The organism is Nocardioides sp. Z24_21 (assembly GCF_058134345.1).
Window position 1 is genome coordinate 392,758 of sequence record NZ_JBYTTH010000002.1, and the last position, 55,475, is coordinate 448,232.

Annotated in this window: 55 protein-coding genes and 1 riboswitch (2 of these 56 only partly in view); of the genes, 27 read left to right on the forward strand and 28 right to left on the reverse strand. The window is 73.9% G+C overall.

The genetic code is table 11. The annotated features are described in order from the left end of the window. Together AC3X7Z_RS08245 and AC3X7Z_RS08250 are read left to right on the forward strand one after the other, a co-directional pair. Window positions 1–338, forward strand: the end of a protein-coding gene (locus AC3X7Z_RS08245; protein WP_489975617.1) for a LacI family DNA-binding transcriptional regulator. 721 nt of this gene lie to the left of the window's left edge; the window shows 338 of its 1,059 coding nt (coding positions 722–1,059); its start codon lies off the left edge, out of view; its stop codon occupies window positions 336–338. Window positions 339–343: 5 nt separating this feature from the next. After that, entirely contained in the window at window positions 344–946 is a 603-nt protein-coding gene (locus tag AC3X7Z_RS08250) for a rhomboid family intramembrane serine protease (RefSeq protein ID WP_489975618.1), read from the forward strand. Window positions 947–1,017: 71 nt separating this feature from the next. Here AC3X7Z_RS08250 and AC3X7Z_RS08255 read toward each other — a convergent pair whose 3' ends face one another. From AC3X7Z_RS08255 to AC3X7Z_RS08265, 3 genes are all read right to left on the reverse strand, one after another. Next, a complete protein-coding gene (locus AC3X7Z_RS08255) occupies window positions 1,018–2,484 on the reverse strand; it encodes an FAD-dependent oxidoreductase (RefSeq protein WP_489975619.1) in 1,467 nt (488 codons plus the stop codon). Further along, window positions 2,481–2,669, reverse strand: coding sequence for a hypothetical protein (locus AC3X7Z_RS08260; RefSeq protein ID WP_186340036.1), 189 nt, complete (start codon window positions 2,667–2,669; stop codon window positions 2,481–2,483). Before AC3X7Z_RS08260 ends, AC3X7Z_RS08255 begins: the two co-directional genes overlap by 4 nt. 274 nt (window positions 2,670–2,943) lie before the next feature. Beyond that, window positions 2,944–3,618: an HAD family hydrolase gene (locus AC3X7Z_RS08265; protein ID WP_186340037.1), complete on the reverse strand. Its 675-nt coding sequence runs from the start codon at window positions 3,616–3,618 to the stop codon at window positions 2,944–2,946. A 167-nt stretch (window positions 3,619–3,785) separates the two neighbouring features. Between AC3X7Z_RS08265 and AC3X7Z_RS08270 the strand changes: the two genes are divergently transcribed. From AC3X7Z_RS08270 to AC3X7Z_RS08280, 3 genes are read left to right on the forward strand one after another with little or no spacing between them, the layout of a single operon-like run. Beyond that, a complete protein-coding gene (locus tag AC3X7Z_RS08270; RefSeq protein ID WP_186340038.1) occupies window positions 3,786–4,403 on the forward strand; it encodes a hypothetical protein in 618 nt (205 codons plus the stop codon). A 58-nt stretch (window positions 4,404–4,461) separates the two neighbouring features. Beyond that, entirely contained in the window at window positions 4,462–5,127 is a 666-nt protein-coding gene (locus tag AC3X7Z_RS08275; RefSeq protein WP_186340039.1) for a helix-turn-helix transcriptional regulator, read from the forward strand. Beyond that, a complete protein-coding gene (locus AC3X7Z_RS08280; RefSeq protein WP_489975620.1) occupies window positions 5,124–6,089 on the forward strand; it encodes a TIGR03557 family F420-dependent LLM class oxidoreductase in 966 nt (321 codons plus the stop codon). The genes AC3X7Z_RS08275 and AC3X7Z_RS08280 overlap by 4 nt, the downstream gene beginning before the upstream one ends. Window positions 6,090–6,346: 257 nt before the next feature. On the opposite strand, the gene AC3X7Z_RS08285 is transcribed toward AC3X7Z_RS08280, so the two are convergent. Then, window positions 6,347–6,808 (reverse strand): hypothetical protein, encoded by a 462-nt coding sequence (locus AC3X7Z_RS08285; protein ID WP_186340041.1) that lies wholly within the window; start codon window positions 6,806–6,808, stop codon window positions 6,347–6,349. A gap of 52 nt (window positions 6,809–6,860) precedes the next feature. Continuing rightward, the gene (locus AC3X7Z_RS08290; RefSeq protein WP_186340042.1) at window positions 6,861–7,382 is read right to left on the reverse strand and encodes a CinA family protein; all 522 of its coding nucleotides are present in this window, start codon (window positions 7,380–7,382) and stop codon (window positions 6,861–6,863) included. 180 nt (window positions 7,383–7,562) lie between these two features. Here AC3X7Z_RS08290 and AC3X7Z_RS08295 point away from each other — a divergent pair, with 180 nt between their 5' ends. The 3 genes from AC3X7Z_RS08295 to AC3X7Z_RS08305 are packed head-to-tail and all read left to right on the forward strand — an operon-like array spanning window position 7,563 to window position 9,894. Next, complete coding sequence (locus tag AC3X7Z_RS08295) at window positions 7,563–8,744, forward strand: alcohol dehydrogenase catalytic domain-containing protein (protein ID WP_186340043.1); 1,182 nt, start codon at window positions 7,563–7,565, stop codon at window positions 8,742–8,744. Further along, complete coding sequence (locus AC3X7Z_RS08300) at window positions 8,741–9,697, forward strand: iron-containing redox enzyme family protein (RefSeq protein WP_489975621.1); 957 nt, start codon at window positions 8,741–8,743, stop codon at window positions 9,695–9,697. Before AC3X7Z_RS08295 ends, AC3X7Z_RS08300 begins: the two co-directional genes overlap by 4 nt. Next, window positions 9,694–9,894 carry a CDGSH iron-sulfur domain-containing protein gene (locus AC3X7Z_RS08305; protein ID WP_241005298.1) on the forward strand — a complete coding sequence of 67 codons (201 nt, stop codon included), beginning with the start codon at window positions 9,694–9,696 and terminating at the stop codon, window positions 9,892–9,894. The genes AC3X7Z_RS08300 and AC3X7Z_RS08305 overlap by 4 nt, the downstream gene beginning before the upstream one ends. 15 nt (window positions 9,895–9,909) lie before the next feature. Here the strand turns inward: AC3X7Z_RS08305 and AC3X7Z_RS08310 are convergent, their stop codons facing one another. The 9 genes from AC3X7Z_RS08310 to AC3X7Z_RS08350 form a co-directional block, all read right to left on the reverse strand. Continuing rightward, window positions 9,910–10,527: a methyltransferase gene (locus AC3X7Z_RS08310; RefSeq protein WP_241005299.1), complete on the reverse strand. Its 618-nt coding sequence runs from the start codon at window positions 10,525–10,527 to the stop codon at window positions 9,910–9,912. Then, on the reverse strand, window positions 10,524–12,206 hold the full coding sequence (locus AC3X7Z_RS08315; RefSeq protein WP_489975622.1) for a phytoene desaturase family protein: 1,683 nt from the start codon (window positions 12,204–12,206) through the stop codon (window positions 10,524–10,526). The genes AC3X7Z_RS08310 and AC3X7Z_RS08315 overlap by 4 nt, the downstream gene beginning before the upstream one ends. Continuing rightward, window positions 12,203–12,640, reverse strand: coding sequence for an SRPBCC family protein (locus AC3X7Z_RS08320; protein ID WP_206054487.1), 438 nt, complete (start codon window positions 12,638–12,640; stop codon window positions 12,203–12,205). The genes AC3X7Z_RS08315 and AC3X7Z_RS08320 overlap by 4 nt, the downstream gene beginning before the upstream one ends. Next, complete coding sequence (locus tag AC3X7Z_RS08325) at window positions 12,637–13,518, reverse strand: glycosyltransferase family 2 protein (protein ID WP_489975623.1); 882 nt, start codon at window positions 13,516–13,518, stop codon at window positions 12,637–12,639. Before AC3X7Z_RS08325 ends, AC3X7Z_RS08320 begins: the two co-directional genes overlap by 4 nt. Then, window positions 13,515–14,567, reverse strand: coding sequence for a glycosyltransferase (locus AC3X7Z_RS08330; protein ID WP_489975624.1), 1,053 nt, complete (start codon window positions 14,565–14,567; stop codon window positions 13,515–13,517). The genes AC3X7Z_RS08325 and AC3X7Z_RS08330 overlap by 4 nt, the downstream gene beginning before the upstream one ends. A gap of 20 nt (window positions 14,568–14,587) precedes the next feature. Then, window positions 14,588–15,655 carry a glycosyltransferase family 4 protein gene (locus AC3X7Z_RS08335; protein ID WP_489975625.1) on the reverse strand — a complete coding sequence of 356 codons (1,068 nt, stop codon included), beginning with the start codon at window positions 15,653–15,655 and terminating at the stop codon, window positions 14,588–14,590. Continuing rightward, entirely contained in the window at window positions 15,652–16,800 is a 1,149-nt protein-coding gene (locus tag AC3X7Z_RS08340; protein ID WP_489975626.1) for a glycosyltransferase, read from the reverse strand. Before AC3X7Z_RS08340 ends, AC3X7Z_RS08335 begins: the two co-directional genes overlap by 4 nt. Before the next feature lie 109 nt (window positions 16,801–16,909). Continuing rightward, complete coding sequence (locus AC3X7Z_RS08345; protein ID WP_186340048.1) at window positions 16,910–17,620, reverse strand: GAF and ANTAR domain-containing protein; 711 nt, start codon at window positions 17,618–17,620, stop codon at window positions 16,910–16,912. A gap of 8 nt (window positions 17,621–17,628) precedes the next feature. Then, window positions 17,629–17,964, reverse strand: coding sequence for an ANTAR domain-containing protein (locus AC3X7Z_RS08350; protein WP_186340049.1), 336 nt, complete (start codon window positions 17,962–17,964; stop codon window positions 17,629–17,631). Between the two features lie 176 nt (window positions 17,965–18,140). Here AC3X7Z_RS08350 and AC3X7Z_RS08355 point away from each other — a divergent pair, with 176 nt between their 5' ends. The 3 genes from AC3X7Z_RS08355 (at window position 18,141) to fgd (ending at window position 21,119) form a co-directional block, all read left to right on the forward strand. Further along, window positions 18,141–19,109, forward strand: coding sequence for a helix-turn-helix transcriptional regulator (locus tag AC3X7Z_RS08355; protein WP_186340050.1), 969 nt, complete (start codon window positions 18,141–18,143; stop codon window positions 19,107–19,109). Between the two features lie 119 nt (window positions 19,110–19,228). Next, window positions 19,229–20,059, forward strand: a complete 831-nt coding sequence (locus AC3X7Z_RS08360) for a sigma-70 family RNA polymerase sigma factor (RefSeq protein WP_489975627.1) — start codon at window positions 19,229–19,231, stop codon at window positions 20,057–20,059. A gap of 49 nt (window positions 20,060–20,108) precedes the next feature. Then, complete coding sequence (fgd, locus tag AC3X7Z_RS08365) at window positions 20,109–21,119, forward strand: glucose-6-phosphate dehydrogenase (coenzyme-F420) (protein ID WP_489975628.1); 1,011 nt, start codon at window positions 20,109–20,111, stop codon at window positions 21,117–21,119. A gap of 288 nt (window positions 21,120–21,407) precedes the next feature. Here fgd and AC3X7Z_RS08370 read toward each other — a convergent pair whose 3' ends face one another. The 5 genes from AC3X7Z_RS08370 to AC3X7Z_RS08390 form a co-directional block, all read right to left on the reverse strand. Beyond that, on the reverse strand, window positions 21,408–22,388 hold the full coding sequence (locus AC3X7Z_RS08370; protein ID WP_489975629.1) for a CU044_5270 family protein: 981 nt from the start codon (window positions 22,386–22,388) through the stop codon (window positions 21,408–21,410). Beyond that, window positions 22,385–23,035, reverse strand: a complete 651-nt coding sequence (locus AC3X7Z_RS08375; protein ID WP_489975630.1) for an RNA polymerase sigma factor — start codon at window positions 23,033–23,035, stop codon at window positions 22,385–22,387. Before AC3X7Z_RS08375 ends, AC3X7Z_RS08370 begins: the two co-directional genes overlap by 4 nt. A gap of 99 nt (window positions 23,036–23,134) precedes the next feature. After that, on the reverse strand, window positions 23,135–24,550 hold the full coding sequence (locus AC3X7Z_RS08380) for an NAD(P)/FAD-dependent oxidoreductase (protein WP_489975631.1): 1,416 nt from the start codon (window positions 24,548–24,550) through the stop codon (window positions 23,135–23,137). A gap of 8 nt (window positions 24,551–24,558) precedes the next feature. After that, window positions 24,559–25,914, reverse strand: a complete 1,356-nt coding sequence (locus AC3X7Z_RS08385) for an aspartate aminotransferase family protein (protein ID WP_489975632.1) — start codon at window positions 25,912–25,914, stop codon at window positions 24,559–24,561. Continuing rightward, on the reverse strand, window positions 25,907–27,460 hold the full coding sequence (locus AC3X7Z_RS08390; RefSeq protein WP_489975633.1) for a CoA-acylating methylmalonate-semialdehyde dehydrogenase: 1,554 nt from the start codon (window positions 27,458–27,460) through the stop codon (window positions 25,907–25,909). The genes AC3X7Z_RS08385 and AC3X7Z_RS08390 overlap by 8 nt, the downstream gene beginning before the upstream one ends. 105 nt (window positions 27,461–27,565) lie before the next feature. On the opposite strand from AC3X7Z_RS08390, the gene AC3X7Z_RS08395 reads away from it, so the two are divergent. The 5 genes from AC3X7Z_RS08395 (at window position 27,566) to AC3X7Z_RS08415 (ending at window position 32,356) form a co-directional block, all read left to right on the forward strand. Continuing rightward, entirely contained in the window at window positions 27,566–29,182 is a 1,617-nt protein-coding gene (locus tag AC3X7Z_RS08395; protein WP_241005301.1) for a PucR family transcriptional regulator, read from the forward strand. 49 nt (window positions 29,183–29,231) lie between these two features. Then, window positions 29,232–29,567 (forward strand): cupin domain-containing protein, encoded by a 336-nt coding sequence (locus AC3X7Z_RS08400; protein WP_186340058.1) that lies wholly within the window; start codon window positions 29,232–29,234, stop codon window positions 29,565–29,567. Between the two features lie 19 nt (window positions 29,568–29,586). Then, entirely contained in the window at window positions 29,587–31,041 is a 1,455-nt protein-coding gene (locus AC3X7Z_RS08405; protein ID WP_489975634.1) for a gamma-aminobutyraldehyde dehydrogenase, read from the forward strand. Between the two features lie 55 nt (window positions 31,042–31,096). Then, window positions 31,097–31,495, forward strand: coding sequence for a hypothetical protein (locus AC3X7Z_RS08410; protein WP_186340060.1), 399 nt, complete (start codon window positions 31,097–31,099; stop codon window positions 31,493–31,495). Window positions 31,496–31,564: 69 nt separating this feature from the next. Beyond that, on the forward strand, window positions 31,565–32,356 hold the full coding sequence (locus tag AC3X7Z_RS08415; RefSeq protein ID WP_186340061.1) for a SurA N-terminal domain-containing protein: 792 nt from the start codon (window positions 31,565–31,567) through the stop codon (window positions 32,354–32,356). Between the two features lie 29 nt (window positions 32,357–32,385). On the opposite strand, the gene AC3X7Z_RS08420 is transcribed toward AC3X7Z_RS08415, so the two are convergent. From AC3X7Z_RS08420 to AC3X7Z_RS08430, 3 genes are all read right to left on the reverse strand, one after another. After that, the gene (locus tag AC3X7Z_RS08420) at window positions 32,386–33,228 is read right to left on the reverse strand and encodes an alpha/beta fold hydrolase (protein WP_489975635.1); all 843 of its coding nucleotides are present in this window, start codon (window positions 33,226–33,228) and stop codon (window positions 32,386–32,388) included. Then, window positions 33,225–33,794, reverse strand: a complete 570-nt coding sequence (locus AC3X7Z_RS08425; RefSeq protein ID WP_186340063.1) for a DJ-1/PfpI family protein — start codon at window positions 33,792–33,794, stop codon at window positions 33,225–33,227. Before AC3X7Z_RS08425 ends, AC3X7Z_RS08420 begins: the two co-directional genes overlap by 4 nt. Window positions 33,795–33,884: 90 nt before the next feature. Continuing rightward, window positions 33,885–34,661 carry a GntR family transcriptional regulator gene (locus tag AC3X7Z_RS08430; protein ID WP_186340064.1) on the reverse strand — a complete coding sequence of 259 codons (777 nt, stop codon included), beginning with the start codon at window positions 34,659–34,661 and terminating at the stop codon, window positions 33,885–33,887. Window positions 34,662–34,846: 185 nt separating this feature from the next. On the opposite strand from AC3X7Z_RS08430, the gene AC3X7Z_RS08435 reads away from it, so the two are divergent. From AC3X7Z_RS08435 to AC3X7Z_RS08465, 7 genes are all read left to right on the forward strand, one after another. After that, entirely contained in the window at window positions 34,847–36,115 is a 1,269-nt protein-coding gene (locus AC3X7Z_RS08435; RefSeq protein WP_489975636.1) for an iron-containing alcohol dehydrogenase, read from the forward strand. Continuing rightward, window positions 36,112–37,587, forward strand: coding sequence for an NAD-dependent succinate-semialdehyde dehydrogenase (locus tag AC3X7Z_RS08440; protein ID WP_489975637.1), 1,476 nt, complete (start codon window positions 36,112–36,114; stop codon window positions 37,585–37,587). The genes AC3X7Z_RS08435 and AC3X7Z_RS08440 overlap by 4 nt, the downstream gene beginning before the upstream one ends. 150 nt (window positions 37,588–37,737) lie before the next feature. Next, window positions 37,738–39,171: an ABC transporter substrate-binding protein gene (locus AC3X7Z_RS08445; RefSeq protein ID WP_489975638.1), complete on the forward strand. Its 1,434-nt coding sequence runs from the start codon at window positions 37,738–37,740 to the stop codon at window positions 39,169–39,171. 9 nt (window positions 39,172–39,180) lie between these two features. Next, the gene (locus AC3X7Z_RS08450; RefSeq protein ID WP_186340068.1) at window positions 39,181–40,119 is read left to right on the forward strand and encodes a carbohydrate ABC transporter permease; all 939 of its coding nucleotides are present in this window, start codon (window positions 39,181–39,183) and stop codon (window positions 40,117–40,119) included. Further along, a complete protein-coding gene (locus AC3X7Z_RS08455) occupies window positions 40,119–41,027 on the forward strand; it encodes a carbohydrate ABC transporter permease (RefSeq protein WP_186340069.1) in 909 nt (302 codons plus the stop codon). The genes AC3X7Z_RS08450 and AC3X7Z_RS08455 overlap by 1 nt, the downstream gene beginning before the upstream one ends. Next, window positions 41,027–42,094: an ABC transporter ATP-binding protein gene (locus tag AC3X7Z_RS08460; RefSeq protein ID WP_489975639.1), complete on the forward strand. Its 1,068-nt coding sequence runs from the start codon at window positions 41,027–41,029 to the stop codon at window positions 42,092–42,094. The genes AC3X7Z_RS08455 and AC3X7Z_RS08460 overlap by 1 nt, the downstream gene beginning before the upstream one ends. 8 nt (window positions 42,095–42,102) lie before the next feature. Then, on the forward strand, window positions 42,103–43,170 hold the full coding sequence (locus tag AC3X7Z_RS08465) for an ABC transporter ATP-binding protein (protein WP_489975640.1): 1,068 nt from the start codon (window positions 42,103–42,105) through the stop codon (window positions 43,168–43,170). A gap of 9 nt (window positions 43,171–43,179) precedes the next feature. Here the strand turns inward: AC3X7Z_RS08465 and AC3X7Z_RS08470 are convergent, their stop codons facing one another. After that, complete coding sequence (locus AC3X7Z_RS08470) at window positions 43,180–43,533, reverse strand: response regulator (protein WP_489975641.1); 354 nt, start codon at window positions 43,531–43,533, stop codon at window positions 43,180–43,182. A gap of 84 nt (window positions 43,534–43,617) precedes the next feature. Here AC3X7Z_RS08470 and AC3X7Z_RS08475 point away from each other — a divergent pair, with 84 nt between their 5' ends. Further along, window positions 43,618–45,585, forward strand: coding sequence for an ATP-binding protein (locus AC3X7Z_RS08475; RefSeq protein ID WP_489975642.1), 1,968 nt, complete (start codon window positions 43,618–43,620; stop codon window positions 45,583–45,585). Window positions 45,586–45,704: 119 nt separating this feature from the next. Here AC3X7Z_RS08475 and icmF read toward each other — a convergent pair whose 3' ends face one another. From icmF to AC3X7Z_RS08490, 3 genes are read right to left on the reverse strand one after another with little or no spacing between them, the layout of a single operon-like run. After that, window positions 45,705–48,929 carry a fused isobutyryl-CoA mutase/GTPase IcmF gene (gene icmF, locus AC3X7Z_RS08480; RefSeq protein WP_489975643.1) on the reverse strand — a complete coding sequence of 1,075 codons (3,225 nt, stop codon included), beginning with the start codon at window positions 48,927–48,929 and terminating at the stop codon, window positions 45,705–45,707. Window positions 48,930–48,986: 57 nt separating this feature from the next. Next, a complete protein-coding gene (locus AC3X7Z_RS08485; protein ID WP_186340075.1) occupies window positions 48,987–49,475 on the reverse strand; it encodes a MarR family winged helix-turn-helix transcriptional regulator in 489 nt (162 codons plus the stop codon). Window positions 49,476–49,484: 9 nt separating this feature from the next. Beyond that, entirely contained in the window at window positions 49,485–50,228 is a 744-nt protein-coding gene (locus AC3X7Z_RS08490) for a helical backbone metal receptor (protein ID WP_489975644.1), read from the reverse strand. A gap of 61 nt (window positions 50,229–50,289) precedes the next feature. Here AC3X7Z_RS08490 and AC3X7Z_RS08495 point away from each other — a divergent pair, with 61 nt between their 5' ends. Then, window positions 50,290–51,438: an aldehyde dehydrogenase family protein gene (locus AC3X7Z_RS08495; protein WP_489975645.1), complete on the forward strand. Its 1,149-nt coding sequence runs from the start codon at window positions 50,290–50,292 to the stop codon at window positions 51,436–51,438. Here AC3X7Z_RS08495 and AC3X7Z_RS08500 read toward each other — a convergent pair. Beyond that, window positions 51,395–51,838, reverse strand: coding sequence for a GNAT family N-acetyltransferase (locus AC3X7Z_RS08500; RefSeq protein WP_489975646.1), 444 nt, complete (start codon window positions 51,836–51,838; stop codon window positions 51,395–51,397). The two genes, AC3X7Z_RS08495 and AC3X7Z_RS08500, sit on opposite strands and share 44 nt — an antisense overlap. Beyond that, window positions 51,835–52,734, reverse strand: coding sequence for an alpha/beta hydrolase (locus AC3X7Z_RS08505; RefSeq protein WP_489975647.1), 900 nt, complete (start codon window positions 52,732–52,734; stop codon window positions 51,835–51,837). The genes AC3X7Z_RS08500 and AC3X7Z_RS08505 overlap by 4 nt, the downstream gene beginning before the upstream one ends. Window positions 52,735–52,793: 59 nt before the next feature. After that, window positions 52,794–52,903: riboswitch (TPP riboswitch) on the forward strand. On the opposite strand from AC3X7Z_RS08505, the gene AC3X7Z_RS08510 reads away from it, so the two are divergent. Then, on the forward strand, window positions 52,893–53,975 hold the full coding sequence (locus AC3X7Z_RS08510; protein ID WP_186340080.1) for a thiamine ABC transporter substrate-binding protein: 1,083 nt from the start codon (window positions 52,893–52,895) through the stop codon (window positions 53,973–53,975). Its footprint overlaps the riboswitch before it by 11 nt. Further along, window positions 53,972–55,475 carry the 5' portion of an ABC transporter permease gene (locus tag AC3X7Z_RS08515; protein WP_489975648.1) on the forward strand. The gene runs 131 nt beyond the window's last position, so the window shows 1,504 of its 1,635 coding nt (coding positions 1–1,504); it begins with the start codon at window positions 53,972–53,974; its stop codon lies beyond the right edge, outside the window. Before AC3X7Z_RS08510 ends, AC3X7Z_RS08515 begins: the two co-directional genes overlap by 4 nt.

A 55,475-nucleotide genomic window follows, 5' to 3' on the forward strand; every position in this document is an offset into this window, starting at 1 on the left:
AGCGCAACGGACGCGGTCAGGGCGAGACCGCGATGCGCGCCCTCCTGCCCCGCCTCCCCGCCGGCGCCTCGCCGGTCGTCCTGGCGATGAGCGACGAGCTCGCCCTGGGTGCGCGCGACGCCCTCCACCCGACGCACCCCACCGCGACCATCGCCGGCTGGGACGCCTCGCCCGCCGCCCTCGCCGCCGGCATCCTCACCGTGACCAACCCGTTGCGCGACCAGGGACGCCTCTGTGCCCGCGCCGCCCTCGACCCGGGCACCGAGGTCGGCCCCGTCCCCTGGCAGGTCCGCGACCCCGGCGCAGCCGGGCCGGTTTCGGCCCGGCTGTCACGATGAGGGGCATGCAGCCCGCCCGCCAGCCGTCCCGCGAGCCCGCCTGGAAGGGCGCCGCCCTGGTGACGGGCGGGTTCGTCGTGCTGCTCTGGCTGCTGGAGATCCTCGACACCGCGACCGGCCACCCGCTCGACTCCTACGGCGTGCAGCCGCGCAGCGACGACGGCCTCGTCGGGATCCTGCTCGCCCCGACGCTGCACTTCGGCTTCGACCACCTCGTCAGCAACACGATCCCCGTGCTCGTGCTCGGCTTCCTCACCCTCGCCACCGGCGTGGCCCGCGGTATCGCGGCGACCGCGATCATCTGGGTCGTCGGCGGCCTCGGGGTGTGGTTCTTCGCGCAGCCCGGCAGCGTGCACGCGGGGGCGTCCGTGCTGATCTTCGGCTGGATCGTCTACCTGATCGTGCGGGGCTTCCTCAACCGGCGCACCACCGAGATCATGATCGGCGTCGCCGTCTTCCTGCTCTACAGCGGCGCCCTGCTCGGCGTGCTCCCCGGCCAGCCCGGCGTCTCGTGGCAGGGCCACCTCTTCGGTGCCATCGGCGGCTTCATCGCCGCCCGGGTGCTCACCACCCGGCGCCCCCGGGAGTCGAGCCTCACGTACTACTGACTACTGACCGGCGGCTGGTCGGGGTCGTCGTGCGGCTGCGGGACCTGGGCCCATCCGTTGGATCCCGGTCATCACTCCACCCGGTCTCCCTCGTCGGGGGTGGTCTCGGGTGTGGTGTCGGTGCGCTTGAGCAGCGGCCGGGTGGCGGGCCCCTCGAGGACCTCCCCGTCCGGGGTGAAGCGCGAGCCGTGCAGGGGGCAGTCCCAGGTGTCCTCGGCGTCGTTCCACTTCAGCAGTCCGCCGAGGTGGGTGCAGACGCCGACGACGCCGCACGCGCGGGCCTGCGCCGGACCGGCGGTGCCGGGGATCCGCTCGCGGGCGGTGCGCACGGCCCCGCTGACCACGGCCGCGCCGACCCCGAGGTTGATCCGGGCCACCTCGGCGGCGCTGCTGCCCGAGGACGACCTCGCGCCGAGCACCTGCGCCCACGGCGGCAGGTCGCCCAGGACGTCGGAGGAGATCGTGCGGGCGGCGACCACGGCGTTGGTCATGCCCCACTTCTCGTAGCCGGTCGCGACGTGGATCAGGTCGCCGCCCCGGCGCAGCGGGCCGACGTAGGGCACGCCGTCGGGGCTGCTGTAGTCCTGCGCCGACCAGTGGTGGGTCTCGGTGGTGCCGGGGTACCACGTCGCCGACCATGACCGCAGGGCCTCGAGGTGGGCCAGGTGGGAGTCCGTACGCCCGACGACGTGCCCCGCGCCGCCCACGACGAGCGTGCCGCCCGGGGCGTCGCGCACCGACCGGGCGTCGGAGCCCGCCGACAGGTACATGCCCTCCAGCGGCTCGGCCCCGGAGAGCGCGAGCACGTAGGAGCGCTGCGGCTCGAGCCGGGCGAAGTGCAGCCCGCGGTCGAGGATGGGCGTGCCGGTGGCGAGCACGAGGTGGTCGGCGGTCAGGGCCCTGCCGCTCTCCAGGCGGACGGTGGGCCGCCCGCCCTTCGACACCGAGCGCACCCGGTGCCCCTGGTGCAGCGTGCCCCCGTGCGCGCGCAACTGCTCGACGAGCGCGCCGAGGACGTCCATCGCGTCGAGCTGCGCCTGCTCGCGCAGCGCCGTCGCGGCGACGTGGGGGAAGGGCACGTCCAGGGAGTCGCGCCACTCGACGGCGATCCCGAGGTCGGCGGCCGCGCGGTGCTCCTGCTCCACCGACGAGCGCTCCTGCTCGTCGGCGGCGTAGGTCACCGCGGTGCGCCGCTGGTAGGCCACGCCGTGGTCGTCGCAGAAGCGGAGCAGCCACTCCATGCCCTCGCGGTTGGCGTCGACGTAGGCCGCCGCCACCTCGTCGGAGCGGTGCCGGCGGATGCGGGAGAGATGGGTGCCCTGGAGCAGCGACACCTTGCCGGTGGTGCGGCCCGTCGTGACGGCACCGACCTCGCGGGCCTCGACGCACGCCACCCGCAGCCCGGCGCGGGCCAGCAGCAGGGCGGTCGTGAGGCCGGTGAGGCCGGCACCCACCACCAGCGCGTCGAGGGTGGCGCCCGGCGGGGGCAGCGGGTCGTCGGCCACGGGCGTCGCGCGGTCGAGCCACAGCGACGTCACGACTCGTCCTCCACCGGCTCGTCGGCACCCCGCTGCGGGGAGTCCGGCCCGGAGGCGTCGGGCTCGGCGGGGTGGGCGGGCTCGTCGCTGGACTGGCGGGTGGGCTCGGCGTTGACCGGGTCGGTGTCGAGGTGGGTCTGCGGGTCGGTCCACGGCTCGTGCGACCGGTCGTCGGACGGACTCATCTGGCCTCCTGGGGTGGGGTCGGGCACGCGGTCCCGGTACCCCGCCGGCAGGTGGCTAGTCCCCCCGGCGCCGATCCGAGCGGGCACCGGCGGACGAATCCGTGCCGGGGGTGCATGAGCTCCTACCCCAGGGGGTACATCGACTGCACGCCACGGTCGTCGCGATCGCGGCGGTCAGGCGCGAGGCCCGCCGGTCTCCACCTCCCGTACGCCGTGCGAGGTGACTCCGGCGGGCTTCGTACGTTCCTCTCGCCCGGACGTCCCGGGCGGGGCGTCAGGGCAACCGGAGCGGACCGCCCTCGAGGCGGGTCAGCAGGTCGCGCGGGCCGTCGTAGACCCACGACGCGCCGGCGGACGTCAGCCGCTCGCCGCTGATGCCGCCGCTGCGCATCCCGATGGACGCGTGCCCGGCGGCCTCGGCGGACAGCACGTCCCACACGGCGTCGCCCACGACGACCGCCGACGTGCCCCCACCCGCCCGCTCGACCGAGAGCGCGACCATGTCGGGCGCCGGCTTGGTCGCCGCCCCGTCCGACCCGGTCACGATCGCCGCGAGGTGGCGGCGGACGCCGACGATGTCGAGCATCTCGTCGACGAGCGGGGCCTCCGACGAGCTGGCCAGCACCAGCCGGTGGCCGTGGCCGGCGAGCGACTCGACGAGGTCGGCGGCGCCGTCGAGGGCGCGCACGGTGCGGAGGGCGGACGCGAAGTAGTCGTCGTGCAACTTGCGCACGTCGTCGCCGACGGCGGCCTCGGCGGCATCCCCGGCGACGTGTCCGACGAGCCGGTCGCCGCCCATGCCGATGGCCTCATGGACGCGGACCGCGCTGACGTGCAGGCCGACGTCGCGGAACGCCGCGTGCCACGCGACGACGTGCTGGTAGACCGAGTCGACCAGGGTGCCGTCCAGGTCGAGGACGACGACGGGGTGCTGGGTCTCAGGGCTCACAGGCGCGTCGTACCCCGGTCGGGGAGAGGGCATGCATCATCGCCCGAGCGGGTGTGGCGAGGCCATGGGCGGACGGGGAGCATCGAAGTTCAGCCAACACCGATGTCGAGGGGATCGCCGTGGAGTTGCTGCCGCAAAGCCGGGAGGCGTTGGACGAGTATGTCACCTTGACGGTGGACGACATGGAGGGCCTGCTGCGGCTCATCGAGGGCTGGGCCGTGCGATCCGTGCCCGACTGCGTCGCGCTGAGCGTCACCCTGCTCGACGAGGACCTCACCTTCACCCTCGTCGACCGCGCCGCGACCGAGGGTGCCCACCACGGGGACGGCGAGCGTGCCGGCGCCGGGCCTGCGACGCCGGGCCCGTCCCATCCGCTCGACGAGCTCGACTGGGCCGACATGGCCCGCGAGCGCGCGTTCGACGGCATCGCCAGCACGGTGTCGCTGCCGGTGGTCGAGCACGGCAGGGCCGTGCTCACCATCGACCTCTACGCCTCCACCACCTACGCGTTCCGCGACCGCATCGACGGGCTCGTGGAGGCCCTCGGGGTGTGGCAGGCCGGCGCGGTGACCAACGCCGACCTGGGCTTCGACAGCCTGCGTCGGGCCGAGCTGGCCCCCGAGCGGCTGCGCGAGCAGCGGCTGGTCGACGTGGCCGTCGGGCTGGTCGCGGCGCGGATGGCGGTGACCACCGACGCGGCGGCGCGGATGCTGGTCGCCGCGGCTGCCGATGCCGGCGTCACCGAGACCGAGGCGGCCAGCGTCGCCCGCGCACTGCTGACCTGACCGCGACCGTTCACAAGGCCCCGTGCATGCGCCACGCCCTTCGGGGTACTACCCCCTCATGCAACGACCCAATGCCCCCGTCACGCGCCACGTCAAGGTGGCGATCATGGAGGAGAGCGAGCTCGTCGTGCACGGCCTGCGCGCCATGCTCGAGCCCCACTCCGCACTGGTCACCGTGGTGTCCCACCGGGTCGACGGCCCCGCACCGCTGTGCGACCTGACCCTCTACGAACCCCACCGCCGCACCGCCGGCGTCCGCCCCGCCCCCCAGCGCTTCCCGACGCGGATGGTCGCGTTCGGCTGGGACTGCAGCCCCGAGGCGGTGTCCACCGAGATGTCGCGCGGTGCCGCGGGCTTCGTCAGCAAGTGGCTGCCGGCGCGGCGCCTCGTGTGGAACCTGCTCCAGATCGCCGACGGCCGGGTCGTGGTCGACGCGTGGACCGGCCAGGCCGAGGCCGAGAAGGCGGCGGCCGAGAAGTGGCCGCTCACCCAGCGCGAGACCGAGGTGCTCTCGATGATCGCGGCCGGCAAGGCCAACCGCGAGATCGCCGAGGAGACCAACCTCAGCATCAACTCGGTGAAGTCCTACATCCGCGGCGCCTACTCCAAGATCGAGGTCACGTCACGCTCGCAGGCCGTCCTGTGGGCGATCCAGCACGGGCTGCTGATGTCGCCCGAGCCCGAGGGCCCCCGGCCCCGCCTCGCGGCCCACGCTGCGCGATGACGCGCTTCGGCTACTTCCTCTCGTGTGAGGAGTACGCCCCCGACGAGCTGCTCGAGCAGGCGCGGCTGGCGGAGCGCGCCGGCTTCGACAGCCTGTGGATCAGCGACCACTTCCACCCGTGGACCAACGCCCAGGGGCAGTCGCCGTTCGTCTGGTCGATGATCGGCGCGATCGCCCAGGTCTGCGACCTGCCGGTCACCACCGCCGTCACCTGCCCCACCGTGCGGACGCATCCGGCGATCGTCGCCCAGGCGGCGGCGACGTCGGCGGTGCTGCTCGGCGAGGGGCGGTTCACCCTCGGCGTCGGCACGGGCGAGGCGCTCAACGAGCACGTGCTCGGCGACCGCTGGCCCCACGCCGAGCAGCGCCTGGAGATGCTCGAGGAGGCGGTCGAGGTGATCCGCGAGCTGTGGACCGGCGAGGTGGTCTCCCGCGAGGGCCGGCACTACACGGTCGACACCGCCCGCATCTACACGCTCCCCGACCAGCCGCCGCCGATCTACATGAGCGCCTTCGGTCCGAAGGCGCTCGACGTCGCGTGCCGCATCGCCGACGGGTTCATCACCACCCAGCCCGACGGTGAGTCGGTGGAGGCGTTCCGCGCGGCCAAGGGCGCCGACGCCCCGACGCAGGCCGGCTTCAAGGTGGCCTGGGGCCCCTCCCGCGACGCCGCGATCGACGCGGCCTACGAGCTGTGGCCCAACTCCGGCGTCCCCGGTGAGCTCAGCCAGGTGCTGCCCAGCCCGCAGCACTTCGAGCAGGCCAGCGAGCTCGTCACCCGCGAGGCGTTCGCCGAGCAGGGCGCCTTCGGCCCCGACGTCGCCGACCACGTGGCGGCCTACGCCCCCTTCGTCGACGCCGGGTTCACCGAGGTCTACGTCGCCAACATGGGCCCCCACTACGCCGACATGCTCGCCGCCTACGGCTCCGACGTCCTCCCCCAGCTGCGCGACCAGGCCTGAGCCCGGGGCTCGCTTCTCGGCTTCGTCGGCGTTCCCGGCGTCGTCGGCGTCGTCGTCGGCGTCGTCGGAGTCCCCGCTCGAGCGGGGACTCCGTCACCTGGAGGGGGTTGCAACCCCCTCCAGGTGTCAGACTCCCTCACCAAGTCGGGCGGATCGGGCGTACGCCGGCCATGCGCGCCGCGTACGCCCGCCCGACTCCTCACCAAGTCGGGCGGACCGGGCGTACGCCCGCCACGCGCGTACGCCCGCCCGGGCGCTCAGTCGTCGAACTCCGGGTGCCCCTCGACGTCGGCGGGGCGCGCCTCGTGGCCCTCCCTGCCGCGGGTGCGGAGCTGCTCCTTCGTCTCCGCCTCGAAGACGTGGCGCCGGCCGTCCATGAGCTCGTCGAGGATGCGCTGGTGCAGGCCCTTGGTGCGGGCGTAGAAGCCGTCGTCGAAGGCCTCGACCATCTGGAACGACCACATGCCGGGGAGCGGGTTCTGGCCGAGGACGTCGCGGTCGAGGGCGTCGGCCAGCTCGTCGTGGCCGGCCTCGCGCACCAGCGCCGTGGCCTCCTCCATCGTGGTCTCGGCGCTGCCCATGAGGCGGTGGAAGGCGTAGAGGTGCCCGCGGGCGTCCTCGACGTGGTCGAGGGCGGCGGAGAGCTTGCCCACCGCCTCCACGGTCTCGTCGGTGACGCCGTCGGGCCGTCGGTGCTCGGGGGAGGGCGTGTCGTCCATGCCCTGAGGTTCACAGACGGTCCGGCCGCGCCACCACCTGCCAACGGGCGGGTCAGGAGCTGCTGGCCGGTACGCGCGACAGCTCGTCGGCGAGCTCGTCGAGCGCGAGGCTCGTCGCCGCGGCGACCACCTCGGAGGGATCGCCGCCGAGCCGGACGAGGAGCTCGCGGGTGCCTTCGCCGGTGGCGATCGCGAGGTGCACGGTGCCGGCCGGCTGGTCCTCCTGCGGTCCCGGCCCGCCCACGCCGGTGATGCCCAGCGCGACGTCGGCGCCCAGCAGCCGGCGCGCACCGGCCGCCATCTCCTGCGCGCACCGCGCCGTCACGACGGGCCCGCGGGTCACGCCCAGCACCTCGAACTTGACCTCCTCGTCGTAGGCGACGACCGCGCCGCGGTACCACTCGCTGGCCGCCTCGCCCCGGCCGAGGAAGGACGAGATCCGGCCCGCGGTGAGCGACTCCGCGGCGGCGACCCGCAACCCCCGGGAGGTCGCGAGGTCGGCGATCCGCTGGGCGCGGTCCGCGTCGGTCGGCTCGTCGGTCGGCTGGTCGGTCGGCTCACGGTCGCCGGGCACGGGTCACCTCTCGTTCGGTCGGTTTGCGCGGTCGGCTCCACTGATTCCCCGGCGCCCGCCGGCCCATGCGCGGGTGAGCAGCCCCACGCATGGACGGCGCCATCCGGGGCACTGGGGTGGACGACCGGGTGCGCGACGACCGCGCACGAGGCCACGACCGACCGAGGAGGTCTTTGCTCGATGAAGGCAGTCACCTGGCAGGGCAAGCAGGACATGCAGGTCAAGGAGGTCCCCGACGCAGCGATCGAGGAGCGCACCGACGTCGTCGTCGAGATCACCTCGACCGCGCTGTGCGGCTCCGACCTGCACCTCTACGACCCGCTCTCGCCCTTCATGGCGCCGGGCGACGTCGTCGGCCACGAGCCCATGGGCATCGTGCGCGACGTCGGGTCGGCCGTGACCAGCCTGACCCCGGGCGACCGCGTCGTGGTGCCGTTCAACATCAGCTGCGGCACGTGCTGGATGTGCAACCGCGGCCTCCAGAGCCAGTGCGAGACCACCCAGAACACCGACACCGGCACCGGTGCCAGCCTCTTCGGCTACAGCAAGCTCTACGGCCAGGTCCCCGGCGGCCAGGCCGAGCTCCTGCGGGTGCCGTTCGGCGACACGCTGCCGATCAAGGTGCCGCACGGCCCGCCCGACGACCGCTTCCTCTTCCTCTCCGACGTGCTGCCCACCGCCTGGCAGGCCGTGGAGTACGCCGAGGTCGAGCCCGGCGGCACGCTGCTCGTCGTCGGCGCCGGCCCGATCGGTGACATGGCGGCCCGCATCGGCCTGCACCGCGGCCTGCGCGTCATCGTCGTCGACTCCGTGCGCGAGCGGCTGGCCCGCGTCCACGGTCGCGGCGCCGAGACCATCGACTTCACCGAGGTGGACGGCGTGGGCGACGCGGTGCGCGGGCTGACCGACGGCCGCGGCGCCGACGGTGTCATCGACGCGGTCGGCATGGAGGCGCACGGCTCGCCGGTCGCCGAGACCGCCCAGAAGGCGCTCGGCCTGCTGCCCAGGAAGGTGCAGGAGAAGGTCATGCTCAACTTCGGCGTCGACCGCCTCGCCGCGCTGATGAGCTGCATCGACAGCGTGCGCCGCGGCGGCACGATCAGCATCTCGGGCGTCTACGGCGCCCCCACCGATCCGCTGCCGATGTTCCAGCTCTTCGACAAGCAGGTCCAGGTGCGGATGGGTCAGGCCAACGTGCGCCGCTGGAGCGACGACATCCTCGCGCTGCTGCAGCAGGAGGACGACGTCCTCGGCGTCGAGTCGTTCGCCACCCACCACCTCGACCTCGACGCCGCACCCGAGGCCTACCGGCAGTTCCGTGACAAGGAGGACGGCATGGTCAAGGTGGTGTTCCGACCGTGAGGCTGCCCAAGCCGCGAGGCGTGCTGAGCGAGTGGCTCGTCGCCCGGCTCGCCGAGCCGGGCCTCGGGCGCCCGGCCCCCGAGGCCGACTCCCGCGACGACGAGGCGATCTCGCTGTGGACGCTGCACGAGCTGTCGTTCCGCGGCTTCGAGGACGCCGACGACCGCGCCGAGTGGGACCCCGAGCTGCTCGCCGTGCGCCGCGACCTCGAGACCGCTCTCGAGGACCGGCTGCGGGCGCGGTGGGCCGAGGCCTCCGCCTCCTCTGAGCCCGCTCCGGACGACGTGCCGACCGCGCTCGAGGACCTCGTCGCGGCGGACGACGGGCCGTCGCTGGCCGACCACGTCCGCCGGCACGCCGACCGCGAGCAGGTGCTCGAGCTGCTGCGGCAGCGCTCGGTCTACCACCTCAAGGAGTCCGACCCGTCGGCCTTCGTCGTGCCCCGGCTGCCCGTGCGGGCGAAGGCGGCGCTGATGGCGCTGCAGTTCGACGAGTACGGCGACGGCGACCCCAACCGGCTGCACTCCCACCTCTTCGCCCGCGGTCTCGAGGCCGTCGGCCTGCGTGCGGAGTACGGCGCCTACGTCGACGACGCGATCACCGAGAACCTCGAGATGAACAACGCCGGCTCGCTCTTCGGGCTGCACCGCCGTCTGCGCGGCGCCGCGATGGGTCACCTCGCGGCGTTCGAGATGACCAGCTCGCTGCCCTCGCGCAAGATGGTGCAGGGCCTCGAGCGGGTCGAGCTCGACGGGCCGATGTCGGCCTACTACGACGAGCACGTCGAGGCCGACGCGATCCACGAGCACCTCGCGGCCCGCGACATCTGCGGGACCCTCGCCGAGGACGAGCCCGACCAGCTCACCGAGATCCTCTTCGGCGCGTTCACCTGCCTCGACGTCGAGGCCCGCTTCGCCACCGCGATGCTGACCGCCTGGGGCGTGGACAGGTGACCGCGCGCGACTTCGACCACCCCGACGTGGTGCTGGTGCCGCACGGGCCGATGCTGCTGCGCGGCGCGGAGTCGGTGCAGGACCTCGACGGCACCGTCCACGCCGTCGACCGGCCCGTGGTGGCGCTGTGCCGGTGCGAGAAGTCGAGCCGGCTGCCCTGGTGCGACGGGACCCACAAGGTCATCCCGCGCCCCTGAGCACCGATCCTCGGCTCAGGCGCGGTCGACCCGGGCCAGCACGCCACGCACCTGCTGTCGCACCTCGACCATCGCGAGCCGACCCTCGGTGAAGCACGGCTCCTGCCGCAGCACGTCGGTCTGGGCCCGGGTGCCGACCTGCAGCACCGCCGAGCCGCCGGGAGCCAGGTGCTCGTCGACGACCGTCAGGCAGGCGCGCGCCACGTCGAGGCCGTCGTCGCCCCCGTCGATCGCGGTGAGCGGGTCCTCGGGGTAGCGGCTGGTCTGCTCGCGCGGCACCCACGGCGGGTCGGCGATGATCAGGGGGAAGGTCTCCCCGGGCTCCAGGGCCTCCTCCAGGCGTCCCTCGCGCACCTCCACCCGGTCGGCCATGCCGGCCGCGAGGGCGTTGGCGCGGGCGTAGTCGCACGCGACCGGGTTGGCGTCGACGCACAGCAGGCGACGTCCGGACGACGCCACGGCCAGCAGGCCGATGTGCCCCGCGCCCGCGCAGAGCTCGAGCACGGTGCCGCCGGGGGCGGCGGCCGCGAGCTCGGCCGCCCAGTCGGACTGCGCGGCCGTCCACTCCCGCGGGCGCAGCACGCGGTCGTCGAAGGCGATGGTCAGCGACCCGAAGGTCATGTGGTCGGTCAACGCGGGCCCTTGGGTGAGGTCGAGACGGACGAGGGGGAGGTCGACGACGATTCTGACGGAGACGGGGAGGGGGACGACGAGCGCCCCGGCAGCCGACGGGTGCGCCGGTGCCAGAGCGCGGCGCGCGCGGCGTTGGCGCCGGCGGCACCGTGCACGCCGCCGCCGGGGTGCGCCGACGCCGACGCGAGGTAGAGCCCGGGGAGGCCGGTGGTGGCGCGCCCTCGCATGGCCGGCACGGGGCGGAAGACGAGCTCCTGGTGCAGCTGCGAGGTGCCGCCGTTGACGGCGCCGCCGACGAGGTTGGCGTCGCGCGCCTCCAGCTCGTGCGGGCCGAGCACGCGGCGCTCGAGCACGACGTCGCCGAAGCCGGGCGCGACCGCCTCGATGCGCGCCTGCATGCGGTCGGCGAAGCGCTGCGTGTCGTCGTGGTCCCAGGTGCCGGCGACCTCGCCGCCCGCGTCGCTGCGGGTCCGGTCGGGCTGGGGGACGTGGGCGTAGGCCCAGAACGACTCGGTGCCGGCGGGGGAGCGGGTGGGGTCGCTGGTGGTCATCTGGCCGGTGAGCAGGAACGGGCGGTCGGGCACGACCCCCGAGGAGACCTGGGCGAGCGTCTGCGTCATCTCCTCCACCGAGTCGGCGACGTGGACCGTCCCCGGTGCGTGCGCCGGCGGGTTGCGCCACGGCACCGGCCCGGAGAGCGCCCAGTCGACCTTCACGGTGCCGGGGTCGAGCTCGAAGTCACGCATGCCGCGCACCAGCCGGTCGGGCAGGTGCTCCTCGGCGACGAGCCCGCCGAAGAGGCGGGTGGCGGAGACGTCAGCGAGCACGACGGGGGTCGCGTAGGACTGGCCGTCGCGGGCGCGTACGCCGGCCACGCGGCCGCCGCGGACGTCGACGGCGGTCACCTCGGCGTCGGTGACCAGCTCGGCGCCGCGGCTGGTGCAGCGGGCGACGAGCGCGTCGGTGAGCTGTTGCGCGCCGCCGCGCGGGACGGGGAAGCCGACGGTCTGACCCAGCATCGTCATCAGCACCCCGAAGACCCCCGACCCGGGCGAGGCGAGCGGGAAGTCGGCGTGCCCGGCGTTGCCCGCGAGGAGCAGCGCCGCAGCGGGGCCGGCGAAGAGCTCGCGCCCCAGCGAGGAGACCGGGGTGGCCAGGCGGCGCACGGTGTCGAGGCCGCCGGCGCGGGCGATGGCGGGGAGGAGCCGGGCCCCGGCGCGCACCGGCGGGAACGGCGAGGTGAGTCCGTCGACCAGCGCGGGGCCGATGCGGTCCCACGTGCCGCAGAGGTCCAGCCATGCGTCGCCGTCCCCGGCGCGGAGCTCGTCGAGCCCGGCCGCGGTGAGGTGGCGGTCGCGGTGCAGGACCGCCCAGCTCTCCTCGCCGAAGGGGTGGCCCAGCACGGCGGGAGCGTGCTCCCACGCCAGGCCGTGCTCCTCGAGCCGCAGGTCGGCGATCGCGCGCGACGCCACGGCCAGCGGGTAGAAGGCGCTGAACGTGTCGTGGACGAAGTCGGGGTGGACCTCGCGGTCGCTGCGCACCGCGCCGCCCGGGGTGGGCTGGGCCTCGAGCACCAGCACCCGCCAGCCGGCGTCCACGAGCAGGTTGGCCGCGACGAGCCCGTTGGGCCCGGCGCCGACGACGACGGCGTCCCAGGTGCCGGACGAGCCGGGGCTCACTGCGTCCGGCCCTCCACCACGAACGCGAGTCGCCGCAGGGTCTCGACGTTGCGCCAGTGCAGCTGGACGTCGCGCAGCGGCTTGGGCATCAGGAGGGCGGGTCCGGCCGTGGCGTCCTCGTTGATGGTGACGACCGTCGAGTCGCCGTCGGGGCGCAGCACGAACTCGACCTGCGCCTGTCCCGCAGGCCAGCCGCGGGCCACCAGCAGCAGCCGCTCGGCCTCCTCGACCTCGAGCACCTCGGTGGTGTCGTCGATGAGCAGCGGCCAGGTGCCGACGCTGTGGTGCAGCCGGGAGCCCACCGCGGGCCACGTCTCGTCGACGTCGCGCATCCGTGAGGCGCCGACGACGAAGAGGGGGTAGAGCCAGCCGTCGCACAGCACCTCCCACACCTGCTCGGGGGTCGCGGCCACGGTCCGGGTCGTCGTGCTCATGCGGTCTCCTTCGCTGCGTGCTGCTCGGGGGTCTGCTCGGGGTCCTGATCGGGGGTGTGCCGGGTCCAGTGCCCATCCTCGCGGCGCACCAGTCCCCGCCGCTCGAACTCCTCCAGCCACCCCGTCATCGGCCACTCGCCCCACCGCTCGTGGAAGAGCCGGCCGTTGCGCAGGATGTCGTCGAGGTGCTCGACCGGCGGGCTGCTCACCGCGTGGTGCTGGTGGTAGGCGCGGGCACCGCCGACGCAGCCGAGGCCGATGCCGCGGGCGCGCGCCGAGCGGGCCAGGTCGGTGTCCTCGCCGCCGTAGCCGGTGTAGTCCTCGCAGAACCCGCCGAGCCGCTCCCACGTCGATGTGGCCACGGCGAACGACAGCGACCAGAACAGGTCGGGCTCGAGCTGCTCGACCAGCTCTCCCGGCGCAGGGCGGGGCCGGGCCGGGTGCGGGTCGTCCCAGGCCGTGAGGCCGGCCGGGTCGGCGGGGTAGCCGCCGGGCGGCGGGGGAGGGAGGTAGGTCACCGGCCCGGACCAGATCGAGCCCGGCCGAGTCGTCACCACGTCGGCGTACGACGCCACGAGGCCGGGCCCGGCGAGGCAGTCGACGTCGAGCAGCACCACGACGTCGGCGCCGTCGTCGATCGCGGTGCGGACCCCGAGGTTGCGCGCGGCGGCCAACGGCAGGCGGCCACCGGGCCCCCGGTCGATCCGGACGACGTCGCGGGCCAGGCCGTCCACGCGCTCGTCGACGATCCCGGGGTCGGCCATGGCGACGACGAGGTAGGTGTCGGGTCGCGCGGTGCCGCGGGCGAGGGAGCGGTGCTGCGCGGCGAGGTGTGCGTGGCGGCCGTGGGCGATGGTGACGACGGCGACGCGGGTCACGACGAGGTCCTCGCGCGGACGTCGTCGCGGGTGGCGAGCACGACGTCGGCGAACCGGTCGGACGCCCAGCCGTCGACCCACTGCGTCCAGCGCCGCGGGTCGAGTGCGGCCGCGCGGTCGAGGACGGCCGTCCAGTCCTCGGCCTGCGGCCAGGCCGTGCGCACCACGACCGGCCAGCCCTGGGTGAGCACGGCGCCGGTGGTGCGCTGCTCGTCGTGGGGACGCTGCTGCGGCAGCACGACGGCCGGACGGCGGGCCGCCGCCGTCTCGGCGAGCGCGTTCTGGCCCGCGTGGGTGACCACGACGTCGGCGCCCGCCAGCGCGGCCGAGGGGTCGTCGACCCACGTGTCGCGGTCGGCGCCCAGCACGTGCCAGCGCCAGCGGGGTGTGGCGCGCCGGGCGGAGCGTACGTCGTCGGGGCTCACGTCGTGGCCGCCCGAGCCCAGCATCAGCGCGACGGTGCGCTCGCCGGAGTGCGGCAGGTTGGGCAGCGCCGGGCGCACCGGGTGCCGCGACAGCGCGCCGACGGGCACCAGCCGCTCGCGCAGGTCGTCGGGCAGGCCGGGGGTCATGTCGCGGGCGGCCCGCGGCCAGAAGCCCACGAGCACCTCGGCGACGCCGAGACCGAGCAGGTGGGCCGGGTCGTCGCGGCGCCCGGGCAGCACCACGCCGACGGCAGGGATCCCGTGCAGCCGGGCGAGCAGCAGCACCTCGACGGAGACGTCGACGACCAGCAGGTCGGGACGCGCCTCCTCGAGCCAGGCGGAGACGGCGGCGGCGCGCGAGCGGGTGCCGTCGTGCAGCAGCGGCGCCCAGTGGAGGTGGCCGTTGGCCGTGACGTCGCGGGGGTTGGCGTCGTCGTCGTGCGGCAGGCGGACCCAGTCGCCGACCCACGAGGCCGGGCGCTCGAGCGAGGACAGGCCGGTGACCGCGACGCCCTCACGGCGCAGCCGCGCAGCGAGGACCTGCGCGCGGTGGCGGTGCCCGCTGCCGACGTGGTGGACGTAGTAGCCGATCGTTCCCCCGGGCGCGGGCGCGGGCATGGGCATGGGCATGGGCGTGGGGGCGCTCACGCCGCGTCGTCCCGCCGGGCGAGCTCGGCGTAGAGGTCGAGGTAACCCTCCACCATCGCGTCCGCGCTGCACGTCGACTCGGCGTGGGCACGGACCGCGCGCCGGTCGAGGCTCGTCGCCGCGACGACGGCCTCGGCGAGGGCGGTGACATCGCCGGGGGCGGCCAGGACGCCGCCCTGCGGCGACACGACCTGGCTGAGCCCGCCGCGGGCGAAGGTCGCGACCGGCGTGCCGCTGGCCATCGCCTCCGCGGCGACCAGCCCGTAGGGCTCGTCCCACATGGGCGTCACCAGCGCCACCGATGCCTGCCGCAGCAGCGCGGAGAGCTCGCGCTGCGCGAGGTGCCCGGCATAGCGGGCGTCGTCGCCGAGCAGGGGGGCGACGGCTCGTTCGAAGTAGGACTGGTCCTGCACCGGCCCGGCGACCACGAGGGGTACGCCCGCGAGGCGGCAGGCCGCGATCGCCAGGTGCGGCGCCTTCTCGGGCACGATGCGGCCCGACCACACGGCCGGGCCTCCGCCCGGGCCGGCCGGCCAGTCGCGCAGGTCGAGCCCGTTGAGCACGACGTCGCTGTCGACCGCGTGCCGCCAGGAGGTGGCGGTCCACTCGCTCACCGAGACGAAGCGCGGCGGGCGGGTGCACAGCGCAAGGGCCGACTCGATCATCGGAAGCGGCGGCGTGTGGAGCGTGGTGAGCATCGGCACGTCGACGGCCGGCGCCATCGCGATGGGCAGGTGGTGGAGGCTGTTGTTGTGCACCACGTCGTAGTCCTCGGCGCCGGTGCGCGCGAGGGTCAGCATCAGGGCGAGGTAGGCGTGGTGCTCGGCCAGCCAGCCGTGCCCGGGGGCGAACTTGTCGGCCATCGCGGCCGCGCTCACCTCGACCGACGCCAGCGGCAGGAGGCGCACTGGAAGGGAGGCGTCCGAGCCGGGGCCGGCGAAGAGCGTGACCTCGTGGCCGCGCTCGGCCAGGCCCCGTGCGGTCGTCCAGGTCATCGACTCCAGACCCCCGGCGAAGGGCTCGCGGATGGGGTAGCGGCTCGAGGCGATGAGGCAGATCCTCACCGCTGACCCACCACCTCGTCGTAGACCGCCGCGTGCGCGACGGCGATCGCCGCGCGCTGGCGACGGCGCTCGTCCACCTCGACCGGGGCGTGGGCGCGCCCGGCACGGGCCTCGCGCAGCGCGGCGGTGAGGCTGGCGGCGTCGAAGTGCGCATCGTCGTGGCCGTAGGTCAGCACCGGGCCCTGGTCGGCGAAGTAGCCGCACGAGGGCGCCACGACGGCGGTGCCGAGGTCGCGGCACGCCTCGAGCCACCCGCTGTGGGTGCCGAACCGGTAGGGCAGCACCGAGACGTCGAGCGAGGCCAGGTAGGCCCAGAGCGCGTCGTCGTCGAGGAAGTCGTGGACCCGCAGGTCGACCTCGCCCCGCGCGGCGTGGTCGTGCAGCGCCTCCGCCAGCGCGGCGTCGTACCGCGCCCCGCCGGGGAGCAGCACGTCGCGGTGGCCGTTGACCTGGAGCACCCCGCCGGGGAGGTCGCGGACGGTCTCGACGAGCACGGGCAGCAGCGCGTGGGGGTTCATCCCGGCGCGCAGGCTCTTGACGTGCATACCGACGCGGAACTCTCGGGTGCGGGGTCCGCGGCGGCGCACCTCGCGCATCGCGGCGGCGCGCCGCATCGTCTCGAACGGAACGACGTGCGGGTGCGGCACCACGACCGCGTCGCGGCCCCAGCGCTCGCGGATCTCGGCGGCCGCTCCGGCGGTCAGGGTGACGAGGGCGTCGGCGGCGGGCACCAGGACGTCGAGGTGGCGGTCGTGGGCCTCGCGGTCGAGGTGGTGGGGGTTGCGCAGGTCGTGGACGGTGAACACCAGAGGCTTGCCGCGCCTGCGCAGCGCGGCGACGAGCTCCTCGAGGTCGGCAGGGCTGCGGGCGTCGAAGCCGAAGTGGAGGTGGAAGACGTCGAAGTCGTGGTCCGCGACCCATGCGGGGTCGAGCATGACCGGCGGCCACCACTGCTGCGTCGCCGCCGCACCGGCGGGACGCGGGTCGGGCAGGCGTACCGGCCCCGAGCCGTCCTCCGGCGCGAGGTGGCGGACGTAGACGTGGTTGGCGGGCACCGAGGCGACGACGAGGCGCCCGGTGCGGGGACGCGGCACGGGTGCGGCGGCGGGCGCGGGCGCGTCCGTCGTCAGGTCGGAGGTGGTCACGCGGAGCCGTACCCGCGCGCGGAGGGGTCATGCACGATCGCCGGTGCGATCTGGCCCGGGTCCATCCCCAGGGAGGGGGCCCGCGCCTCGGGCCGTCCGGCCCGGGGCCTCAGTCGGGGAGCGAGCCGGTGTCCAGGACGTGCTGCGACACGACGCCGATCTTGGTGCGGCTGCTGCGGGCGGCGTGGCGCAGGGCGTTGAAGGCGCCGACGGCATCGAGCGACAGCTTGGCCATCAGGTAGCCCACGGCCCGCTCGATCAGCACGCGGTAGTCGAGGGCGTACTGCAGCTGCCGGGCGAGCTCGCCGGCGGTGTGGGCCTGGAGGGCGGCAGCGAGGGTGGTCGAGACGATCTCGGCGTAGCGCCCCAGCGCAGCCGCCTCGCTGTCGTCCCAGTCGTGGGGCCGGCTGCGGTAGACGTCGAGCGTGCCGACCGGCACCCCGCCGATCAGCACCGGCGTGCCGAGCACCGCGCGCACCGGCTGGGCGGCCATCGCCCGGGCCAGCACGGGCCACCGCTCGACCTCGCCGGTCACGTCGCGGCTGCCCACCACGGTCCCCTGCACGAACGCCTCCGTGCACGGCCCCTCGCCGGCCTCGGCCTCGGTCTGCTCGAGCATCCGGCCGGGACCGTCGCTGGCGGCGGCGTAGACGAGGATGTCCTGCTCGTCGGCGATCAGGATCCCGGCGCCGTCCACGCCGAAGAGGTCCACGCACGCCGCGACGACGACCTGCAGCGCCGAGACGATGCTCCCGTCGTCCTCGCGCGGCTGGGAGAGTCGCCGCAGGCTGTCTGCCAGCGCGGCGTCGTCGATGTTCATGGACCGGATTATTCCCCGGCCGGCTGCCCCTCCGGCCACCCCGACGCGGGCAGGTGCGCCACGAACCGCGCCAGCGTCTCGCGGTCCGCCTCGGATGCGGTGCCGTCGTGGGTGGACACCAGGACCCGCGCCACCGCGCGCACCTTGGTGTTGCTGTCCTGCGAGACGCGCACGATCGTGCGCCACGCCTGCTCGGTGCTGCAGGCGTACCGCGCCGACAGCAGGCCGATGGCCATGCCGATGTCGCGCTGCGACTTCACGGCCTCGTGCAGCTGCGCGACCTCGTCGCGCAGGGGGTCGGCGGGAGGCGTCGACCCGCCCTCGGGTAGGGGTGTCCCAGACATCGTCACCTTCACATGACGTAGGTCCGCGGACACAGGGCGGAGCTCGACGGTTCGAGCGAGGCCACTCTACAGACCGGTGGGTTCGTGCCCTCGCTGGGCAGGCGAGGGGATCGTGGGCTATTCTCACGGTGGACTCAAGCCACGGGTCGTCCGCACGTCCTACGCTGGAGGTGCCCGTGCCGGGTCAAGGCATCCGACGAGGAGTCGCCGAGTCCTTCGACTTCGAGGGTGACGGCGAGCAGGCGCGCGAGTGGCTCGACACGGCCTACGGCGCCTCGCTGGGGCTGGGCGGCCAGATGGGCACCGTGCACCACCAGCGGCGCACCCGGGGCTCGGTGTCGTTCGACCGGCTCCAGATCGACGCCCCCGTCCGCTTCGACGCCGAGGCCATGCCGACGCTGGTCGTGGTCGACGTGTTCGCCGGGGAGCTCGAGTACACCCGCGACTCGGTCACCGACCAGGGCCGGGAGGGCGACACCGTGCTGGCGGCCGGCTGGGACATGCCCTTCAGCGGCAGGGGCAACGGCTACGACGTGCGCAACATCAGCGTGTCGGCCGAGGCGCTCGACTCCGCGATCGCCGACATCGACCTCGACAAGACGGCGGCCGACCTCACCTTCGCCCGCTACGTGCCCCGCTCGCCCGCCGCGGCGGCCCAGTGGCGCGCCGTCGTCGACCGGCTCAGTGCCCCGCTGTCCGCGCCGGTCGACTCGCTGGCCCGGGTCGAGTCGTCCCGGCTGCTGGCCAACAGCCTGCTGCACACGTTCGACAACAACCTGGTGACCGACGCGATGGCAGCCCGTGACGTCGGCGACGCCACGCAGGCCACGGTGCGCCGCGCGCAGCGCCTCATCGACGAGCGCGCCGGCGGCGACCTCACCCTCTCCGACATCGCGCGCGCCTGCTCGGTGACGCCGCGGTCGCTGCAGTACGCGTTCCGTCGCCACCTCGACTGCACCCCGCACGCCTACCTGCGCCGGGTCCGCCTCGACCTGGTCCACCAGGCGCTGCGCGACGGATCGGTGTCCAACGTCGGCGACGCCGCGGCCCGCTTCGGCTTCTTCAACCCCGGCCGCTTCGCCGCGGAGTACCGCCAGGTGTTCGGCGAGAACCCTGGACAGACCTTGCTGCGCCACTCGTCCTGACGGGTGAGTTCGCTTTCCGGCTGTCGCGCTGGTCCAGACCATGCGACCGTGGAGGTGATCGTCCTTGCTGGAGACCACGGCAAGCACCATCCACGCACGAAAGCGAGCACGTGGTCATCATGTCGATCGCTACTGAACGCCCCGCTGGACCCGCCCTCGTCGAGTCCCGTCCCGTCCAGCCCCTCGAGGGCAAGGCCCGCGCACGCCGCACCGACGCCATCGTCAACGACCTCCGAGGCGCCCTCGGCGACGCGGACGCCCACGAGCTGATCCGTCAGCTCATCGAGACCAACGCCGCGGTCGCCCGCAGCATGGCCTCCCGCTACCGCAACCGCGGCATCGACCTCGACGACCTCGAGCAGGTCGCCCTGCTGGGGCTGACCAAGGCCGCGCAGCGCTTCGATCCCGGCGCCGGGCACGACTTCCTGTCGTTCGCGGTGCCGACGATCCGGGGCGAGCTCCGCCGCCACTTCCGCGACTCCGGGTGGATGGTCCGGCCCCCGCGCCGGGTCCAGGACCTGCAGACCCGCATCGCGGGCGCGAAGGAGGAGCTGGAGTCCATGCACGGCCGCTCGCCTCGCCCCAGCGAGATCGCCGAGCACCTCGGCGAGCACCCGGACAGCGTCGTGGAGGCGCTGGCGGCCGACGGCTGCTTCACCCCCACCTCGCTGGACGCACCGGTGTCCGACGGGTCCTCGACGCTCGGCGACCTGCTGGGTGCGGAGGACCGTGCGATCGCGCGTGCCGAGGCCCGGCTCATGCTGGAGCCGCTCATGGGCGGGCTCACCGCACGCGATCGCCGGATCGTGCGCCTGCGCTACTTCCAGGAGCAGACCCAGCAGGAGATCGCCGACGCCGTCGGCCTGACCCAGGCCCAGGTCTCCCGCGTGCTCACGCGGATCCTGGCCGACCTGCGCGCCGGCCTGGTCGACTACTCACCGGCAGCCTGACCTCCCGCGAGTCACTCCGGGATCGGGGTCACCGTGCCACCATGGCGCGGTGACCCCCCTCTCCGTCGGCTACAAGGCATCCGCTGAGCAGTTCGGCCCGCGCGAGCTCGTCGAGCTCGGCGTGCGGGCCGAGGAGGTCGGCCTCGACAGCGTCTGGGTCAGCGACCACTTCCAGCCGTGGCGCCACGACGGCGGCCACGCGCCGAACGCACTCGTCGCTCTCGCGGCCATGGGCGAGCGTACGGAGCGCGTGGTGCTGGGCACGAGCGTGCTGACCCCGACGTTCCGCTACAACCCCGCCGTGCTCGCCCAGCAGCTCGCCACCCTCGCGCTGCTGAGCCCGGGGCGCGTGGTGCTCGGGGTGGGCACGGGCGAGGCGCTCAACGAGATCTCCGTCGGGCTGCAGGACTGGCCCGACTTCCGCGAGCGCTGGGCCCGGCTGCGCGAGGCCGTACGACTCATGCGCGCGCTGTGGGCCGGTGAGCGGGTCACCTTCGAGGGCGATCACTACCGCACCGTCGACGCCACCGTCTACGACCGCCCCGAGGGCGGCGTCCCGATCTACATCGCGGCCGGCGGGCCGCAGATGGCCAAGTACGCCGGCCGCGTCGGCGACGGCTTCATCTGCACCAGCGGCAAGGGCATGGACCTCTACACCGACAAGCTGCTCCCGGCCGTCGACGAGGGCCTCGCCGCGTCCGGGCGCTCGCCGGGCGACCTCGCCCGGCTCATCGAGATCAAGCTGTCCTACGCGGCCACCCGCGAGGAGGCGCTCGACAACACCCGCTTCTGGGCTCCGCTGTCGCTGAGCGCGGAGGACAAGCACCGCCTCCACGACCCGGTCGAGATGGCCGCCGCCGCCGACCGGCTGCCCCTCGACCAGGTCGCCTCGCGCTGGATCGTCGCCACGACCCCCGACGAGGTCGTCGACGCCGTCCGCCCCTACGTCGAGGCCGGCTTCGACCACCTCGTCTTCCACGGCCCGGGCCACGACCAGCAGCGCTTCCTCGCCGACCTCGGCGAGCAGGTCCTTCCCGCCGTACGCGGCCTCCGGGGCTGAGCTCGACCCGGGTGGCGGTCTCCCTCGGCGGCCCGTCGGTGCGTACGCGCGGGCTGGGTTGAGCGGGTACGTCCCCGCTCAACGGCCCGGATCCGGGTGTCCTAGCGGGGACGGGACGTGTCCAGTGGGCGCGCCGGACCCGTGCAGCGTCGTCCAGTCGGACCGTGGCGCCGGGGCGTACGCCGGGACTGGGGTGGAGCGGGTACGTCCCCGCTCAACGGCCCGGATCCGGGTGTCCTAGCGGGGACGGGACGTGTCCAGCGGCCGCCAGGGCGCGGAGGTCGGGGGTCAGGTCTTCGAGCCGGGTGCCTGGCCGGCACTGTCCACCACGGCGGTCTCCAGCACGGCGGTGGCGCCGAAGAGGGTGTCGGGCGATCCGTCGGGGTGGGTGAAGAACCATCGCGTGCCGCGCAGCTCGTAGGTGCTCGCGTCGAAGATCCACGTGGTACGGGTGCGGAAGCGCGCGTCGGTGCGGGTGATGCCGACCCCGCGGCGCCCCAGCGCGTCGGTGGCGCCGCGCTCGACCTCGACCCCGTCGATCCGGGCGACGGCGCGGTAGAGCGCCGCCGCCGTGTCGGGTGGCACCAGCTGCTCCGACACCAGCGAGCCGATGAGCTCGAACGTCGCCTGCTGCTGCTCCTGGCCGTCGACGGGCACCGCCGCGCGGTCGAGGACGTCGAGGAGCGCGTCCGGGTCGGTGGGCAGCTGTGCGAGCCAGGCGTACGTCGGGCGGCGCGCGCCGGCGGGCGACGGTCCGCCCGACTCGAGCGGCCAGTCCTGTCCGAGCTCACGGATCAGGTCGTCCTGCCAGCCGAAGGGGCCCGGGTCCTGGCCCAGCCAGGTCTCCCGCTCGCGGACCGGCCCCAGCACGACGTCCTCGCCGAGCCTGCCCTCGTTGGCGATCACGGCGCTGCGCGTGTAGACGAACTGGTCCTCGCGCACCGTCGCCGCCGGCGAGGCGAGCGCCCGGTCGGCGGCACCGTCGAGCACCCGGGTCGCGGCCAGCGACGTCATGACCGCGCGCGTCGCCTCGGGCCGGGGTGCAGGCGAGTCGCCGGTCAGGGCGAGCACGCCCACCGTCGCCACCGCCGTCGCGCAGGCGAGCACGGTGGCCGGCGCGGCGATGCCACGTACGACCCTGCGCCGGGCCTCGTGCCGGTCGATCGCCAGGTCCACGCGCGAGCGGAGGCGGGCGCGGTGGAGGGGGGACAGGGTGATGTCGTGGGGCGCGGGGTGGCTGCGCCGGAGCTCGTCGAGGTCGCGGGTCACGGTCGTCCTCCTCGGACGGGTCGGACGGGTGGGACGGGCCCCGTGGGGTGCACGGGGCCGCAGGCGGCGGGCGAGGTCGGCGGTCGAGCAGATGGAGGGTCGGGATCGGCGACGAGCTCGCGCATCCGGGCGCGGGCGCGCGACAACCGGGACCGCACGGTGCCGACCGGCACGCCGAGGGACTCCGCGGCCTCGGCGTAGGTCAGTCCCGACCACACGCACAACGCGACGACCTCTGCCTCCGCTCGGCGCAGGGACCCGATCACCCGGGCGGCCCGGGCCAGCACGTCCGCCTCGTCGAGGCGCTCCACCACCTCGTCGGCGAGGTCGGGCACCGACTCGTCGCGTGGACGACGGGCGAGGAACGTCGTCAACCGGCGACGGCTGCGGCGTGCGTTCAACGCCTGGTTGGTCGCGATGCCCCACAGCCACGGCCGCAGGGGGCGGTCGTCGTCGGTGATCGACTCGCGGGTGCGCCACGCGGCGAGGAACGTCTCCGAGGTGACGTCCTCCGCCGTCGCCCAGTGGCCCGTCAGGCGGTGCGCCAGCGTGAAGACGCCGTCCACGTGCTCGGCGTAGACGGCGTCGAACGCGGCCCGGTCTCCCTGGCGCAGCCTCCGGCGGAGGTCACGATGTCCTGTGCTCACAACCCACTACTGTCCGCTCAGGTCGGGGGGTTCCCGATCCGCGAGGTCGATTGTCACCCGGAGCGCGTGCCCCACGTCGCCGGACGCGGTGTGGTCGGCTCAGGAGTCGAAGCCGAGCCCGACCCGGTCGAGGGCACGGAGGAACGCGTTGCGCCGGCCGTTGCGGTGGTCGGCGCGGTCGAGCGACCAGCGGGTGAGGTTGATGCCGACGGACGCGAGGGGCTCCGGAGGGAAGGGGAGGGGGCGCTCGCGCACCATCCGCAGCTCGGTGCGCTCGGTCGGCCGGCCGGTGAGCAGGTCGAGGAGCACCTCGGCGGCCCATCGGGTCGCGGCGACGCCGAGGCCGGTGAAGCCGGCAGCGTGGGCCACCCGGCCACCGTGGGTCGTGCCGTAGAACGCCGCGAACCGCGTGGAGGTGTCGATCGCGCCGGCCCACCGGTGCGTGAAGCGGATGCCCTCGAGCTGGGGGAAGGTGGCGAGGAGGTGCGAGGCCAGCCGCGCGTGGCTGTCCGGCCGGTCCTCGTGGCGTACGTGCATCCGACCGCCGGCCGGGTAGATCGCGTCGTAGCCGCCCCACAGAATGCGGTCGTCGGCGGTCAGGCGGGCGTAGTGGAACTGGTTGGCCAGGTCGCCGAGGCCCTCGCGCCCGGCCCAGCCGATCGACGCGCGCTGGTCGGCGGTGAGCGGCTCGGTGACGAGCACGTAGTCGTAGACCGGCACGGTCATCAGCCGGTTGCGGCGCAGCAGGCCCGGGAAGACGCCGGTGGCCAGGACCACCTGGTCGGACGTGACGGTGGCGCGGGCGGTGGACACCTCGACGACACCGCCCTCGCGGCGTACGCCGGTCACGGCCGAGTGCTCGTGCACCTCGACGCCGAGGTCGGTGGCGGCCCGGGCCAGGCCGGCGGCGAGCCGGGCGGGATGGACGAGCGCGGTGGCGGGCTCGCGCTCGCCGGCCAGGAAGAGCGGGCTGTCGATCGCCGCCCGCACCTGCGCGCGGTCGAGGACGTGCGCGGACTCGCGCACCCACTCCACCTGGTGCTCCTCGACCGCCACCGACAGCGCGCCCGTGCGCTCCCACTCGCAGGCCAGGTCGAGGTCGCGGACGTCGGCCTCGAACGCGTCGAGGTTGGCCTCGCCCAGCCGCTCCAGGACGTCGTACTCCTCGGGCCAGCGCGAGCGCCCGTTGTCCTCGCCGTGGGTCAGCGAGGCCTCGCAGAAGCCGCCGTTGCGCCCCGAGGCCGCCCACCCGACCGTCTGCGACTCGAGCAGCACCACCCGGCGGCCGGGATCGCGGCGCTTGGCGTGCACCGCCGCCCACAGGCCGAGGTAGCCCCCGCCGACGACGGTCAGGTCGGCGCGGGTGGAGGTGGTCAGCGGGTCGTGGGCCGGTCTCGCGCCGACGTCGTCGAGCCAGAACGCACCGAGGCGGCTGCCCGCGAGCGACCGGTCGACGAGCCGCGGGTCGGGGGCGTGCCGCTCGTAGGCGGTGGCGTGCCGGTGGGGGCGGGGCACGTCGTCGGTCAGCCGGCGGCCGCGGTCAGCGCCGCGTCGAGGATCGCCAGGCCCTCGCGGGCCTCCTCGTCGCTGGTCGTCAGCGGCGGCACGACGTGGATGCGGTTGTAGTTGCTGAACGGCAGCATCCCGCGCTCCTGGCAGCCCGTCACGATGGCGGCCATCTCGGGGCTGGAGCCGCCGTAGGGTGCCAGCGGGGCGCGCGTGCCGCGGTCGCCGACCAGCTCGACGGCCCAGAAGGCGCCGGTGCCGCGCACCTCGCCGATCCACTCGTGCCGGTCCGCCAGCTCGCGCAGGCCGGGCCCGAGCACCTCGGCGCCGAGCCGCTCGGCGCGACCGACGATGTCGTCGTCCTCCATCGCGCGGATCGTCGCGACGGCGGCGGCACACGCCAGCGGGTGCCCGGAGTAGGTGAGCCCGCCGGGGTAGGCGCGGTGGGCGAACGTCGCGTGGATGGCGCCGCTGATCGCGACCCCGCCGAGCGGGACGTAGCCGGAGTTGACGCCCTTGGCGAAGGTCAGCAGGTCCGGGACGGTGTCGCCGTGCTCGACGGCGAACCACCGCCCGCTGCGCCCGAAGCCCGACATGACCTCGTCGGCGACGAGCACGATGCCGTGCCGGTCGCAGATCTCGCGCACCCCGGCCAGGTAGCCCGGCGGCGGGACCATGATCCCCGCGGTGCCGGGGATGGCCTCCAGCACGATCGCCGCGACCGTCGCCGGCCCCTCCAGCGCGACCACCTGCTCGAGGTGCTCGAGCGCGCGCTGGCACTCCTCGGCCTCGCTGGTGGCGTGGAACGGGCTGCGGTAGAGGAACGGACCGAAGAAGTGCACGGTGCCGGTCGACCCCTGGTCGCTGGCCCACCGGCGCGGGTCGCCGGTCATGTTGACCGCGAGGTGCGTGCCGCCGTGGTAGCTGCGGTAGGTGGTGAGCACCTTGTGCCGGCCGGTGTGGAGCCGCGCCATGCGTACGGCGTGCTCGTTGGCGTCGGCGCCGCCGTTGGTGAAGAAGACGTGGTCGAGGTCGCCGGGGGTGTGGCTCGCGATCAGCCGGGCGGCCTCCGAGCGGGCGCCGTTGGCGACCGCCGGGGCGATCGTGCACAGGTGCGCGGCCTGCTCGCGGATGGCCGCGACGATGCGCGGGTGCTGGTGGCCGAGGTTGGTGAAGACCAGCTGGGAGGAGAAGTCGAGGTAGCGCCGGCCCTCGCCGTCCCACACGTGGCTGCCCTCGGCGCGGGTGACGACCATCGGGCTGATCTCGGCCTGCGCCGACCAGGAGTGGAAGACGTGGGCGCGGTCGAGCTCGTAGGTCCGGGCGGCGTCGTGGGTGCCGGCCAGGTCCGAGGCCGTCGTCGGGTCAGTCATTGCGCGGGAATCCCAGCTCGAGGCCGCCCTCGGGGCGGTTGGCGGGGTCGATCCACCGGGTGGTGACGACCTTGCCGCGGGTGAAGAAGTGCACGCCCTCGGTGCCGTGGGCATGGGTGTCGCCGAACAGCGAGCGCTTCCAGCCGCCGAAGGAGTAGTAGGCGACCGGCACCGGGACCGGCACGTTGACGCCGATCATCCCGACGGTCACGTCGGCCTCGAAGCGGCGGGCGGCCCCGCCGTCGTTGGTGAAGACGGCCGTGCCGTTGCCGTACTCGTTGGCATTGACCAGCGCGACCGCCTCGTCGTAGCTGGCGACCCGCACGACCGAGAGCACCGGCCCGAAGATCTCCTCGCGGTAGATCTCCATGTCGGGGGTGACCTCGTCGAACAGCGTGGGCCCGAGCCAGAAGCCCTCGGCCACGTCGTCGGAGCCGCCGCGGGCCGCGACGTCGCGCCCGTCGACGACGACCTTGGCGCCGGCCGCCTCGCCGGAGTCGATGTACGAGGCGACCTTGTCGCGGTGGGCCCGGGTCACGAGCGGACCCATGTCGGCCTCCTTGCCCTCGCCCGCGGCCGTGGCGTCGGCACCGCCGTCGCCGATGAGCAGCGTGCGGGTGCGGTCGGCGACCCGGGCGACGAGCTCGTCGCCGATCGGGTCGACCGCGACGAGGACGCTGATCGCCATGCAGCGCTCGCCGGCGCTGCCGTAGCCGGCGTTGACGGCCGAGTCGGCGGCCAGGTCGAGGTCGGCGTCGGGCAGGACCACCATGTGGTTCTTCGCGCCGCCGAGGGCCTGGACGCGCTTGCCGTGGCGGCTCGCGGTCTCGTAGACGTACTCCGCGATCGGGGTCGAGCCGACGAAGCTGATCGCCTGCACGTCGGGGCTGGTGAGCAGCGTGTCGACCGCGGTCTTGTCGCCGTGCAGGACGTTGAACACGCCGTCGGGGAGCCCGGCCTCCTGCCAGAGCGCGGCGATCCAGCTGGCCGCGCTCGGGTCCTTCTCGCTGGGCTTGAGCACGACCGTGTTGCCCGCCGCGATCGCGATCGGGAAGAACCACATCGGCACCATCGCCGGGAAGTTGAACGGGCTGATGATGCCCACCACGCCCAGAGGCACCCGCTTGGAGTGCACGTCGACGCCGGTCGAGGCGCTCTCGCTGTGCCCGCCCTTGAGCAGGTGGGAGATGCCGCACGCGAACTCGACGACCTCGAGGCCACGGGCGATCTCGCCCATCGCGTCGGAGTGCACCTTGCCGTGCTCGCTGCTGACGATCGCGGCGAGCTCGTCCTTGCGGCTGTTGAGCAGCTCGCGGAAGGCGAACAGGACCTGGGTGCGTCGGGCGAGCGAGGTGGCCGCCCACGGCGCGGCGGCGCGCGACGCGGCGCCGATCACGGCGGCGGCGTCCTCCTCGCTGGCCAGCGCGACGCGGCCGGTCACCCGGCCCGTGGCGGGGTTGGTCACGTCGGCCCAGCCGAGGGGGGAGCCGGTCAGCGGCGCGCCGTCGGCCCAGTGCACGACGTCCTGCGGGTTCGGGGTGCTCATGGCGCTCATCCTGCTCGTCGTACGTCGCACGCGCGGGTGTCGGATCGTCGGCAAAGCGGCCGGTCGCCGGACACATCGTCACCCCGTCGGCCGTAGGCTGCCGCCGTGGTCGACGTGACGCCGGGGGTGACGCTGCGCGAGGCGCTGGAGCTGCCGGCGCTGCGCCGCGCCGCGCCCGAGGTGGTCGCCGGTGCCGCCGGGGCCGGCCGGCCGATCCGGTGGGTGCACGCCACCGAGCGACTCGACGTCGGCGAGCTCCTGCGAGCCGGCGACCTGCTGCTCACGATGGGCACCGGCCTCCCCGACGACGACGACACCGCCGGGCTCGAGGCCTTCGTCGACGCCCTCGTCGACGTCGGGAGCGCGGGGGTGGTGGTCGAGCTCGGCCGACGATGGGCCTCGGCGCTGCCCGACCCGCTCGTCGCCGCCTGCGAGGAGCACGGGCTCCCGCTCGTGGTGCTGGCGCGCGAGACCCGCTTCGCCACGCTCGCGCAGGAGATCGGCGAGCGGGTGGTCGACCGGCAGTTGGCCGAGCTGCGCGAGGCCCAGCGCGTGCACGAGACGTTCACCGACCTGGGCTACGACCTCGCGAGCCCGGCCGAGATCCTCCGCGCGGTGCAGCGCCTGGCCGACGCGCCCGTGGTCGTGGAGAACGCCCAGCACCGCCCGCTCGACTACTTCGCCGGCCCGGACGACGGCGGCGGGTTCCTCGACGGATGGCCGGCCCGGTCCCAGCGCGTCGAGGTCGCCGGCCGCACCGGCTGGGACGCCGCCAACGGGTGGCTCGTCACCCGCCTCGGCACGACCGACCGGGCGTGGGGACGGCTGGTGATCGGCTCACCCGAGACGCCGTCGCAGCGGCTCGTGGCCGTGGCCGAGCGGGCCGCGTCGGCCCTCGCCCTGCACCGCCTGCACGACCGCGACCGCGGCACGCTCATGCGCCGCACGCACCTCGAGCTGCTCACCGGGCTGAGCGAGGACCCCGACTCCGACGACGTACGACGACGCTGCGAGCTGGCCGGCTTCCCGGTGCGCCGGCGCACCCTGACCGGCGTGGTGGTCCGCCCGCGCGTCGGCGCCTCGCCCTCCGCCGAGCCCGACGAGGTGGCCGCGACCGTCGTCCGCGCCGCCCACGCGCTGCGCCTGCCGGCCCTGGTCTGCGAGGTCGAGCGCGACCTGCGGGTGCTGGTCTCGAGCGCTCCCGCGTCCTCGGCCGACGACCTGGTCGACCGGCTCGCCGCGCGCGTGCGGGCCCACCACGACGTGCTGGTGGCCGCCGGCCGCCCCGTCGCCGACCCGGCCGGGGTGGCCCGCACGGTGGCCGAGGCGGGGCAGGTCGCCGACGCCGCTCCCGCCGTGAGGCGCGAGCACGATCCCGGGGTGCACCGCCTCGCCGACCTGCACCTGCGCGGGCTGCTGGCGCTGCTCGGCGAGGACGAGCGGGTCCGCCTCTTCGTCGAGCGCGAGCTCGGGCCGCTGCAGGAGCACGACCGGGCCGACGGGGCGCGCACCGAGCTGGTGGCGGCGCTGCGCGCGCTCGTGCTGCACCCGGCCAGCAAGACCGAGGCCGCGGCGAGCCTGCACCTGTCGCGCGCGGCCTTCTACGACCGGCTGGCACGGATCGAGTCGATCCTCGGCGCCGACCTCGACGACCCTGACGTCCGGGTCTCGCTGCACGTCGCGCTCGTGGCAGACGAACTGTTGGGCGGAGGGGCGAAGTGACGACAGATCGTCGGCCGCCGCGCCCCGCCCCGCTGGGGACGATGCAGCCATGAGCCCCGCCGCGACCCGCGTCCTCGACACCGCCGCGCCCGTGCCGACCGCGCCCCTCGACCCGGGCACGGTCCTGGCCGGCGCTCCGGCGGCGGGCTCGCGCGCGCTGGCCGCGGTGTCCGGCGTGGAGGTCGGGGTGTGGGAGATGACCCCGGGCACCGCCACCGACGTCGAGGTCGACGAGGTGTTCGTCGTGCTCTCCGGCGCCGCGAGCGTGACCTTCGACGACGGCGAGCAGGTCGAGCTCGGGCCGGGCAGCGTCGTCCGCCTGCGGGCCGGCGAGCACACGACCTGGGTCGTCCACGAGACCATCCGCAAGATCTACGTCGCCTGACCGCCCGCCGAGGAGAGCAATGACCGACCAGCCGACCGACCAGCCGACCGACCCGACGATCCGCAACTTCATCGACGGCGAGCTCGTCGCGTCGGCGAGCACCGAGTTCATCGAGCTCGTCGACCCCGTCACCGGCGCACCCGACGGGCGCTCGCCCGTCTCGACGCACGAGGAGGTCGACCGGGCGTACGCCGCCGCGGAGCGGGCCTCGGCCTCCTGGAAGCGGCTCACCCCGGGCGCGCGCCAGGGCTACCTGCTCGACCTGGCGACCGCGATCGCGGAGCGCCGCGACGAGATCAGCGAGGTGCAGGCCCGCGACACCGGGCAGCCCGTGCGCCACATCGCGAGCGAGGAGGTCGACCAGGGCGTCGACCAGCTGCGCTTCTTCGCCGGCGCCGCGCGACTCCTGGAGGGCAAGTCGTCGGGGGAGTACCTCGAGGGCCACACCTCCGCGATCCGTCGCGAGCCGATCGGCGTCGTCGGCCAGGTGACGCCGTGGAACTACCCCTTCGCGATGGCGATCTGGAAGATCGCGCCCGCGCTGGCGGCGGGCAACACGGTCGTCCTCAAGCCCAGCGACACCACGCCGCGCTCCACCGTCCTGCTGGCCGAGATCGCCGGCGCGATCCTGCCGCCCGGCGTGCTCAACGTGGTCAACGGCGACGCCTCCACGGGTCGCTACCTCGTCGAGCACCCGACCCCCGGACTCGTCGCGATCACCGGCTCGGTGCGCGCGGGCACGGAGGTCGCGCTGTCGGCCGCGAGGTCGCTCAAGCGGGTCCACCTCGAGCTCGGCGGCAAGGCGCCGGTCGTGGTGGCGCCCGACGCCGACCTGGCCCGGGCCGCCGAGATGGTGGCCGCGGCCGCCTACTTCAACGCCGGCCAGGACTGCACCGCCGCCACCCGGGTGATCGTCCACAGCAGCGTGCACGACGAGCTCGTCGAGCTGCTGGTCACGGAGGCCGAGGCCACCCGGCCCGGCCCGCCGTCGGACGACGGGGCCGACTACGGTCCGCTCAACAACGCCGCCCACCTCGCGAAGGTCGAGTCGTTCCTCGCCGACCTGCCCGCCCACGCGAGCGTCCGCACCGGAGGCGCCCGGCACGGTGAGGCCGGCTTCTTCTTCGCGCCGACCGTCGTGACCGGCGTACGCCAGGACGACCGCATCGTGCAGGAGGAGGTCTTCGGCCCCGTCCTGACGGTGCAGTCCTACGACGACGAGGCCGAGGCGCTCGCGATGGCCAACGGCGTCCCCTACGGCCTCGCCGCGAGCGTGTGGACCCGCGACGTCGGCACCGCCGACCGACTCACCCGCGAGCTCGACTTCGGCTGCGTGTGGGTCAACACCCACATCCCGTTCGTCTCGGAGATGCCGCACGGCGGGTTCGGGGCGTCGGGCTACGGCAAGGACCTGTCGGGCTACGGCTTCGACGACTACACGCGCATCAAGCACGTGATGACCGCCCACTACTGACAGGCGGGCCAGTGCCGGTCCGTCCCGGTCTCGACGGGTCGGGCATGCTGGGGCCATGCGCTTCACCGAGCACGAGCTGACCGTGGCCGTCACCGCCGCCGCCAAGATCGTGGCCGGCGGCAAGGTCGGGCGCCGCGCCAAGGGCGAGGCGGCCTGGGAGTCGATGAGCAAGATCGAGCGCTACCACCTGCTCGAGGCGGTCGGCAGCCAGGTCCTGCCCGTCCTGCTCGCCCTGCCCGACGTCGAGGTGCCGGCGGGCACCCGGCCCACCTTCACCGACGCCCAGATCGCGGCCGCGGTCGAGCAGACCCTCGGCGAGAGCGGTGTGGGCCGGCTGCGGCAGAAGGTGGCGGTGGCGGCGCGACTGACGCTCGTACGCACGGCGCTCGCCCAGCTCCCGGTGCGCCAGGACCCCGACGCGCTCACCGTGCCCGACTCCCTCGAGGACCTCTGAGCCGTCCCGCCCCCAGGGCCTGAGGACCCTGAGGACGGCGTTCAGGTTGGGTGCGTACCGTCGTTACCGATGACTTCCTCCGTGTTCTCCCTGATGACCTCCCGCACCCGCACCGTGATCGGCGCCCTGTCGGTCGCCGCCGTGCTCACGCTCTCCGCCTGCGGCGGGTCGGACGCGTCCGACGACGCCAAGGACTCCTCGTCGAGCTCCTCGCCGTCCGCGAGCGCCTCCGACGGCGCCGCCGAGGGCCCCCAGCCCGACCTCGACGCGATCCCCGACGTGGTCGCCGAGGTCAACGGCGAGCAGGTGACCAAGGAGGAGTTCGTGCCGATCTACAAGGCGGCCTTCCAGCAGGCGGCGGCCCAGGCGCAGATGACCGGGGAGGAGCCCGACGAGAAGGCGCTGCGCAAGCAGACCGCCGACAACCTCGTCGACACCGAGCTGCTGCTGCAGGAGGCCGAGTCGCGTGGCCTCGAGGTCAGCGACGAGGCCGTCGACGAGGAGCTGGCCGACCTGGCGAAGCAGAACGGCATGGGGTCGGCGGACGAGCTCCTCGAGGCCGTCGAGGCCCAGGGCCTGAGCGCCGAGCAGGCCCGCGAGCAGGTCGAGACCCAGGCGATGGTCGAGCAGCTCGTCGCCGACGAGGACGGCCCGCTCGAGCCCACCGACAAGGAGCTGCGCAAGATCTACGCGCAGGCCAAGAAGCAGCAGGCCGCGTCGGGCGGCGGGCAGGAGATCCCGCCCTTCGACCAGGTGCGCGACCAGCTCGTCGAGCAGGCCGAGGCCCAGCAGGTCGGCAAGGTCGCCACGGAGCTGGTCACGGACCTCCGCAAGGACGCGGACATCACGATCAACCTCTGACGTCGGGCAACCTCTGACGCTGCGCCCGCTCAGCGGGCGAGGAAGCCGGCCAGCAGCTCCTGGAACTCCGCGGGCTGCTCGAGGGCGGGCGCGTGACCGCACCGGCCGAGGACGTGGAGGCGTACGTCATCGAGGTGCTCGAGCAGCGGCAGCGCGGCCGTCCGGAGCGGCGTGAGGCGATCGTGCGCCCCGTGGACGAGCAGCACCGGCGCCCGGACGGCCGCCAGCTCGTCGGCAGAGAGGGTCAGGTCGTCGACCCACCGCGATCGAGGCGGCGGGAAGAGCGTCGCGAACGCCTCCGCGCCCGCCTGCATCGCCGCGGTGCGGGCGGCCACGGCCTTCGGCGTGACGAGGCGCTGGTCGTGGACCAGCCGGCAGGTCATGTCGCGTGCGCCGTCGGGGGTCGGGGGTGCGGCCCAGACCGCGTCGAGGTCGGCGGACAGCGGCGCCCCCGGGGCGCCCATCGTGCCGACGGCCACCACATGGGTGACCTGTTGCGGACGGGCGGCGGCCAGGGCCAGCGCCACCGCGCCGCCCATCGAGTGGCCCACGACGGCGTAGGACGTCTCGCCGAGGGCGTCCATCAGGCCGGCGGCCTGGTCGGTCCAGGTGCGGCGACCGCCCGACGACCCCGCCGGCAGCGGGGTGCGGCCGAAGCCGGCCTGGTCGGGCGCGACCACGCGGTGCGAGCCGGCGAGCGCCGCCGCGGTCGCTGCCCAGGCGCCGGCGCCCGTCGTGCCGGGACCGGAGCCGTGCAGCATCAGCACGGCGTGCCCGGCCCCGGTCTCGTGCACGCGGACGGGGGAGCCGTCGACGTCGACGACCTCCCCCGGCGTGTGAGTCGCGGCCTCCGCGGGGAGGCCACGGCTCATGCCGACGCGCCGCCGATGGACTTGTCGAAGACCTCCATCATGGCCCGGCCGAACTGCGGCATGTCGGGCCAGCCGCGGCAGGAGACCAGGTTGCCGTCGACGCAGTCGGGGGCGTCGACGACCGTCGCCCCGGCGTTCTCCATGTCGCCGGCGATGGGTGGGAAGCACGCGGTGCTGCGGCCCTTGAGGAGGCCGTAGACCGCGGGCACCTGGGCGCCGTGGCACACCAGGGCGATGGGGAGGTTGCGGGCGAAGAAGTGCTCGGTGATCCGGCGGACGTCGGGGTCGACGCGGATCCACTCGGGGGCGCGGCCGCCGGGGATGATGAGGGCGTCGTAGCGCTCGAGGTCGACCTCGGCCCACGTCAGGTCGACGGGCAGCTTGCGGCCGGGCTTCTCGACGTAGGCGTCGCAGTTGGGGTCGAACTCGTGGATGACGAGCTGGACGTCGCGCGTGGTGAGGGAGGCGACGTCGACGTCCCACCCGCCCTCCTGCACGCGGTAGTAGGGGTACATGGTGTCGAGCTCTTCGGCGGCGTCGCCGGTCATGAGCAGTGCTCTGGGCACCTGGGTCTCCTTGGCTGAGGGCGGCAAAGACGAGCGGTCCGGACCCGAGCAAGCCCGGTCACAGGATCGGATCCGATCGGATCGGTCGGGTCAGGATCGCTGCGGGCGACCGTCCGCGTCAAGGGGTGGTGCGTCCAGATCCTGCTCGGACTCCTCGAAGAGACGGCGGAACCGGTCTCGCGAGAGCAGGATGTGGCGCCGCATCGCGTAGGCGGCGGCATCGGGATCACGGGAGGCGATCGCGTCGACGACCTCCTCGTGCTCGCCCATGGCGAGGAAGGTGACCTCCGCGTCGTAGAGCAGCCGGAACAGGTGGACGTGGGTGTGCAGGCGGGCGAGCGCCTCGCGCACGACCTGGTTGCCCGCGCTGTCGGCGACGAGGTCGTGGAGGGCGGCGTCGCGCAGGCCGAAGGCGCCGTAGGCGAGGTGGCGGCCGCCCTCGACGAGCTGGCCCATCTCCTCGAGCAGCCGGCGCATCTCCTCGACCTGGCCGGTCGTGGCGCGCTCCGCCGCGTGGCGGGCGGCGGACGGCTCGAGGAGGAGCCGGATCTCGACCATGTCCTCGAAGCGGTCGCGGGTGATCTGCGGGGGGATCCGGTAGCCGGCGTGCGGCACCCGGACGACCAGGCCGTCGGCCTCCATCCGGTTGAGCGCGTCGCGGATGGGGGTCTGCGAGACGCGCAGCTCGCGGGCCAGGGCGTCCATCGTGACGCGGGAGCCGGGCTCGATGCGCAACGACATCAGCTGGCCCAGGAGGGCGTCGTAGACCTCGTCGGCCAGCCGCCCACGAGGGCGCTCGAGGCGCCTGCGCCCACCGGTGGGAGCGACCCATGACACGGGGGGCTCGCCCGTCCTCGCCTCGTCCATGCTGTCCGGTCCCTTCTCGCCAGTGCTGGCCGGACCGTTGACAGCGGCCGGTGCGGTGACTCATGCTCTCGCACGAATCAGATCGTATAGGAAATGGGTCAGGGCGTCTGCGGTGGGGGAACGGGCCCTCGCGGCACCCGGTCCGTGCACTCGCCCTCGATTCCCTCCCCCACCACGGAGCCCTCATGAGCCTGCTCGGCGTCCTGCGCGGTCCGCGCCAGGTCCTGTTCGGAGCCGGGCAGCGTCACGCCCTCGCCACGGTGACCGCCGCCCTCGGGTCGCGCACACTGGTCTGTACCGATGCCCGGTTCGGTGCCACCGCGGAGTTCGCCCAGCTCGTGGGCCTCCTCGAGCAGGCAGGGGTGCACGTCACGACCTTCGCCGAGGTGGAGCCCGACGTGCCGGTGCGCCAGGTGACGCAGTGCGCGCAGCTCGCCGCCGCGGCACGGCCCGACGTCGTGGTCGGCATGGGCGGAGGCAGCTGTCTGGACCTCGCCAAGGCGGTCGCGGTGCTCCTCGCGCACGGCGGCTCGCCGGCCGACTACTACGGCGAGCTCCGGGTGCCCGGGCCGGTGGTGCCGGTCGTGGCGCTGCCGACCACCGCGGGCACCGGCTCGGAGGTGACCCCGGTGGCGGTGCTCACCGATCCCGACCGGGTCAGCAAGGTGGGCATCTCCAGCCCGCACCTGATCCCCCAGGTCGCCGTGTGCGACCCCGAGCTCACGCTCGGGTGCCCGCCCGGCCTCACCGCCAGCGCCGGCGCCGACGCGCTCTCGCACGTCGTGGAGGCCTTCACCGCCGTACGCCGCCCGCTGACGACCGGGCTCGCCACCGAGCGGGTCTTCGTGGGCAAGAACGAGCTGACCGACACCTACGCCCTGCTCGGCGTGCGGCTCATCGCCGGCAGCCTGCACCGGGCCTGGTCGACCCCCGACGACGTCGAGGCGCGCGAGGCGATGATGCTCGGCGCCACCGCGGGCGGGTTCGCCCTCGGCACCGCGGGCACGGCGGCCGCGCACGCCATCCAGTACCCGGTCGGCGCCCTGACGCACACGCCGCACGGCATCGGCGTCGGCGCCCTGCTGCCCTACGTCATGGAGTACAACCGCCCGGCCCGGGTGGCCGAGATGGCGGCGATCGCGGTGGCCATGGGCGCCTCGCCCGACGCCTCCGCCGAGGACCTGGCCGACGAGGCCATCGACCGGGTCGCCGCGCTGCTCGCCTCCGTCGGCATCCCGGCGACGCTCGCCGAGATCGGCCTGCCGGCCGACCAGCTCCGCTGGACCGCCGAGCAGGCGAGCGGAGCCGAGCGTCTCGTGGCCAACAACCCGCGTCCGCTCGACGTCGACGGCCTCGAGCGCATCGTCCGCGCCGCCCATTCCGGCGACCGCGCGGCCCTGCGCGATGCCGTGCTGCCGACCGACGACCTCACCACCCCGGCAGGTGCGCGATGACCGTCGTGGACGAGGTGCTGCGCCCGGTGGTCGACGCCATCGCCGTGCCGACCGACCTGTTCGTCGCCGGTGCGTGGCGACCGGCCGGCACGGGCAACCGGCTGGAGGTGCACGACCCCTCCACCGGCTCGGTGCTCGCCACGGTCGCCGACGCCGACACCGCCGACGCCGTGGCCGCGGTCGACGCCGCGGCCGCTGCCGCCGCCGACTGGGCCGCCACGTCGCCCCGCTCGCGCGCCGACCTGTTGATGCGCGCCTTCCACCTGATGCTCGAGCGCAGCGAGGAGCTGGCGCTGCTCATCGCCCTGGAGAACGGCAAGTCGCTCGCCGACGCGCGCGGCGAGGTCGCCTACGCGGCGGAGTTCTTCCGCTGGTACGCCGAGGAGGGCGTCCGCCTGCGCGGACAGGTGGGCCACGCCCCGAGCGGGGCCAACCGGCTCCTGGTGACCTACCAGCCCGTCGGTGTCAGCGTGCTCGTCACGCCGTGGAACTTCCCGGCCGCGATGGCCACCCGCAAGATCGCGCCGGCGCTCGCCGCGGGCTGCACGACCGTGCTCAAGCCCGCCGCCGAGACCCCCCTGACGGCGCTGGCCGTGGCGGCGCTGCTGCAGGAGGCCGGCCTTCCCGACGGCGTCCTCAACGTCGTCACCACGTCCCGGCCCGGCCCCGTCGTGGAGGCGATGCTGACCGACCGGCGCACCCGGATGGTCTCCTTCACCGGCTCGACCGCGGTCGGCCGGGTGCTGCTGCGCACGGCCGCCGACAACGTCCTCAAGTGCGCGATGGAGCTCGGCGGCAACGCGCCGTTCGTCGTGCTGGCCGACGCCGACGTCGAGGCGGCGCTCGAGGGCGCGATGGTCGCCAAGATGCGCAACGGCGGCCAGGCGTGCACGGCCGCCAACCGCTTCTTCGTCCACTCCTCGGTCCACGACGAGTTCGTCGAGGGCCTCATCGCCCGGATGTCCGCGATCCGGGTCGGCCCGGGCCCCGACCCGGCCACCCAGTGCGGCCCGCTGATCAACGACCACGCCGTGCGCAAGGTCGACCACCTGGTCCGCGACGCCGTCTACCGCGGCGCCCGCGCCATGATCGGCGGCCGCCCCACCGGCGGGCCGGGCTCGTTCTACCCGCCCACCGTGCTGGTCGACGTGCCCGCCGACGCCCGAGTGCTGCACGAGGAGGTCTTCGGCCCGGTCGCCCCGGTGGTCCGCTTCGAGCGCGAGGAGGACCTGCTCCCGGTCGTCAACGACACCGATCTCGGCCTGGTCAGCTACCTCTACACCCGCGACCTCGCGCGCGGCCTCCGCCTCGCGGAGCGCCTGGAGAGCGGCATGGTCGGGCTCAACCGCGGTCTCGTCTCCGACCCCGCCGCGCCCTTCGGTGGCACCAAGCAGAGCGGTCTCGGCCGCGAGGGCAGCACCGAGGGCCTCCTCGAGTTCATGGAGGCCCAGTACGTCGCCACGTCCTGGTGACCGCACGACCAGTCCCACCACGCACCCACCCACCACGCACCCACCACCACGCACCCACCACCACGCAGTTGCACCACCCGTCTCGGCGCAGTCCCGGCACCACCCGATCACCCACCCGATCACCCATCCCGAGCAGGAAGCAGGAAGCAGATGCGGCACCTACAGCGAGCGGGACGCAGGTCCCTCCCCGGACGGCAGGCACGCCTGGCCACGGCGGCCATCCTCGTGGCGACGGCCCTTGCGGCCTGCGGCGGCGGTGACGGCGACGACGGCGACGCCGAGTCCGACGCCGGCGGTCCGGCGGCCCCGGCCACCATCCCCGAGCTCACCGACGACCCGCTGACGCTGAGCTTCATCTGGTTCGAGTGGCCCCCCGCCCAGGCGCTGGAGGACTTCGCCAACGCGGAGTACACCAAGGAGCGGCCCAACGTGACCATCGAGGTCAACACGGTGCCCAACGCCAACTGGCACGACGCGATGTTCACCCAGTTCGCGGCGCGCCAGACCGACTTCGACATCCCGATCCTCGACTCGCAGCACATCGGCGAGGCGGTGACCAACGGCAACATCCTCGACCTCACCGACTTCGTCAACGAGAACATCGAGACCGACGCCTACGACCCCTACCTCCTCGCCGCCTACGGCCAGTACCCGCAGGCCGAGACCGGCCAGCGTGACGAGGACGCGAGCCTCTACGGCCTGCCGCTCCTGGGCGACACCTGGACGATGATCTACCGCAAGGACCTCATCGGCGAGGAGCCCCCGGAGACCTGGGACGAGATGATCGACGTCGCCCGCCAGTGTCAGGAGGACAACCCCGGCGTCAGCGGCCTGGCCTTCCACCAGGCCAACGGCTCCGACGCCGCGGCGGTCACCTACAACACGGTCAACGGCGTCTATGGCGGCAACCTCTGGAACGCCGAGGACAAGACGATCGAGGGCATCATCAACGACGACGCCGGCCAGAAGGCCATGGACGTCCTGGTCAACGAGATGAAGCCGCTGACCGCCAAGGGCTCGGGCAACTGGTTCATCGACGAGGTCAACGCCGCGGTCGCCCAGGGCAAGGCCTGCATCGCCTTCCAGTGGATCGCCGCCGCCGGAGGCCTGGTCGACCCCGAGCAGTCGACGCTCGGCAAGACCCAGGACGAGATCCTCGACAAGCTCGGCTTCGCCACGCTCCCCTCGCAGGAGACCGACCTGGTGCCGCTGGGCGGCATGGGCATGCACATCTCGGCCTACGCTCCCGAGGAGCGCCAGGCGGAGGCGCTCAACTTCATGAAGTGGTTCGAGCAGGCCGACATCCAGAAGAAGTGGGCCGCCGCCGGCGGCGTCCCCGCACGCACCGACGCCCTCGAGTCCTCGGAGTTCCTCGACGCCGGACCGTTCAACCAGGTCTACGCCGACTCGGTCACCCGGATGCGCGACATGTGGAACGTGCCCGAGTACGCCCGGCTCATCGACATCGAGAACACCAACGTCAACGCCGCGCTCAACGGGGCCAAGGACCCCGAGCAGGCACTCGACGACATCGCCGCGGAGCAGCAGGAAGTGCTGGACTCCGCGGGCGGCGGCGGGCTGTGAGCTGAGCCCATGACGACGACGAAGGACCACCCGGTGCAGGGGACGTCTCCGACGACCCCTGCACCGGGGGGTTCCCCCCGCCTGAGCGACCGCGGCCTGGCCGTGGCGTTCATCTCGCCGGCCCTGCTCCTGCTGCTCGCGATGTCGGTGTTCCCGCTGCTGTGGGCGCTCTACCTGTCCTTCACCGACTACTCGGCCACGCGCGACGTGCCCGCCGACTTCATCGGGTTCACGAACTACACCGACATCCTGACCTCCGACCAGGTCCACCAGCGGGCCCTGACAACGCTGCTCTACGTCGTCGGCGCGGTGGCGCTGCAGACCGTGCTGGGCTTCGCGATCGCGTACCTGATCTCGCGGAGGACTCGCGGGCGGGGGCTGCTGACCACGCTGTTCCTGGTGCCGATGATGCTGTCCCCGGTCGTGGTCGGGCTGTTCTGGAAGTTCATGCTCGACGCCCAGTTCGGCGTCATCAACAGCATGCTCGGCTCCCTCGGCCTCGACCAGGTCGAGTGGCTGACCCGGCAGCGCACCGCGCTCATCTCGCTGATCGTCGTCGACACCTGGCAGTGGACGCCGTTCATCATGCTCATCGCGCTCGCCGGCCTCACCGCGGTCCCGAAGTACCTCTACGAGGCCGCCTCGATCGACCGGGCGTCGGAGTGGTTCCGCTTCCGCCACATCACCCTGCCGATGGTCTGGCCGCTGCTCCTCATCGCCATCATGTTCCGCGCGATCGAGGCGTTCCGGCTGTTCGACCTCGTCTACATCCTCACCAGCGGCGGTCCAGGGGTCTCCACCGAGACGTTGTCGTTCCACGTCTACAAGGTCGCGTTCCTCGGCTTCAGCACCGGGACCGCGTCGGCCTACGGGATCCTCATGGTCCTCGTCGTCATCGTCCTCGCGCAGTTCTACCTGCGCTACCTCAACAAGCTGAAGGAGGGCTGATGGCCATCTCCATCGACGAGGCGGTGCCCGCTCCCACCACGGAGTCGTCGCCGCGCGCCCGGCGCAGCGGCGGCCGGGGCCGGATGGTGGTCGAGGTCCTGCTGCTGACCGCGCTGGCCGTGGCCATGCTCTTCCCGGTGATCTGGATGCTCGAGACGTCCATCAAGGAGAACCGCGACGTCTACGCGGTGCCCGCGAAGTTCTTCGGGTTCGACGTCACCCTCGACCACTACAAGGACGTGTTCGTCGCGCCCGACGGCGGTCGCTCCGACCTGTCCGGGTCGTTCCTCAACTCCGTCATCGTGGCCGGTGCGTCGACCGTGCTGGCCACGGTGCTCGGGGTCCCCGCCGCGTGGGCCTACTCGCGCTTCACCCTGAAGGCGAAGAAGGACCAGCTCTTCTTCATCCTCTCGACCCGCTTCATGCCGCCCGTGGTGGTCGTGATCCCGATCTTCCTGATGTATCGCGAGCTGGGGCTCATCGACAGCAAGCTCGGGCTGATCCTCATCTACGCCGCCTTCAACGTGCCGTTCACCATCTGGATGATGAAGGGCTTCGTCGACGAGGTGCCCTCGGAGTACGAGGACGCGGCCATGCTCGACGGCTACACGCGGCTGCAGGCGTTCCACAAGTTCACCCTGCCCCTGCTCATCCCCGGCATCGCCGCCACGGCGGTCTTCGCCCTGATCTTCTCCTGGAACGAGTTCGTGTTCGCCATCTTCCTCACCTCCAGCCAGGAGGTGCGCACCGCTCCTCCCGCCATCGCCGGGCTCATCGGCGGCACCACCGTCGACTGGGGCCTCGTGGCCGCGTCGGCCGTGGTGTTCGCCCTGCCGGTGCTCGTCTTCGCCTACCTGGTGCGCAAGCACCTCGTGGCCGGAGTGACCCTCGGGGCGGTGCGTCGCTGATGGCCGGCATCGAGGTGACGTCCCTGCACAAGCGGTACCCCGACGGCACCGTGGCGGTGGACCACGTCGACCTGTCCATCGGCGACGGCGAGCTCTTCGTGATGCTCGGGCCGTCGGGCTGCGGCAAGACCACCACGCTGCGGGCGATGGCCGGGCTCGAGCGGCAGACGTCGGGCGACATCCGCATCGGCGACACCCTCGTCAACGACCTGCCGCCCGCGCAGCGCGACATCGCGATGGTGTTCCAGTTCTACGCGCTCTACCCGCACCTGCGCACCCGCGACAACCTCGCGTTCCCCCTGCGGGCCGAGGGCAAGCCCGAGAAGGAGGTCAAGCAGCGCGTCGACGAGGTCGCCCGGATGATGCAGCTCGAGCGACTGCTCGACCGTCGCCCGCAGCGGCTCTCGGGCGGCGAGCAGCAGCGCGTCGCGCTGGCCCGCGCGCTCGTCCGGCGCCCCCAGGCGTTCTTGATGGACGAGCCGCTCACCAACCTCGACGCCGAGCTGCGCGCCGACGTGCGCACCGAGATCAAGCACCTGCAGGCCGAGCTCGGCACCACGATGGTCTACGTCACCCACGACCAGGTCGAGGCCATGTCGCTCGGGCACCGCATCGCGATCCTCAACAAGGGCCGCGTCGAGCAGGTCGGCACGCCGCTGGAGGTCTACGACCGGCCGGCGAGCCTGTTCTGCGCGGCGTTCATCGGCTCGCCGCCGATGAACCTCATCGCGGTCGAGGTGTCCGAGGGCGCCCTGCGCGGTCCCGGCGGGCTGGTCCTCACGCCGCCGGACGGGCTGCCGCGCGACCGCTCGCTGGTGGCGGGCGTACGCCCCGAGGCGCTCGAGGTGACGGCGCCCGGTGCCGAGCGGACGGTCCCGGCCCGCGTCGTCTCGGCCGAGGCGCTCGGCGACGAGATCATCTACGTCGTCGACCACGGCGGCGAGAGCGACGTGCGGGTGCGGATGCCACCCACCGCGCGGTTCGCGGCGGACGAGCAGGTCGGGCTGCGACACGCCGGCGGGACCCCGCCGGTCTACGACACGAGCACGGAAGAGCTGGTGGCCTGATGGGAACCGTGTCAGCACACGGGCTGCGCAAGGCGTTCGGTGACGTGCAGGCGCTCGACGGCGTCTCCCTCGACGTGCCGGACGGGTCGTTCTTCGTGGTGCTCGGGCCCTCGGGCGCCGGCAAGACCACGACGCTGCGGGCGATCGCCGGGCTGGAGAGGCTCGACGGGGGCACGGTGCACCTCGACGGGCGCGACGCGACCCACGACACCCCGGCGGCCCGCGACCTCGCGATGGTGTTCCAGAGCTACGCCCTCTACCCCCGGCTCACGGCCTACGACAACATCGCCTCCCCGCTGCGGGCGCGCAAGGTGTCCTCCAGCGACATCTCGGCAGCGGTCGAGCAGGTGGCGGGGTTGCTGCACATCGAGCGACTCCTGCAGCGCCGGCCGGCGCAGATGTCCGGCGGCGAGCAGCAGCGCGTCGCGCTGGCCCGGGCGCTGGTCCGGCGGCCGCGGGCGTTCCTGATGGACGAGCCGCTCACCAACCTCGACCTCAAGCTGCGCGTCGAGATGCGCACCGAGCTCACCCGCATCCACCGCGCGCTCGGCGGCACCTTCCTCTACGTCACCAACGACCAGGTCGAGGCGCTGTCGATGGCCGACCAGGTGGCGGTGCTCCGGGAGGGACGGGTGCAGCAGGTCGGCACGCCCACCTCGGTCTACGAGCGGCCCGCCAACCAGTGGGTGGCCGGCTTCGTCGGCAGCCCGCGCATCAGCCTGCTCGCCTGCCGCACCGAGGGCGACCGCCTCGTGGGCGAGCAGGGCTGGTCGCTGCCGCGCCCGCGGTGGACCACCGCGGAGGACGGGCGTCCGCTCCTCCTGGGCCTGCGCGCGGAGGACGTGTCGGTCGAGGAGCGCGGCGACGCCACGCTCGCCGGCGAGCTCTACGGGCTCGAGCCGCTCGGCGACCGCACGGTCGTCGACGTCAAGGTCGGCACCGAGATGGTCAAGGTCAAGGCCCGGCCGACGGTCACGGGCGTGCCGGGGGAGCGGGTCTCGGTGAGCGTCGACCTCGATCGCGCCCACATCTTCGACGCCGACACCGGCCTCGCGCTGTCGACGACGGGACGGTGAGCGCGGGGCTCAGGCGTCCCGCGGCACCGCGAGCAGGGTGTCGACGGCGCTCATGAACTCGCTCCGGTTGAACGGCTTGGGCAGGAAGTGGACGTGCTCGTCGCCCACGTCGAGGTCTCCCGACATGATCAGCACCTTGGTGGTCGGACTGGTGCGGCGCAGCTCCGCGGCGACCGCCAGTCCGGTCATCCGCGGCATGTGGTGGTCGACGACGACGAGGTCGAAGCGCTCCGCGGCCGCGCGGGTCAGGACCTCGGCGCCGTCGTCCACCACGATCACCTCGTGGCCGGCCCGCTCGAGCACGTGACCGATGAAGTCGCGGATGTCGGGCTCGTCGTCCGCGACGAGGCTGCGCAGGGACATGGCAGCGAGTGTGGACCCGACGACATGCCGCTGTCGCGCGCCTTCGACGTTTCCGGGACGGATCTGAGTCGTAGGCTCCTGCCCATGACGAGGGGACTGTCGCCGCCGCGCGCGGTCGCCTTCGCCGCGGCGTACGCCGTGCTCACCGTCGTCGGACGGATGACCGCCGTCGAGGACCAGGTCGTCAGCCTGATCTGGCCGGGCTCCGGGGTGGCGCTGCTGTGGCTGCTCGCCGAGTCGCCCCGCCGCGCCGGGCGGGTGCTCGCGCCGCTGGGCGCCATCCACGTCGCCGTGGTGATCGCGACCGGCGTCTCGCCCGTGGTCGGCCTCTTCGGGGGCGCGTCCGTCGTCATCCAGACCGGCGTGACCGTGCTGCTGTTGCGCCGGTGGTGCCCGACGATGCTGGGCACCGGCGGGACCGCCAGCATCCGCTCGCCGCGCAACCTGGCCGCGACCGCCGCGGCGGCGGCCGTCGGGTGCGCCCTCGGCGCCCTGGTCGGCACGCTCGGGCTCTGGGTCGACGGCTCGCCGGTGACGGCGGTGACGCCGCTGGCGTGGTTCGCCCGCCACATCACCGGGGTGCTCACCGTGGGGGCGGTGGGCCACCTGGCGTGGGAGTGGCGCACGCAGCCCATCTCGGCCCGTATCCACGGCGGCACCAGCGGGGAGCTGGCGCTGGTGTGGGTGGTCTCGGTGGCCATGACCGTCGTGCTGTTCCTGCAGCCCTACCCCATCGTCTTCCTCGTCATCGCGTTCGCCGTGTGGTCCGCGGCCCGCTTCCCGACGTTCCCGGCGGCGCTGCACTGCCTCGCCCTCGGCGTCATCGCGCTCACCCTCAGCCTCACCGGCCGCGGGCCCTTCGCCACCATCGACGACCTGGTCGACCAGGTCCTGGTGTCGCAGCTCTTCATGGTCGCCGTGCTGGTCACGGGCCTGGCCGTCGGGGCGCTCAGCGACCGGGTCGACGAGTCCTACGCGGCCGAGACCGCCGCGCGCGCAGAGGCGGACGAGCAGGCCGAGCTGCTCGCCGAGATGACCGAGAGCATGGACGAAGGGCTCGTCGTGCTCGACCCGCAGGGACGCGTCGAGCGCAGCAACGGCGCCAGCCGCCGCCTCGCCCACCGGGTCAGCCCCGGGGCGAGCGACACGGACGCCCTCGCCCACCTCGTGGCGGAGCTGCGAGACCCCGACCCGGCCCGCACCGGCGCCGCCCGGGCCGAGCTCGGCGTCGGCGACGTGGTGATCCCCCTGCGCAGCGGCGAGGAGGTCGTGGTGGCGGTGTCGCAGGCCGAGCTCTCGCGGACCACCGGCAGCCCACACGTGCTGCTGGTGCTGCGCGAGGTCACCGAGCACCGCTCCGGCCTGCGCCCGCTGGCGGGGTTCGCCTCGACCGCCGCCCACGACCTGCGCGGGCCGCTCTCGGCCGTCCGGTCGTGGCTCTCCCTCGCCGCCGACGACCTCGAGCCCGGCTCCGACGCCCTGGAGCCGCTGCGCCGGGCCGAGCGGGCGGCCGCGCAGATGGGCGAGCTGATCGGCGACCTGCTCGAGCACGCCCTCGCGGAGTCCGGCGAGCTCGCGGCCCGCGACGTGCCGCTGTCCGGTCCCGGCGGGGTCCTCGACCAGGTGTCCGGGATGCTCGGCCCCGACGACGTGCTCGAGGCCGCCCCCGACCTACCGTCGGTGCACGCCGATCCCGTCGCCCTTCGCCAGCTGGTCGGCAACCTCGTCGGCAACGCCGTCAAGTACGCCCGGCCCGGCGAGCCCGCCTCGATCACCGTGCGCGGGTGGCGGCAGGGCTCGCGCGTCGTCGTCGAGATCGAGGACCGTGGCGTCGGGGTCGAGGACGACGAGCGCGCGCTCATCTTCCAGCGCTTCCACCGCAGCGGGGCCGTCCGCGCCCACTTCCGCGGCACCGGCATGGGCCTGTCGATCTGCCAGACGATCGTCCAGCGCCACGGCGGCTCCATCGAGTGCCTGCCCACCCCGCCCGGGGCCGGCACGGTCTTCCGCTTCGACCTGCCGGCGGCGGGGGCTCCCGGCGACCCCCGCTGACCTGCCTCGGCTGACCGGCGCCGGCTCATCAAGGTATGCAGCCGAACCCGCACTTCCCGGCCTGAGTTCATCGTGGGAGGTGCGGGTTGGCCGACATACCTTGATGAACCGTCAGCGGGTCAGACGTTGCGGCGGTACTGCCCGCCGACCTCGAAGAACGCCTCGGTGACCTGCTGGAGCGAGCACACGCGGGCGGCGTCCATCAGGACGGCGAAGACGTTGTCGCCGGAGATCGCGGCGTCCTTGAGCCGGGCGAGCGCCTCCTGGGCCTCGGCGCCGTGCTCGGACTGGAACGCCCGCACCCGCGAGAGCTGCGACTCCTTCTCGGCCTCGGTCGCGCGGGCCAGCTCGATCTCCTGCGGCTGGGCGTCGGCCGCGGACTCCTTGACGAACGTGTTGACGCCGATGATCGGCAGCGAGCCGTCGTGCTTGCGGTGCTCGTAGAGCATCGACTCGTCCTGGATGCGCCCGCGCTGGTAGCCGGTCTCCATCGCGCCGAGCACGCCGCCGCGCTCGTTGATCCGGTCGAACTCCTCGAGCACGGCCGCCTCGACGAGGTCGGTGAGGTCGTCGATGACGTAGGACCCCTGGAGGGTGTTCTCGTTCATCGCCAGGCCCCACTCGCGGTTGATGATCAGCTGGATCGCCAGCGCGCGCCGCACCGACGCCTCCGTCGGGGTCGTGACCGCCTCGTCGTAGGCGTTGGTGTGCAGGCTGTTGGCGTTGTCGTAGATCGCGATCAGTGCCTGCAGCGTGGTGCGGATGTCGTTGAAGTCCATCTCCTGCGCGTGCAGCGACCGGCCGCTCGTCTGCACGTGGTACTTCAGCTTCTGCGAGCGCTCGGAGGCGCCGTACCTCTCCTTCATCGTCACCGCCCAGATGCGGCGCGCCACCCGGCCCAGCACGCTGTACTCGGGGTCCATGCCGTTGGAGAAGAAGAAGGAGAGGTTGGGCGCGAAGTCGTCGATGTCCATGCCGCGCGCGAGGTAGGCCTCGACGTAGGTGAAGCCGTTGGCCAGGGTGAACGCGAGCTGGCTGATGGGGTTGGCCCCGGCCTCGGCGATGTGGTAGCCGGAGATCGACACCGAGTAGAAGTTGCGCACGCCGTTGGCGATGAACCACTCCTGGATGTCGGCCATCATCCGCAGCGAGAACTCGGTGGAGAACAGGCAGGTGTTCTGGCCCTGGTCCTCCTTGAGGATGTCGGCCTGCACGGTGCCCCGGACGTTGGCGAGGGCGTACGCCGCGAGGCTCGCGCGCTCCTCGTCGGACGGCTCGCGGCCCTCGCGCTCGCGGAAGGCGTCGAGCTGCTGGTCGACGGCGGTGTTGAGGAAGAACGCCAGCACCGTGGGCGCCGGGCCGTTGATCGTCATCGACACGCTCGTGCTCGGGTCGACGAGGTCGAAGCCGTCGTAGAGCGCCTTCATGTCCGCCAGGGTGGCGACCGAGACGCCGGAAGTGCCGACCTTGCCGTAGACGTCGGGCCGCGGGTCGGGGTCGCGGCCGTAGAGGGTGACGGAGTCGAACGCGGTGGACAGGCGGGTCGCCGGCTGGCCCTGGGAGAGGATCTTGAAGCGGCGGTTGGTGCGGGCCGGATCGCCCTCGCCGGCGAACATCCGCGCCGGGTCCTCGTTGTCGCGCTTGAACGGGAAGACGCCGGCGGTGAACGGGTAGTAGCCGGGCAGGTTCTCGCTGCGCCAGTAGCGCACCAGCTCGCCGTGGTCGGTGGAGCGGGGGAGCGAGACACGGGGGATCTTGTTGCCGCTGAGGGACTCGCGGGTCAGCTTGGTGTGGATCTCCTTGTCGCGCACCACGACCACCTGCTCGTCGCCGGAGTAGGACTCCACGACCGCCGGCCAGCGCTCGATCTGGTCGGCCACCTCGTGGGGCACGCCCTTGCGGGCGGCCTCGAGCAGCTCGGGCACCCCGCCCGCGTCGGCGTCGCCGAGCTGGTCGGCGACGTGCTGGACGCGCTGCAGGTGGCGGGCGGCCTCGGCGAGCTCGGCGGTGCGCGCGTGGTAGCCGCGGACCGTCTCGGTGATCTCGGCGAGATAGCGCACGCGGTCGGCCGGGACGACCTGGCGGATGCCGGAGGAGTGGCGCACGTCGACGGTCGGCAGGGTGCCCTCCTGCACCTCGAGGCCGGCGCCCGCGAGCTCCGCGCGCAGGTGCTGGTAGAGCGCGGTGACGCCGTCGTCGTTGAACGTCGCCGCGCTCGTGCCGAAGACCGGCATGTCGTGCGGCTGCTTGCCGAAGGCCTCCCGGTTGCGCACGAGCTGGCGCCCGACGTCGCGCAGGGCGTCCTTGGCGCCGCGGCGCTCGAACTTGTTGATCGCGACGCTGTCGGCGAAGTCGAGCATGTCGATCTTCTCCAGCTGCGAGGCGGCGCCGAACTCCGGCGTCATGACGTAGAGCGAGTGGTCGACCAGCGGGACGATGCCCGCGTCGCCCTGCCCGATGCCGGGCGTCTCGACGATCACCAGGTCGTGGCCGGCGGCCTTGAGCACCGCGATCACGTCGGCGAGGTGCTCGGGCACCTCGTGGGCGCCGCGGGTGGCCAGCGAGCGGAAGAACACCCGGTCGCCGTCGAGGGAGTTGGCCCGGATGCGGTCGCCGAGCAGCGCGCCGCCGCCCTTGCGCCGGGTCGGGTCGACCGCCACGACGGCGATGCGGAGCTTGTCCTGCTGGTCGGTGCGGAAGCGCCGGACGATCTCGTCGGTCAGCGACGACTTGCCCGACCCGCCGGTGCCGGTGATGCCGAGCACGGGCACGACGCGGCGCGCGGCCGCGCTGCGGACCTCGTCGAGCAGCGCCTCGTCGAGGTGTCCGCCCTCGGCGCCGGTGATGGCGCGGGCGACGGCGAAGCGATCGCCGGAGAGGACCTGCTCGGCCGTGACCTGCCGATCGCCCCACAGGTCGACGTCGCAGTCGGCGACGACCGTGTTGATCATCCCGACCAGGCCGAGCCGCTGGCCGTCCTCGGGAGAGAAGATGGTCACCCCGGACTCGCGGAGGCGGGCGATCTCCCGGGGCACGATCACGCCGCCGCCGCCCCCGACGACCCGCACGTGGTCGGCGCCGGCGGCGCGCAGGGACTCCACGAGGTACTCGAAGTACTCCACGTGGCCGCCCTGGTAGGACGACACGGCCACGCCCTGGACGTCCTCCTCCAGCGCCGCGTCGACGACCTCCTGGACGGAGCGGTTGTGCCCGAGGTGGATGACCTCGCAGCCCTGGCTCATCAGGATGCGCCGCATGATGTTGATCGAGGCGTCGTGCCCGTCGAAGAGCGCGGACGCCGTCACCAGTCGGATCGGGTGGGTGGGAAGGTGCAGGTCGGCCATGCGGAGATACTAGGACTTCCTAGTATCTACTCGGAAGTCACTTCGCCGACGCGACCCTCAGGAGTCCCCGAGCCCGAGCCGCAGCGCGCTCAGCCGGTCGGTCAGGTCACGCACCTCCGAGGCGGGCAGCCCGGGCGCCTCGAAGACCTCGCGGTTGAGCGCGAGTGTCGCCTCCTCGACCGACTCCCTCCCGGCCTCGGTCAGCACGGCGCGTACGACGCGCTTGTCCTCGTCGCTGCGCACGCGCTCGACGTAGCCCTGGCCCACCAGCCGGTCCACCGCGCTGGTGACGCTGGTGGGGTGCACCTGCAGCAGCGACCCGAGTCGCGACATCGGCATCGCGGCACCGCGGCTGAACGACAGCAGCCGCAGCACCTCGTAGCGGGCGAACGTCAGCCCGCGCGGGCGCAGCACGGCGTCGATGCGCTCCATCAGCAGCTGCTGGGCGCGCACGAGGGAGGTCACCATCGCCATCCCGTCGGCCGCCTCCGCCCAGCCGTGGGCCACCCACTGCCGGTGGGCCTCGACGATCGGGTCGCGGGTCATGTCTGGAGGTTAGCGATCCGGCGAGGTGAGCACGGCGTGCGCCTCGACCATCGCCGGGCCGTACCAGGTCAGCAGCCGGCCCGACACCAGCCGCGTCGGGGTGCGCAGCGCCTCGGGTCCGTCGTCGGCGGTGAAGACGTAGGGCTCGTCGGGCAGCAGCACCACGTCGGCGCCGGCGCGGTCGATCTCGTCGGGCGTGACGGTGGGGTAGCGCCCCTCCCGGTCGGCGAGCACGTTGACCAGCCCGGCCGTGGCGAGGAGGTCGTCGGTGTAGGTCGGCGACCCGACGACCATCCACGGGTCGCGCCAGATCGGCACGGCGACCGCGAGCCGTCGCGGCGAGGGAGCGCCCCACAGCCTCCGGGCCTCGACCAGCCAGCCGGGATCGGGCACGTCGAGCGCGGTGGCGAGCAGCCGCGACATCGACTCGAGCGACTGGGCGACGGTCTCGATCCGCGTCACCCAGACGGGCACGCCGGCGTCGCGGAGGCGGCGCACGTCGAGCTCGCGGTTCTCCTCCATGTTGGCCACGACCAGGTCGGGGGACAGGGCCCTGATCGCGGCGAGGTCGGGGTTCTTCGTGCCGCGCACCCGGGCGACGGCGAGGTCGGCGGGGTGGGTGCACCAGTCGGTGGCCCCGACCAGCCGGTCGGGCGCCGTGGCGGCGATGGCCTCGGTCAGGCTCGGGACGAGGGAGACGATGCGGGTGGCGAGGGCCCGCAGGGGGACGTCCGCCCCGAGGTCGTCGCGCATGTGAGGAGGCTAGCCACCCGGGGTGGTGGCGGCGCCCCTGCGCCGTGATGGAGTGCTCCGCATGAGCAAGCACGCCCGCCCCCGAGGGCTGCCGATCAACGGCACGGAGCGCCCGACGGGCCAGGGCTGGGCCTTCCCCGTCCGCAACCCCGCCACCGGCGAGCCGCTCTGGGAGCTGCCCGACGCGGACGCTGGCGACGCCCGCGCGGCGGTGACCGCCGCCCGGCGCGCCGTCGACGCGACGCAGTGGGGAGGCGACGCCGACCTCCGCGCCGAGGCCGTACGCCGCTTCGCCGCCGCGGTGGCCGAGCACGCCGACGCCCTCGTCGCGCTGATGGCGGCCGAGACCGGCGTGCCGGTCGGCCTGCGCGACGCCCACCTCGACGCCGCGCTCGCGACGATGGCGTCCCGCCGGCCCCAGCCCGCCGCGACGGCCGGGGTGACCGCCGTGGTCACGCCCGCCACCTCGCCGCTGGCCGTGGCGGTCGCGGAGGTCGGGCGGGTCCTCGCCGCGGGAGGCGCCGTCGTGCTCAAGCCCGCCGCCGAGGCCGCGAGCGCCGCGATCGAGCTGGGCCGCATCGGCCTCGACGTGCTGCCGCGCGGCGTGCTCAACGTGGTGACCACCCGCGACGTCGACGTCGCGATCGCCCTCACCCTCGACGACCGCGTCGACGAGGTGTCGCTCACCGGGTCGGCCGTCGTGGCCGAGCGGGTGCACCAGGCCGGCCAGCGCGCCGGCAAGCGGCTGCACCTCGACGTGGGCGGCGCCCAGTCGGTGCGGGTCGGCGAGGACGCCGACCTCGCCGACGTCGTGGCCCGCGCCGCGTCGGCGGTGGCGGCCAACGCCGGCCAGGGCTGCCGCCTCCCGGCGAGCGTGGTCGTGCCGGCGCACCGCCATGGCGAGGCGCTGCAGGTGGCCGTCGAGACCATGCGGGCCGTCGCCGTGGGCGACCCGGCCGACCCCGCCACCGTCTGCGGACCGCTGCGCTCGGCGGTGGCTCGCGACCGGGTGCGGCGCTACCTCGACCTCGCCCGGAGCGAGGGCGGCGACGTCGCGCTGGGCGGTCAGCCCCTCGACCGTCCCGGGTGGTGGTTCGCGCCCACCGTCGTGGGCGGGCTGTCGCCCGACTCGCGGCTGGTCCGCGAGGAGGTGCTCGGCCCGGTGCTCATGGTCGCGGCCGCGCCTGCCTCCTCATCGGGACGTGCATGATGCCGTCCTCGTCGAACTCCGGGCCCGCCACCTCGAAGCCCCACGCCGCGTAGAACGCCGTGAGCGGGGTCTGGGCGTCGAGGCGCACCGCCCGGTCGGCGCACAGCGCCATCGCCTCGTCCATCATCCGCGCCGCGAGCCCGCGCCCGCGGGCGGCCGCAGCGACGACGACGCGGCCGATCCGCAGCGCGTCCCCGTCCTCGAGCACGCGGAGGGTGCCCACCACCTCGTCGCCGTCGTCGAGGAGCACCACGTGGCGGGTGCTCGCCTCGAGGTCGCGGCCGTCGAGGTCGGGGTAGGGGCAGTCCTGCTCGACGACGAACACCTCCTGGCGCAGCCGCCACACGTCGTACGCCAGGCGCGCGGGCAGCTCGTCGACACCGGCGACCAGCACCCTCACCGGACGAACTCCGTGACCCGCCGGAAGGCTCGGGCGCTCTCGGGGACGGCCGGCAGCAGGCCGTAGACGTGGATCAGGTCGGGCTCCTCGACGGCGGTCAGGTCCCACCCGGCCTCCGCGGCGCGCCGGGCCAGCAGCCGGCAGCCGGGGGCGAGCAGGTCGCGGGTGCCGTAGAGCATCAGCGCGCGCGGCAGCCCGGCGAGGTCGCCGAGCGCGGGCGACACCTCGGGCCGCGCGAGGTCGTCGGCCGACCCGGCCCACCACGCGGCGTACGCCTGCGTCTTGCCCATGAACAGCCAGGGGTCGACCGCGTCGAGGGCGAAGGTCTCGGGCGTCGAGGTGGTGAGGTCGACCCAGGGCGCGTGCAGGACGAGCGACGTCGCCGGAGCCAGTCCGCGGTCGCGCATCGACAGCGCCACGGCGAGCGCCAGCCCGCCGCCGGCGGAGTCGCCGGCCAGCACCGCGCCGCCGTCCGCAGCCGCCCACCTCGCGGCGTCCTCGACCAGCGCGTCGTGGGAGTCGGCCCAGGTGTGCTCGGGAGCGAGCGGGTAGTCGGGCAGCACGACGCGTGCGCCGATCGCGTCGGCCAGCCGGGTCGCGTAGCGCACGTGGAAGGGATCGATCGGCGCCATGAAGCCGCCGCCGTGCACGTAGTAGAGCGTGCGGGTCGCCGGACGCCTGCGCGGCGTCAGGACGTAGGAGGGGAAGCCGATGTCGGTGACCGAGACCTCCCAGCGGCGCGCGAATCCCGGCACGACGCGGGTCGGCAGGCTGCGGTCCAGGGTGCGGTGCCACGCCTCGACGCGGGCGCGCTCGGTGGGCTCGTCGTCGAGCTCGCGGGAGCGGCGCAGGACGGGCACGATGCGGGCGAGGAGGTCGTGGCGGCGGCTCGGCATGCCACGCAGCGTAGGGGCGGGTGGGACCCGTCGGCACCGGGTCGGCGCTAGGGTGGGCGCCACGAAGACAGGGGAGCACGTGCAGGCGTGCTGAGAGTGCGGACCAGCCGCAGACCCTCCGAACCTGATCCGGCTAGCACCGGCGATAGGGAGTCCAGATGAAGCACGCGATCCTCCGCCCTGCCCTCACGGCAGTCACCGCGCTGGCCCTGGCCGGCTGCAGCCTCTCCGGCGGGGCGGACGACGACGGGTCCACCGCCACCGAGCCGTCCTCGTCGGCGGCGGGGGCCGAGGGCGGCGGCACCGTCGTCCTGGCCACGCACGAGTCCTTCCACCTGCCCAAGAGGCTGGTGAAGGCGTTCGAGGACGAGACCGGCTACGACCTCGAGGTCCGCGGCGCGGGCGACGCCGGCACCCTGGCCACCAAGCTGAGCCTCACCGCCGACAACCCCATCGCCGACGCCGCCTTCGGCATCGACAACACCTTCGCGTCCCGCCCGCTCGGCGAGGGCGCCTTCGCCGAGGTGACCACGACGGCCACGCCGCCCGAGGAGTACGTCCTGCCTCAGGGTGGCGACCGGCTCGTCCCGGTCGACTCGGCCAACGTCTGCGTCAACGTCGACACCGCCTGGTTCGCCGAGGAGGGCCTCGAGCCCCCGCGCACCCTCGAGGACCTCGCCGACGAGGACTACCGCGACCTCCTGGTCACCCCGGGCGCCTCCACCAGCAGCCCCGGCATGGCCTTCTTCCTCGCCACCGTGGCCGCCTTCGGCGACGCCTGGCCCGACTACTGGACCGACCTGCTCGCCAACGGCGCCAAGGTCGTCGACGGGTGGGAGGACGCCTACTACGGCGACTTCACCGCCGGCTCGGACAACGGCACCCGCCCGATCGTCGTCTCCTACGACTCCTCCCCGGCCTTCACCGTCAGCGGCGGGAGGTCGACGACCGCGGCCCTGCTCGACACCTGCTTCCGGCAGGTCGAGTACGTCGGCGTGCTGGCCGGCGCCGACAACCCCGACGGCGCCGCGGCGCTGGTCGAGTGGCTGCTCAGCGACGAGGTCCAGTCGGCACTGCCCGAGTCGATGTACGTCTTCCCGGTGATGCCCGGCGCGAGCGTCCCCGAGGAGTGGGCCGAGTTCGCCCCGCAGCCGAGCGACCCCTACGAGGTGGACCCGGACGAGATCGCCGCCAACCGCGAGCAGTGGCTGACCGAGTGGACCGACGTCGTCTCGCGATGAGGCGCATCGTCGCGCTCCTCGCGCTGGCCGCGGCGCCGGTGCTGGTGCTCGGCGTCCTCTTCGTGCTGCCGGTGGGCGGGATGCTCGCCGAGGGGTTCGTCGTCGACGGCCGCCTCGCTCCGGGGGCGGTGCTCGACGTCCTCGCCCGCCCGCGGGTGCACCGGGTCGCCTGGTTCACCGTGTGGACGTCGGCCGTCGCCACGCTGCTCGCGGTCGTGCTCGGCCTGCCGGCGGCGTACGCCCTGCACCGGCTCGCGCTGCCCGGACGCGCCGCGGTGCGCGCGGCGCTGCTGGTGCCGTTCGTGCTGCCGACCGTCGTGGTCGGCGTCGCGTTCCGCCAGCTGCTGGGCGAGGGCGGACCGCTCGGCTTCCTGGGCCTCGACGGCACACCCGTCGCCATCGTGTGCGGCCTGGTCTTCTTCAACATCGCGGTCGTGGTGCGCACCGTCGGCGTCGCCTGGGAGTCGCTCGACCCTCGCCCGGGCCAGGCGGCGGCCGCGCTCGGCGCCTCGCCGTGGCAGGTGCTGCGCACGGTCACCCTCCCGGCGCTGCGGCCGGCGATCGTCGGCGCGGCGAGCATCGTCTTCCTCTTCTGCGCGACGGCGTTCGGCATCGTGCTCACCCTCGGCGGGGTCCGGTACGCGACGGTCGAGACCGAGATCTACCTGCTCACCACCACGATCTTCGACCTCCGGGCGGCGGCGGCGCTGTCGGTGCTGCAGATCGTGGTCGTCGTCGGCCTGCTGGCGCTCGCCGCGCGGCTGCGGGCGACACCCGACCCGACGGCCCAGCGGGCCGTGACCCCCGCGCGGGCCGTGCGCCGCGCCGACGCGCCCGTCGTCGTCGCGACGCTGCTGGTGCTCGCCGCGATGCTGCTGCCGATCCTCACGCTGGTCGCCGGCTCGCTCGAGGTCGGCGACGGCTGGGGGCTCGACAACTACCGTGCGCTCACCACCGCCGGGGACAACCAGGCGCTGCTCGTGCCGGTCACGGCGGCGCTGGCCACCAGCCTGCGCACCGCCGTCGACGCGACCTGGATGGCGCTGCTGGTGGGGGTCGCCGTCTCGGTCATCGTCACCCGGCGCTCGCACTCCCTCGCCGAGCGTCGCGTGCGTTCCACCCTCGACGCCTTCTTCATGCTGCCGCTGGGGGTCAGCGCCGTGACGCTCGGCTTCGGCTTCCTGATCACCCTCGACTCGCCGCCGCTCGACCTGCGTGACTCGCCGCTGCTCGTGCCGATGGCGCAGGCGCTCGTGGCGCTGCCGCTCGTCGTACGCACCCTCACCCCGGTGCTCGGCGGGATCGACGACCGCCAGCGGCAGGCCGCCGCGTCCCTGGGCGCGTCCGGGTGGCGGACCCTGCTCACCGTCGACCTTCCCGTGGTCTGGAAGCCGATGCTCGCGGCGAGCGGGTTCGCCTTCGCCGCCTCGCTGGGCGAGTTCGGGGCGACGTCCTTCCTCGCCCGCGACACCAGCCCGACCCTGCCGGTCGTGATCTTCC

Coding starts and splice junctions, on each gene's coding strand:
- AC3X7Z_RS08250 (WP_489975618.1), top strand. CDS start 344: ATGCAGCCCGCCCGCCAGCCGTCCCGCGAGCCCGCCTGGAAGGGCGCC.
- AC3X7Z_RS08260 (WP_186340036.1), bottom strand. CDS start 2,669: ATGAGTCCGTCCGACGACCGGTCGCACGAGCCGTGGACCGACCCGCAG.
- AC3X7Z_RS08275 (WP_186340039.1), top strand. CDS start 4,462: ATGCAACGACCCAATGCCCCCGTCACGCGCCACGTCAAGGTGGCGATC.
- AC3X7Z_RS08280 (WP_489975620.1), top strand. CDS start 5,124: ATGACGCGCTTCGGCTACTTCCTCTCGTGTGAGGAGTACGCCCCCGAC.
- AC3X7Z_RS08285 (WP_186340041.1), bottom strand. CDS start 6,808: ATGGACGACACGCCCTCCCCCGAGCACCGACGGCCCGACGGCGTCACC.
- AC3X7Z_RS08295 (WP_186340043.1), top strand. CDS start 7,563: ATGAAGGCAGTCACCTGGCAGGGCAAGCAGGACATGCAGGTCAAGGAG.
- AC3X7Z_RS08320 (WP_206054487.1), bottom strand. CDS start 12,640: ATGAGCACGACGACCCGGACCGTGGCCGCGACCCCCGAGCAGGTGTGG.
- AC3X7Z_RS08330 (WP_489975624.1), bottom strand. CDS start 14,567: ATGCCCATGCCCGCGCCCGCGCCCGGGGGAACGATCGGCTACTACGTC.
- AC3X7Z_RS08345 (WP_186340048.1), bottom strand. CDS start 17,620: ATGAACATCGACGACGCCGCGCTGGCAGACAGCCTGCGGCGACTCTCC.
- AC3X7Z_RS08350 (WP_186340049.1), bottom strand. CDS start 17,964: ATGTCTGGGACACCCCTACCCGAGGGCGGGTCGACGCCTCCCGCCGAC.
- AC3X7Z_RS08360 (WP_489975627.1), top strand. CDS start 19,229: ATGTCGATCGCTACTGAACGCCCCGCTGGACCCGCCCTCGTCGAGTCC.
- AC3X7Z_RS08385 (WP_489975632.1), bottom strand. CDS start 25,914: ATGACTGACCCGACGACGGCCTCGGACCTGGCCGGCACCCACGACGCC.
- AC3X7Z_RS08390 (WP_489975633.1), bottom strand. CDS start 27,460: ATGAGCACCCCGAACCCGCAGGACGTCGTGCACTGGGCCGACGGCGCG.
- AC3X7Z_RS08400 (WP_186340058.1), top strand. CDS start 29,232: ATGAGCCCCGCCGCGACCCGCGTCCTCGACACCGCCGCGCCCGTGCCG.
- AC3X7Z_RS08405 (WP_489975634.1), top strand. CDS start 29,587: ATGACCGACCAGCCGACCGACCAGCCGACCGACCCGACGATCCGCAAC.
- AC3X7Z_RS08410 (WP_186340060.1), top strand. CDS start 31,097: ATGCGCTTCACCGAGCACGAGCTGACCGTGGCCGTCACCGCCGCCGCC.
- AC3X7Z_RS08415 (WP_186340061.1), top strand. CDS start 31,565: ATGACTTCCTCCGTGTTCTCCCTGATGACCTCCCGCACCCGCACCGTG.
- AC3X7Z_RS08420 (WP_489975635.1), bottom strand. CDS start 33,228: ATGAGCCGTGGCCTCCCCGCGGAGGCCGCGACTCACACGCCGGGGGAG.
- AC3X7Z_RS08430 (WP_186340064.1), bottom strand. CDS start 34,661: ATGGACGAGGCGAGGACGGGCGAGCCCCCCGTGTCATGGGTCGCTCCC.
- AC3X7Z_RS08435 (WP_489975636.1), top strand. CDS start 34,847: ATGAGCCTGCTCGGCGTCCTGCGCGGTCCGCGCCAGGTCCTGTTCGGA.
- AC3X7Z_RS08440 (WP_489975637.1), top strand. CDS start 36,112: ATGACCGTCGTGGACGAGGTGCTGCGCCCGGTGGTCGACGCCATCGCC.
- AC3X7Z_RS08445 (WP_489975638.1), top strand. CDS start 37,738: ATGCGGCACCTACAGCGAGCGGGACGCAGGTCCCTCCCCGGACGGCAG.
- AC3X7Z_RS08450 (WP_186340068.1), top strand. CDS start 39,181: ATGACGACGACGAAGGACCACCCGGTGCAGGGGACGTCTCCGACGACC.
- AC3X7Z_RS08455 (WP_186340069.1), top strand. CDS start 40,119: ATGGCCATCTCCATCGACGAGGCGGTGCCCGCTCCCACCACGGAGTCG.
- AC3X7Z_RS08460 (WP_489975639.1), top strand. CDS start 41,027: ATGGCCGGCATCGAGGTGACGTCCCTGCACAAGCGGTACCCCGACGGC.
- AC3X7Z_RS08470 (WP_489975641.1), bottom strand. CDS start 43,533: ATGTCCCTGCGCAGCCTCGTCGCGGACGACGAGCCCGACATCCGCGAC.
- AC3X7Z_RS08475 (WP_489975642.1), top strand. CDS start 43,618: ATGACGAGGGGACTGTCGCCGCCGCGCGCGGTCGCCTTCGCCGCGGCG.
- icmF (WP_489975643.1), bottom strand. CDS start 48,929: ATGGCCGACCTGCACCTTCCCACCCACCCGATCCGACTGGTGACGGCG.
- AC3X7Z_RS08485 (WP_186340075.1), bottom strand. CDS start 49,475: ATGACCCGCGACCCGATCGTCGAGGCCCACCGGCAGTGGGTGGCCCAC.
- AC3X7Z_RS08490 (WP_489975644.1), bottom strand. CDS start 50,228: ATGCGCGACGACCTCGGGGCGGACGTCCCCCTGCGGGCCCTCGCCACC.
- AC3X7Z_RS08495 (WP_489975645.1), top strand. CDS start 50,290: ATGAGCAAGCACGCCCGCCCCCGAGGGCTGCCGATCAACGGCACGGAG.
- AC3X7Z_RS08505 (WP_489975647.1), bottom strand. CDS start 52,734: ATGCCGAGCCGCCGCCACGACCTCCTCGCCCGCATCGTGCCCGTCCTG.
- AC3X7Z_RS08510 (WP_186340080.1), top strand. CDS start 52,893: ATGAAGCACGCGATCCTCCGCCCTGCCCTCACGGCAGTCACCGCGCTG.